Genomic DNA, 57,671 nt, shown 5'->3' on the forward strand with positions numbered 1-57,671 from the left:
CACTGGCTTTCGGCGAGTTTCGGATTGTAGAGCCGGCCGGAATCGAGTGCCGAAACAACGCGTGAGACGCGCACGGTGCCGAAATCCTCGTCGACACGCACTTCGATGAAGTGCGCGCACCAGCTATGCATCGAATAGTCGCCCTCCGTCGGCGACAGCATGGTCGCGATGGTCGAGAAGTTGCGGTAATGATCCGCCTTGTTCTGCTTGTCTTCCGGCAGGGTATTGCGCAGCACCTCGATCTTGTCGCGGCCGATCTGCCGCAACAGATCGGCAATAGCGATGCCATTGCCGCCGTCGCGTGGCGGCAGAATGCGGCCTTCCGAAACGATCAGCGTATTGGCCTGCAGATCTCGGAACGGCGAGTTGGGATCGTTGATCGCCAGACCCACCAGCTCTTCACGGGCCGCGACCGCCGCCTTGTAGACGGCGCCGGTCATCAGGTTTGCAAGCTGCGAACCGCCCGCGACGGGTGCGCGTGGCAGGGCGGAATCGCCGAGCTTGACGCGGATCTGTTCGATCGGAATGCCGAGCGTTTCGGCCGCCGTCTGCGCCAGGATCGTATAGGTACCCTGCCCCATGTCGATGCCGCTGCTCGCCACCTCCGCCGAGCCGTCGGCGAGGATGCGCACCAGCGCTTCGCCCGGCGTGCGGCGCACCGGATAGGTGCCGGCGCCCACCCCCCAGCCGATCAGATGCTTGCCGTCCCGCATGGAGCGCGGCGCATGCGAGCGCTTCGCCCAGCCGAAAGCCCTGGCACCGGCCTCGAAAGCCTCGCGCAATTGCCTTGTCGACCAGGGCTTGTCCGCTTCCTGATCCCGCTCGGCATAGTTCTTCAGCCGGATTTCCAGCGGGTCCATGCCGAGTTGGTAGGCGAGCTCGTCGATGGCGCTTTCGATGCCCCAGGCGCTGGGATTTTCGCCGGGCGCGCGCAATGCGCCGGGCTTTACGGTGTTCACCGCCACGATGTTCTGCCGCGACGAGAGATTGGGCGTCGCATACATGATCGAGGTTACGACACCCAACGGCTCGACCGCCACGTCGCCCACCGAAGTCTCGTTGGCGCTCCTGTGAACGATGGAGAGAAGCTTGCCGTCCTTGGTCGCGCCAAGCGCGATCGTCTGCCGCGTGCCGGGCCGACCGCCGAAAGATGTGAAGGTCTGCGGCCGGGTGATGACCAGCTTCACCGGACGGCCGAGCAGCTTCGCCGCCATGACACCAACAGCCCCATGCGGCAAGGCCAGCGCCTTGGAGCCGAAGCCGCCGCCGATATAGGGCGAGATCATCCGCACATTCTCGAAGGGAATACCGAACCATTCGGCATAGGTGCGCGCCATGCCGTCGATCCACTGGCTCGGCTCCCAGAGGGTCAGCATGTCACCATCCCACTTGGCAATCAGCCCATGCGGCTCGATCGGCACATTGTATTCGCGCGGCGTCTTGTATTCCGCCTCGATCTTGACCGGAGCTGCGGCCAGGGCGGCTGCGGCATCGCCCCATTCCCTTGTCATCGGATCGATCGGAAAACCCTCGCCGCCCGTCGAATCTTCAAGACCAAAGATCGCCGGAGCCTCCTCATAGGTGACCTTGACCAGTGCCGCCGCCGCTGTCGCCTGCTCAAAAGTTTCAGCAACGACGACGGCGACATGCTGGCCGCTATAGGTAATGTCCGTGACAAGCGCCCGATACGGGCCTTCCGGACCAGGGGTGTCGAGCCAGGTGGTCGGCGAGTTCAGGTCCGGCATCATATCCGGCGTCAGCACCAGCAGCACGCCCGGTGCTTTCTCCGCCGCCGATATATCCATGCCGATGATGCGGCCGGCGGCGATCGTGCTTTGCACCATCACCGCATGGGTCAGACCCTCAAGATCGTGCTCGACGGCATAGTCGGCCTCGCCCTTGATCTTCGCCGTTCCGTCAAGGCGCGACAGTCGTCCGCCGAGCGCGCCGTCGGCGGCGCTGTGTTTTCTGGTTTCCATGATGGTCATGCCAATTCTCCCATCGTCAGGATGGCACGCTCGACGACACGCGGCGCAAGCGTAATCTTGTAATGATTGGCACCGTGGTAGACGGCACCTTGGACAGCGAGCAGGCTGGCACGCTTCACAGCCGCGGCATCGAGCACCTGCCCCTTCAATGCTTCTTCGACGGCGCGGGCGCGCCACGGTTTGGTGGCGACACCGCCGAGTGCCACCCTGATATCACGGATCGTCCGGCCGTCCGCCTCCAGTTCGAGCCCGACCGCGGCGCTGGCGGCGGCGAACTCATAGGACTGCCGGTCGCGCACCTTGAGGTAGGTCGAACGGCGTGCGGCCGCGGATGTCGGAATGGTGATCGCCGTGATCATCTCGCCCGGCTCGATCGCATGTTCCCGCTCGGGTGTCGTTCCCGGCAAAAGGAAGAAATCGTCGACCGCGACCTGACGGCCGCCGAGATGCACGACCGCATCGAAGGCCACCAGAGCGACCGCGAGATCGCCAGGATTGGTAGCGATACAGGCCTCGCTGGTGCCGAGAACGGCATGATTGCGCGTGACGCCGCCGATTGCCGAGCAGCCGGAACCGGGCGCGCGCTTGTTGCAAGCCGGAAAGGTCGCCGGATCGCGGAAATAGGGGCAGCGCGTGCGCTGCATCAGATTGCCGCCGATCGTCGCCATGTTGCGGATCTGCGCCGAGGCCGCGAGCGACAGTGCCTGCGAAACGGCCGGGAACTGCGCCTTGATGTTGGTATCGTCGGCGACCCGGCTCATCTTGGCGAGTGCACCGATCATTACACTCCGATCGGTGAGAGAGATGGCATCGAGGCCGGCAAGATGGCTGATATCCACCACTCTCTCTGGTTCAGCAACGCCGCATTTGGCAAGGTCGAGCAGCGTCGTGCCGCCGGCGAGCAGCATGGTGGCGGAAGAGGCCGCGGCTTGCCGGGCTTCATCGACGGAGCCGGCGCGGAGATAGGAAAACGCTTTCATCGGCTGGCCTCCGCTGCTTCGCGCACGGCGGCGACGATGTGCGGATAGGCGCCGCAACGACAGAGATTGCCGGCCATATATTCGCGGATTTCGTCATCCGAGCCGGCATGGCCCTCGCGGATGCAGGCAACGGCGGACATGATCTGTCCCGGCGTGCAATAACCGCACTGGAAGGCGTCATGCTCCAGAAAAGCGGCCTGGACCGGGTGCAGATCGCCGTTTTCCGCCGCCAACCCTTCGATCGTCGTCACCTTACGACCTTCGACCTGCGCGGCCAACGTCAGGCAGGAGAGCACGCGCTCGCCGTCGACATGAACGGTGCAGGCGCCGCATTGGCCCTGGTCGCAGCCTTTCTTGGTGCCGGTCAGACAGAGATGCTCGCGAAGGGCATCGAGAAGCGTGACACGCGGATCGAGCGAAAGCTCGTGCTCGCGTCCGTTGATATCGAGATGGACAATAGTCATCAGGTCACTCCCTGTTCGGGTCATCATCTTGCAATCATCAGGATCTGCCGGTCATGACATCCGCTCTTGATGTCGGCCCGACCGGCGCCAGGTAATCAGGCGACAGCGCTTTCGCCGGCGCGTGCGGTTGTGGTGGGACGCCCGAGGGGAGGCTGCGCTTTCGCCGTCCCTAATCCTCCGATCAGACGGCAATGGCGTCCCAGCCCTTAATGCGGTAACAATCCTTCGGTACTCCAGAATAAACGGAGGCGCCTCCGTTTATTAACTTAGAGACTTGTCTGGTATCGTCAAGTCGCAATCCGCATGGAGCATAAATTGGCTTCGAAGCCATCGCCAGGGCTCAAGGACGAAACGCCGCCAGGCGCAAAAACCCTGCGTGCGGATGCACGCCGCAATCGCGACAAACTCATCGAAGCCGCGGCGCAAGCCTTCGCCAGCCACGGCACCGCCGCCTCGCTCGAAGACATTGCGCGGCGCGCCGGTGTCGGCGTTGGAACGCTCTACCGCCATTTTCCGACCCGCGAACATCTGGTCGAAGTCGTCTATCGCCACGAGGTCGAGGTGCTCTGCAACGCGGCCGAAGAGCTTTCGCGCGAGCGTGCGCCGGATCAGGCGCTGGAGGAATGGATGCACCGCTTCGTCGGCTATATCGCCACCAAGCGCGGCATGGCCGACAGCCTGCGCATCCTGCTCAACAGCAATTCCGAACTCTTCGCCGACAGCTACGGCATGGTGCCGATCGCGCTCCGCGGCCTGATCGAACGGGCCGTCGCCGACGGCTCTATCCGCGCCGATGTCGACAGCACCGACGTGCTGCATGCGCTGTCCGGCACCTATTCCATGCCCACTTCACTGGAATGGCACGACCGCTCCCGCCGCCTCGTCCGCCTGCTGATGGACGGCCTGCGCTGGGGTGCACCGAAAATGCGGGCGCCGTAGGGCCTGATAATCGGTGGGGCACTTCCTATATGCTTTTGAGCTGAGATCGTCAGGCGAGTTTCTTGCTGCGGCAGAGCCAAACTCCCTTAACATTCACCAAAGCTGAGGAAAGCAAAATGTCCGAAAAGCTGGTCAAGATTCCCGGTCCCGATCATCCGATCACGATCGAGAACAAGCGTGCCCATGTCACCGTCTCCGTCGCCGGCAAGGTTATTGCCGATACGCGTGAGGCGCTGTCCCTGAAGGAAGCCTCCTATCCCGCGGTCATTTATGTGCCGCGCAAAGATATCGACATGTCCGCGCTCAAGAGGACCGACCATGCCACTTACTGTCCCTATAAGGGCGATTGCTCCTATTACAGCATCCCCGTCGGCGGCGAGCGCTCGGTGAATGCGGTCTGGACCTACGAAAATCCGCGCGCCGCCGTCAGCCAGATCAAGGATTACATGGCCTTCTACCCGGATCGGGTGGATGCCATCACGGTCGATGTCTAAAGCGCCATCCCGCTTCCGCTGTCGAAAACATAGACCTGATCGGCATTGACGTTGACCTTCAATTGCTCGCCATAGCGAACCGGAGCCTCACCGTCGACGACGGCCGTCACTTGCTCGCCGGCCAGATCGAACAGCACATGGGTCTGCGCGCCCGTCGGTTCGACCAGCAAGGTCTGGCCGGTGAGCGGCGAGCCGCTGCCCGTCAGGCTGAGATGTTCCGGCCGTAGGCCGATCTTCACGCTCTGACCGGACTTCACTCTGCGCTCGCCTGCGATGCGAACCTGCGTGCCGTCTGTGAGCCGCACCGACGGTGAGCCGTCAACACCATTCACCATGCCATCGAGAAAATTCATCGCAGGCGAGCCGATGAAGCCGGCGACGAAGAGATTGGCCGGCTGGCGATAAAGCTCGATCGGCGTCCCCTGCTGCTCGATCCGCCCTTGGTTCAGCACGACGATGCGGTCCGCGAGCGTCATCGCTTCGATCTGGTCGTGGGTGACATAGATCGACGTGGTCTGCACCTTCTGATGCAGTGCCTTGATCTCCGAGCGCATCTGCACGCGCAGTTTTGCGTCGAGGTTCGACAAGGGCTCGTCGAACAGGAAGACGGCGGGATTGCGCACCACGGCGCGGCCCATGGCGACACGCTGGCGCTGGCCGCCGGAGAGCTGCGCCGGCTTGCGGTCGAGCAGCTTGGTGAGGTCGAGCATGCGCGCCGCCTCGTTGACCCGCTGCTCGATCACCGGCTTGGGCTGGCCCGAGAGCTTCAGGTTGAAGCCCATATTCTCGGCCACCGTCATGTGCGGATAGAGCGCGTAGGACTGGAAGACCATGGCGATGTTGCGCTCGCGCGGCGTCATGCTGTTGACCACCTGCCCGCCGATCGAAACGTCACCATCGGTAATTTCCTCGAGCCCGGCGATCATCCGCAGCAGCGTGGACTTACCGCAGCCGGAGGGACCAACAAGCGCGATGAACTCGCCATCATCGATCGCCAGCGAGATATCGTGGATGACCGGAAGCGCCCCATAGGCCTTGTGGATGTTATGCAGTTCGACGGATGCCATGTTGTTTGCTCCGATGAGAGCAATTCCAGGAAAAGTGCATAGCGGTTTTCCGTCCGGAATTGCTGGAAAACAAAGAAATAGAGCGGTTCAGAGTTTCCGTGAAAAGCTGAACCGCTCTAGGCTCAGGATTTCACGGCACCGGCGGTGAGACCCGCGATGATGTGTTTCTGCGCCAGGAAGAAGACGATGATGGTGGGCATGATGGTGAGCGTGATGAAGGCGAGCACCAGTTCCCATTCCGTGCCGAATTCGCCGCTATAGACCATCATGCCGAGCGGCCAGGGATAGATCGAATCCGAATTCAGCATGATCAGCGGCAGGATATAGCTGTTCCAACTGCCGACGAAGGAGATGATGCTGACGGTGGCGACGATCGGCCGGGAGAGCGGCAGCGAGATATGCCAGAAGAAGCGGATATAGCCGCAACCATCGACGAAAGCCGCCTGGAACAATTCTTCCGGAAGGTTGCGAAAATAGTTTCTAAAGAGAAGAATACTCATACCGAGGCCGAAAGCCACCTGCGGCAGCACCACGCCCCAATAAGTATTGAGCAGGCCGAGATCGCGGATGCGGATGAACAGCGGCAGGATGGCGGTCGCCGCCGGGAACATCAGGCCGATCAGGAAATAATTCAGCAGGAAGTTCGAGCCGAAGAACTTCACATGCGCAAAGGCGAAGGCTGCCATGGCCGAGACTGTGACCGTCAGGAACACGGTCAGGGTGGCGATGATCAGCGAATTCATCATCTGCCGCCAATAGCGATCGCCGAAGAGGATGCCGGTATAGTTCTCGAAATGCCACTCGGCCGGCAGGCCGAAGGGATTGGTTCGGAGATCGCCGAGCGACTTGAAACCGCCGAGCGCCGTGGTCAACAGCGGAATCAGCACGATGGCGGCGATGATGGTCAGCGACACGTAGAGATAGATCTTCGTGCCGGTGGTCATGCGAACGGATGAGGCCATATCAGTCATTGCGCATAAATATCCGTTTGTAGCCGAAGGCGAGGGTGACGCAGATCACGAACAGCACCACGCCGACGGCGCTGCCGAGGCCGACCTGCATGCGGGTGACGCCGAAATTGTAGAGGAAGGTCACCATCGTCTGGGTCGAGTTGAACGGTCCGCCGCCGGTGAGCGGCATGATCAGATCGAAAAGCTGCAGCGAGCCGACGACGGCGAAGAAGACGGACAGGCGCAGTGTCGAGCCGAGCAGCGGCAGGGTGACGTAGCGGAATTTCTGCCAGCCGGTGGCTCCGTCGATTTCGGCGGCTTCCAGCACGCTTTTGTCGAGGGATTGCAGACCGGCGATGAACAGCATCATGTGGAAGCCGAAATATTTCCACACGATCACCGCCAGCACCGCATAGATCGCCAGATCCTTATCGGCGAGCACATAGGGGGTGGCGGTGCCGAGAAAATGCGAGATCGCGGCAAACAGGCCGTAGTCTCCGTCATAGACGAAGCGCCAGATCAAGCCGGCGGCCACTTCCGCCAGCACATAGGGCAGGAAGAAGATCAGCCGGTAGAGCACGACGCCGCGAATGCGGTTTGCCAGCATCGTCGCAAGCCATATGGCAAGCGGCACCTGAAGGGCGATCGAGACCAGGATGATCAGCGCATTGTTCTTCAGCGAGGTCAGGAAGGCGCCGTTCTTGAACAGAACCTGGAAGTTGCGCAGCCCTATGAATTCCGTCGGCGGGCCGTAGCCGTTCCATTTGTAAAGGCTGTACCAGGCGGCCTCTCCCATCGGCAGGATGACGAAGATGGTGAAAAGCAGCAGCGCCGGCGGCAGAAACAGCAGGATGACGGGCATGCGGCCGCGCGCGGCCGGCGATTTTCGACGCGCTGCGGGTTTCGCTCTGGCGATGGTCGGTATGGCGGTCGTTGCGCTGACATCGGTCATGGGCGGTCTCGACAATTGCAGTTCAAAGAAAAACCGGCGCCGGCACAAGGGAGAGGCCGGCGCCGGATGGTGCTAGAGCTGGTCCTGCTCGAAGGCGTCCTGGACCTGCTGCGCGCCATCCTTCGGTGCGATCTGGCCCGAGACGATGCCGACCGAGATGTCGTTGACGACGCGGCCGACGGAGGGGCCGAGATCCTGGTCGAAGAAGTTCTGGTGCCAGGTCGAATGCGCCAGTTGGTCGGCCGAGGCGTGCATCAACGGGCTCTTGACGCCGTCTTCCGCGCCGACGGCGACCGGGATGATCATGCCGGCCTGCGCCATGGTGCGTTCGTTCTCGGCATTGGTCAGATAGGCCAGGAAATCGAGGGTTTCAGGCGGGGCCTTCTTGGTCACGGCCCAGCCGTTCAGACCGCCGAGCGTATCGGTCGGAAGACCGGCGCCACCGGTAATCGCCGGGAAGGCGAAGCGGCCGATATTGTCGTCGGCGAGACCCTTGCCGTCGCCGGCATTGGTGCGCTGGTTGGCGGCGGTGTTTTCGAAGCCAAGGATCATCGCAGCCTTGCCGTCGCCGAAGACGCCGAGCGCCTGCGGCCAGGTGGTGCCGAGATAGCCGGGCTGGAACGGCTCGAGCTTGCCGAGTTCGGCAAGCTGCTCGCCGGCCTTGATGATCGCCGGATCATTGAAGCCATTGCCCTCGCCGCTCTTGGCCGCGGAAAAAACCTTCTGGCCGCCGTCACGCATCACCAGATAGCTCCAATAGAAATGGATCGGCCACTTCTCGCCGCCGCCGCCGGCGATCGGCACGATACCGGCCGCTTTGATCTTCTTGACGGCGGCCAGATAGTCGTCCCAGCTCTTGATAGCATTGGCGTCGACGCCGGCCTTGGCGAACAAGGCCTTGTTATAGAAGAAGGAAACGGTGCCGAGCTTGTAAGGCACGGCACTGATCTTATTGTCGAAGGTCAGGCCTTTCACTGCCGCAGGATTATAGCTCTTCACCCAGGCGCCATCCTTGGCGTTCATCGCCGCGGTCAGGTCCATCAGCGTGCCGGTTGCCTGCTGCTGCTTCAACACACCACCGCCCCAACTAAAGAAGAAATCGGGAGCGTCGTTCGATTGCAGCAGCGTCGGCAGCTTGGCCTTGAAGGCTTCATTCGCCAGGAACTGCATTTCGATCTTCACGCCCGGATGCTGGGCTTCATATTGATCGGCGATCTTGCGCCAGACGGCGATGTAGTTCGGATCGAGCTCCAGGTGCAGCCACTTGACGACCGTATCCGCCGCAGCGCTCGTGGCGCCGGCAAGCATGACAAGCCCCGTGGCAGCGGCGATCGCAGCAACACGCGCACCGCGAAGGGCCTTCGCCCCGCGTTCATACAGCATGATTTTCTCCTCCCAAGGGAACAAGAGCCTCAATAATTTTTCCCTTATGCGGATTAATTCAGCGGAGCTTTGCTGAAATGTCAACCACCATCGCTAAATTTTCGGCGAAGTGACTGGGAAACGGCTTGACATCAGGCCATAAGCATAGGTTATTTAATTCGTATCCCGTCAAAAATATCAGGCCGCAGCCGAGCGGATTCGTCATTCGGCACCATTCACATGAAAACAGCAGACCCCGAGCTTATGCGGGCAATCAACCGCTTCAACGTGCTGGATACGATCCGGCGGGCGGGTTCGATCGCGCGTATCGAAATCAGCGAGCGCACCCAGCTTTCGACCACGACCGTATCGGCGATCACCGCTTCGCTGCTCGATGACGGCCTGATCCTGGCGCGCACCGAAGGCGACCTGCGTGAAGCCGCCGCCCGTGGGCGGCCGCGCGTCATGCTGGAGCTCAATCCGGACGCCGCCCGCGTCGTCGGCGCAAAAATCGCCGCGAACCGCATGGTCTTCGTCGTCGCCGATTTCCGCGGCGAAGTGCAGTCGACGCTGACGCTCGCCCTTCGCGTCGACCGGCAGCCGATCAGCGTCATCGCCGACCTGATCGAGGACGGGGTGCGCCGCTGCGTCGTCGATGCCAATCTCGCGCTCGATGAAATCGATTCGGTCTGCCTCGGCCTGCCCGGCGTCATCGAACACCGCACCGGCCATGTGCGCTCTAGCCCGATTTTCCGCGAGAGCGGCGTCGATTTCGCCAGGGAAATGTCGGAGCGGCTGGGTGTTACCACCATCGTCGAAAGCGATGCCCATGCGATCACGCTGGCGCATCATTGGTTCGGCGAGGCGAGAGATCTTGACGACATGGTGCTGGTGTCGCTGGAACAGACGCTTGGCCTCGGCGTGCTGCATGGCGGCCAATTGTTTCGCGGCGCCGGCGGCTTGAGTCATAATCTCGGCGACCTCACGCTCGGCATCGGGCCGCAGGGCACGGTCAGGCTCGCGAGCCTGGCGGGCGAAAGCGCGATCCTCGGCGACCAGCCGAGCGGCGGCCGCTTTGCCGAAGCCATCCGCCTCGGCCGCGGCATGGCGCATGCCAAAACATTGATTGCCGCCGAAGACAACGCGCTGATCGGCGCGGCGATCCGCGCCGGCGAAGCCTGCGGCATGGCGCTAGCCAATATCGTCACGCTGTTTGCGCCGCCGCGCGTTATCCTCGTCGGCTCGAGCCTCGCGCTCGGCCAACCCTTCCTCGACAGCCTGAGAGAGGCCTATTCGCTGGCAATCCCGCCATCGATCAAGGGCGTGACCGAACTCGTCTTCGACCAGTCGACAGATGAAACCTGGGCGCAGGGCGCGGCCGTTGTGGCGCTGCGCGAACTCTACGAATCTCCTTGGGGAACGACAGGGCCGGCACCGGCGCTCTGACCCCGCAAGGCATGCACGAACACTTCATTCGGAGGAAGCTTTATGGAAAAGGTCGGCATTGGCATTATCGGCTGCGGAAACATTTCCGGCGCCTATCTCACCGCGATGAAATCGTTCCCCATTCTCGACATCAAAGGGGTGGCCGACCTCAATCGCGAACTCGCCGAAGCCAAAGCCGCCGAATTTGGTCTGAAGGCCGTCGATGTCGCGGCCCTGTTTGCCGATCCCACGATCGAGATCATCGTCAACCTGACCATTCCGAAAGCACATGTCGCCGTCGGCCTGCAAGCGCTTGACGCCGGTAAGCACACCTATTCGGAAAAGCCGCTCGGCATCAACTTCGCGGAGGGCAAGAAGCTTGCGGATGCCGCGGCCGCCAAGGGCCTGCGCATCGGCGCTGCCCCGGACACCTTCCTCGGCGGCGGCCACCAGACGGCGCGCGCGATCATCGACGAAGGCGCGATCGGCATCCCGGTCGGCGGCACCGCCACCTTCATGTGCCCCGGCCACGAGCGCTGGCATCCGAATCCGGCTTTCTATTATGAAGTCGGTGGCGGCCCGATGCTCGACATGGGACCTTACTACATCACCGACCTCGTCAACCTGCTCGGCCCCGTCTCCCAGGTCGCCGGCTTTGCCGTGACGCCACGCAAGGAGCGCATCATCACCAGCGAGCCGCGCAACGGCGAGCGCATCCCCGTGCATGTCGCCACCCATGTTGCCGGCGTCATGGCCTTCGCCAACGGTGCTGTCGTGCAGATCGGCATGAGCTTTGACGTTGCCGGCCACAAGCATGTGCCGCTCGAAGTCTATGGGACCGAAGGCACGCTGATCGTGCCTGATCCGAACCGTTTCGGCGGCCCGGTCGAATATCTCAAGAAAGGCGGCCAGTTCGAGGAACGCGAAGTCGCGGCCCCCTATGCCGACGGCAACTACCGTTCGCTCGGCGTCGCCGATCTGGCGCATGCCATCCGTTCCAACCGGCCGCACCGCGCCGATGGCAGCCTCGCGCTGCATGTGCTCGAAGTCATGGAAGCCTTCCAGACGGCCTCTGACACCGGCCGCACGATCGCCATCACGACGCAAACAGAGCGTCCGGCCCCTCTGTCCGAATCTCTGGTCGATGGACAGATCGGCCGCTAACGACACAGTTTCAGGAGGAATATCATGCGCGAAGCACTTATCGTCTGGGGCGGCTGGAGCGGTCACGAACCGCAGGAATGCGCCCATATCATCCGCGACGTGCTGGAAGAGGATGGCTTTAAGGTCTACCTCGAAAACAGCACCGAAGCCTTTGCCGACCCGTCGATCCATGACCTCAGCCTGGTCGTGCCGATCGTCACCATGTCGAAGATCGAGAAGGAAGAGGTGAAGAACCTCGCCGCCGCGATCGAAAGCGGCGTCGGCATCGCCGGCTATCACGGCGGCGCAGGCGACAGCTTCCGGGAATGCGTCGAGTATCAGTTCATTATCGGCGGCCAGTGGGTCGCCCATCCCGGCAACATCATCGACTACACGGTCAACATCACAAAATCGGATGACCCGATCATGGAGGGGATCACCGATTTCCCCTACACATCCGAGCAATATTACATGCATGTCGACCCGTCGAACGAGGTGCTGGCAACCACGACATTTACCGGCGATCATGCCTATTGGATCGACGGCGTCGTCATGCCGGTCGCCTGGAAGCGCAAATACGGCAAGGGCCGCGTCTTCTATTCCTCACTCGGCCACCAGGCCAAGGAATTCAACGTGCCGCAGATGAAAACCATCTTCCGCCGCGGCGCCAACTGGGCCGCGCGTTGAGAGCACCTGCCTCTATCTGATTTCCAAGCAAGAATTGCCCCTCACACAACCCTCTCCCGGCACGCGGGACAGGGCGGCCGCCCTTCGACAAGCTCACGAGCCGGATGAGGGGCTTCTCCGCACCTCCACCTTGCCACCTTGACCCGAACTGATAAAATATCGCCGGCACGCCACAAACGCTTGTGCTGCTTGCGCTTTTTTTGCTGTCGGGGGAGGACGGATGGACCAAGGCGCCACGGATGCACCCAACACGTCGACGGTCAGCTACGGCACCGAACCGGGTTTGCGTTTCGCTTCCCAGCTCGACGGACGTGGCGGCTGCAAGCAGCTCTGCATGGAAGAGCTCAGCGAGTGGAAGCATGGGCAGGGTGTGACTTGGCTACATCTCGAGCGCGACCATCCTGCCGCAGCCGACTGGGTCATGCATAAAAGCGGCTTCGACCCCTTCGTCATCGAAGCCCTGCTGGAGGAGGATTCGCGCCCTCGCGTCGAACCGGTGGGCGACGGGCTATTGATCATCCTGCGCGGCGTCTGCGCGACATCGCCGGACGGCGCGACGCAGAAACCCGCCGATATCGACCTTGTGCCCCTGCATCTCTGGGTCGATGGCGAGCGCATCGTTTCGCTCCGCGACAGCGGCCACTACATTACGGCGCTGCGCGATATCCGTCTGTCGTTGGAAAAGAAAAAAGGGCCGCAGCGCACCGGCGACCTGCTCGCCTTGATCGGCGACAAGCTGGTGCGCGACCTCGAACCCGTGCTCGACGCCATGGATGAAGAGGTGGACGAACTCGACGAACTGATCTTTCACGGCGAAGCCGGCCAAGTGCGCGAGCGCCTGAAACTGCTGCGCCGGCGAGCCGTGCAGCTTCGCCGTTATCTGGCGCCGCAACGTGATGCCCTAAACCGCATCGAGCATGACGATGCGCCCTGGCTTGCCGAGCGCGACAAGCTGCGCATGCGCGAAGTGATCGACAAGCTGATGCGCTACATCGAATATCTCGACGCCATCCGCGACCGCACCAGCATCCTGCACGACGACTTGTCGACCGTCATCAGCGAGCGCATCGCCCGCAATTCCAACCGCCTTGCCGCCCTCGCAGCCCTGCTTTTGCCGCCGAGCGTTGTGGCCGGCCTCTTCGGCATGAATGTCGGTGGCATCCCCGGCGTCAACGACACCTGGGCCTTCGTTATCATCGTCGTCTTCGTAACGATCACCTCGATCGCGACCCTCTGGGTGCTGAAGCGTATCAACTGGCTTTAGGCCACTCTGGTCCTGCCGGTCAGCGCGCCGAGCCGCCGTCGACGACAGGACAATCCTTCCAGCACCCGCACCAGCACAGCATATGCACGATCCCCGGGATCACCGCCGGTCATCGACACGCCGCGCCTCGCCCCCGCCCTGCGACGAACGCGGCTGGGATCGCCTCCTGATTAAGGCTTGACCAATTTCGGGAAAGAGCATTACTTTGGATCCATGGATCCAAAGTCTATTTTCAGCGAGCTGCGGGACGAGATTGAGTCAGGTGAATTGGCACCAGGCTCCGTTCTCAAGCAGGAATCGATCGCCGAGCGTTTCGGGGTCAGCCGCCAACCGGTCAGGCAGGCCCTGGACCGCTTACTTGGGAGTGGCTTGGTCGTGCGGCGTCCGGATCGAAGTCTGGCGGTAGCGATCCTCTCGGAAGGGGAGGCAAGTGAACTTACCGAGCTTCGGGCTATTCTGGAGGTCGCCGCCTTGGAGCAGTCGGTGCCGTTGCTTTTGCCTTCCGCCTTGCGGAAGGCTGAAAGGCTCAACGATGAGCTATTCGCAGAGTACGATCCGGTAGGGATTGAGGAGCTGGACCAACAGTTTCACCTGACCCTGTATAGCGGGTGCGAAAATACGCGATTGCTGAGAACCATTGCAACGCTTCGACGAGAATCTCGGCGGGCATGCCTTCATCAAAAGCGTGGCGCCCAGGAGCGCATTGATTTTTTCGAGGAACACGCCGCGATCGTTGCCGCTTGTGTCAGGGGAGATGTCGACGCTGCCGCGCAGCATCTTCGCCACCATCTCACTCAAACGACTGCAAGACTTCTTTCCATGCCGACAAAGGATGATCTGATATGAAGATGACCGTCGAGGTACATTGGGAGCGCGAAGGAGCAGTCTTCACCGACAAGCGTTACAGCCGCGCGCACATTTGGCGCTTTGACGGCGGCCAAGTCGTGCCGGCGTCGGCTTCGCCGCATATCGTTCCGCTTCCTTATTCCGTGGAAGCCAATGTCGATCCAGAGGAGGCCTACATCGCGGCGATTTCCAGTTGCCACATGTTGACCTTTCTCTCGCTCGCCGCACCCAAGCGGATCGTCGTCGAGAGCTATACCGACAAGGCGATCGGCGTGATGGAAAAGGTCGACGGAAAATTGATCGTCAGCCGCGTTGAGCTCAATCCGACCATCGTCTATGCCGGGGAACCGCCAACCGCCGCAATGCAAGCAGAACTGCACCACCTGGCGCATGAACAGTGCTTCATTGCCAATTCCGTCAAGACGGAAATCCAGGTCGCCGCCGCTTGAGGTATCCATTCCGCCAAGGCGATTGATCGGAGGATGTTTCGGACAGGCTTGCGGGTTTCGAGCCTGATCTGCATTTTATTCGCCCCGCGCGGCACAGCCAACGGTCTGCTCGAGTAGGCCGCGTGATCCAGGTTTCGGCCACGCTTCCGGCAAACTTTATTGCTTTCGAATACGCGACAGGCGATCCCGACTGGTGGTATGACGTTGCCGAAGGCCTGTCGGAGGTGATCGTCAAGAACGGTTTCATCGATGTCATCGATCGGTCGTCGATCTTAATCCGGAAAAGGCCAGGCGCTATCTTGCCGAGGACGATCGCGACTTTTTCGCCAGATTCTTCGGCCCTATTCGTGCGGTAAAGCCAGGTCTGCGGTACAAAATCGCCGCCTCGGCTTTCTGTATTCGGAGTGACTTTCAGCCATTTTCAGTGTCGCCTAAACAGTTATGCTGCGGATGAAGGCGCATACCCTGATGTCGGTTTCGGCCGGAAATTGCGACCCGCCCAATTTTCGTTTGACATTCCTTTATCTTCATTTATCGTCATTCTAGTTTCGGTTTTCGCATGAGGGGTAGAAATCGAAACGAGGGGAGAGGTAATTGTCCAGAGCTCAAATCGACGTCACGGATGTCATTGGTTGCTGCGTGAGCCGCAGTCCGGTCGAGCGCGTCTGCCGCGTTCCGAACCGTGCTCGCCTCGGTTTGCGTCATCGCGAATCCCTCGCATCCGGATCGACGCAATTTACTTCTCCACAACCATCCCGCCGCCGCTCCCGAATCTGTCGAAGGAACGGGGCATTCGGACAGTAAAGGCATAAACGATCGCGGCGGGTTTATATCCTCCAGATCGCTACCCAATGGGCAACAAAACAGGCCTTACGGCCAGCAATCCGTCGCAGCGTCCCCATACGATGCATGGAAGGAGCATATGGTGCTTGAACTCAGAAACGTGTCGAAGGCGGTCGGCGGCGAAACGCACATTGCCGAAACGAACCTGACGCTGCAGCGCGGCACGCTGAATGTCCTCCTCGGACCGACGCTTTCAGGCAAGACGTCGCTGATGCGGCTGATGGCCGGGCTGGACAAGCCGACTTCGGGCACGATCCACGTCGACGGCGCCGATGTCACGGGCGTGCCCGTGCAGCGCCGCAACGTCGCCATGGTCTACCAGCAATTCATCAACTATCCCGCCATGACCGTTTACGACAATATCGCATCGCCGATGCGCCTCGGCGGCATCGATGCGGCGACGATCGACCGCGAAGTGAAGAAAGCGGCCGATCTTCTGCGGCTCGGCCCCTTCCTTGATCGTCTGCCGCTCAGCCTCTCCGGCGGCCAGCAGCAGCGCACGGCGCTTGCCCGCGCCATCGTCAAGAATGCAGGCCTGGTGCTGCTCGATGAGCCGCTCGCCAATCTCGACTATAAACTGCGCGAAGAGCTGCGCGCCGAACTGCCGAAAATCTTCGCCGAATCCGGCGCCATCTTCGTCTACGCCACGACCGAACCCTCGGAAGCGCTGCTTTTGGGCGGCAATACCGCGACCCTGTCGGAAGGCAAGATCACCCAGTTCGGACCGACCATCGATGTCTTCCGCAGGCCGAAGGACCTGATCACCGCCGTCACCTTCGCCGATCCGCCGCTGAACACGATCTCGCTCGACAAGCGCGGCAATCTCTTCGTGCTGAACGGCGATATGAGCCTGCCCGTACCGCCGGGCCTAGAAAGCCAGCCGGACGGCCCCTACACCATCGCCTTCCAGCCGCACCATCTGGCGCTGAAGCCGCAGACCTCCGAAGCGGTCGCAGCGCCGGCAAGGGTGATGGTGACCGAGATCACCGGTTCGGAAAGCTTCATCCACATCGATTTCGCCGACCGGCGCTGGGTCATGCTGATCCAGGGCGTCGAGGACATCGATGTCGACGACTCGATCGATGTCTACATCGACCCGCGCCACATCATGGTGTTCGACACCAACGGCGCCGCAGTCACACCCGCCCTGCAACGGGCTGCCTGAGGAGAGACAGGGCCAATGGCACGCATCGACCTGGACCATATACGACACGCCTATAACGACCACCCCAAATCCGATGCGGACTATGCGCTGAAGGAAGTTCATCATAGCTGGGAGGACGGCAGCGCCTATGCTTTGCTCGGACCGTCCGGCTGCGGCAAGACCACCCTGCTCAACATCGTTTCCGGCCTCGTGCGCGCCTCGGAAGGCCGCATCCTCTTCGACGGCAAGGACGTGACCAAACTGTCGACGCAGGAGCGCAACATTGCCCAGGTCTTCCAGTTTCCGGTCGTCTACGACACGATGACGGTTTATGAAAACCTCGCTTTCCCCTTGCGCAACCGACACGTTCCGGAAGCCGAAGTGAAGCGCAAGGTCGATGAGATCATCGAGATGATCGGCCTCTCCGACAGTGCCCATCGCAAGGCGCGCGGATTGACGGCCGATGCCAAGCAGAAAATCTCTCTCGGCCGCGGCCTGGTGCGCTCCGATGTCAGCGCCATCCTGTTCGACGAACCGCTGACGGTCATCGACCCACATATGAAATGGGTGCTGCGTTCGCAATTGAAGCAGCTCCACCGCCGCTTCGGCTTCACCATGGTCTATGTCACCCACGATCAGACGGAGGCGCTGACTTTCGCCGACAAGGTCGTGGTGATGTATAACGGCGAGGTGGTGCAGATCGGCACGCCGAACGATCTCTTCGAGCGGCCGCGCCACACCTTCGTCGGCTATTTCATCGGTTCACCGGGCATGAACGTCATGCCTGTGCAGATCGAGGGCCGCAACGCCCGTCTCGCCGGCAGCACCGTCGCGCTGCCTGGCGCCCCCATCAATGGACAGGGCGGCAAGACCGAACTTGGCATCCGCCCGGAATTCGTCCGCCTCGGCCGCGAGGGCATGCCGGCGACCGTGACCAAGGTCGAGGACCTTGGCCGCCGCAAGGTGGTGCGCGCCAGACTGGAAGGGCAGGAGATCACCGCAATCATCGGTGAGGACCAGACCGTGCCGGCCGAACCGCACATCGCCTTCGATCCCGCCGGCATCAATATCTACGCCAACTCCTGGCGCGTCGAGATGGGAGCCTGATCATGGACAAGACCTGGAACAACAAAGCCTGGTTCATGCTCATTCCCGTACTGCTGCTGGTCGGCTTCTCGGCCGTCATCCCGCTGATGACGGTGGTGAACTATTCGGTGCAGGACACCTTCGGCAACAACGTCTTCTTCTGGGCGGGAACACAGTGGTTTGAGGAGATCCTTCATTCCAGCCGCTTCTGGGATTCGATGCTCCGCAACCTGATCTTCTCCTTCGTCATCCTGGCGATCGAGGTGCCGCTCGGCATCTTCATCGCTCTCAACATGCCGAAGAAGGGTATCGGCGTCCCCGTTTGCCTGGTCTTGATGGCACTGCCGCTGCTGATCCCGTGGAATGTCGTCGGGACGATTTGGCAGGTGTTCGGCCGCAGCGATATCGGCCTGATGGGCTACGTCCTCGTCGGCCTCGGCATCGACTACAACTACGTCTCCGATCCGGCCGATGCCTGGGCAACGATTATCATCATGGATGTCTGGCACTGGACCAGCCTCGTCGTGCTGCTCTGCTATGCCGGCCTCGCCTCCATTCCCGATGCCTTCTACCAGGCCGCCAAGATCGACGGCGCCTCGCGCTGGTCCGTCTTCCGCTACATCCAGCTCCCGAAGATGAACCGCGTGCTATTGATCGCCGTGCTCCTGCGCTTCATGGACAGTTTCATGATCTATACCGAACCCTTCGTCGTCACCGGCGGCGGCCCTGGCAATTCAACGACCTTCCTGTCGATCGATCTCGTCAAGATGGCCCTTGGCCAGTTCGATCTCGGCCCGGCAGCGGCAATGTCGCTGATCTACTTCCTGATCGTGCTTCTGCTGTCCTGGGTCTTCTACACCGTCATGACCAATTATGATGCGGGAGAGACGCGATGAGCGGCAAACCTCTTACGACCTCCGCAGGCGATAACACGATGAACAAGATAGCGGCTTCCAGCCCCGTCGCCGGTGTTACCGCGACGACCGGCACGCAGCCGGTGAGCCGACATAAAGAGGAAGGGCGCTGGTCCTGGGTGGTGCCGACGCTCTACATCATCTTCCTGCTGCTGCCGATCTACTGGCTCGTCAATATGAGCTTCAAGACCAATGAGGAGATCGTCAGCGGGTTGACGCTTTATCCGCACCAGCCGACGCTGCGCAATTACACGATCATCTTCACCGATCCGTCCTGGTATAAGGGCTATATCAACTCCATCACCTATGTCGTCATGAACATGGTGATCTCGGTTGCCTGCGCGCTGCCCGCAGCTTACGCCTTCTCGCGCTACCGCTTCCTCGGCGACAAGCACGTCTTCTTCTGGCTGCTGACCAACCGCATGGCGCCGCCGGCGGTCTTCGCGCTGCCCTTCTTCCAGCTCTATTCGGCCTTCGGCCTGATCGACACTCATATCGCGGTAGCCCTGGCGCACTGCCTGTTCAACGTGCCGCTGGCGGTCTGGATCCTTGAAGGTTTCATGTCCGGCGTGCCGAAGGAGATCGACGAGACGGCCTATATCGACGGCTATTCGTTCCCGCGCTTCTTCATCAAGATCTTCATTCCCTTGATCGCAAGCGGCATCGGTGTCGCCGCCTTCTTCTGCTTCATGTTCTCCTGGGTGGAACTGCTGATCGCCCGCACGCTGACCACGACCGACGCAAAGCCGATCGCCGCCATCATGACGCGCACGGTCTCGGCCGCCGGCATGGACTGGGGCCTGCTTGCCGCCGCCGGCGTGCTGACGCTGATCCCCGGCGCGCTCGTCATCTATTTCGTCCGCAATTACATCGCCAAGGGCTTCGCGCTCGGCCGCGTCTAAGAGGAAACCGCCATGAATACCGATTTCTCCTGGATGGCCTGGACGCTGCCGACGGTCCTGTTTTTCGTGACCATTCTGCTGCTTCTGCTCGGCATGGCCATTTGGGAATATTTTTCGCCCGGCGGTAATCCGCGCGTCGGCATCCTGCATTTTGAAACAACGCGCGGCGACCGGCTGTTCGTCTCGCTGCTCGGCGCTGCCTTCATTCATATTGCGTGGTTGGGCCTGGGAGGGCCGAACCTGTGGTGGGCGGTCGCCATTTCTGTCGTCTACGCGATCGGCGTTTTCCGTCTGGTCTAGCGCGGTTTCAAGGAGTTACCGCGCCCTTTGCCCGTCTCGGACACATGGCGCAGTAAGATAAGTCGATGCGGATGGCTGGGGGTCTGGCCGTCTGACAATACACTCGCAACCTGTAGGGAGGAATATATGCGACGGCATCTCTTAACAACGACGGCAGTCGTGATGCTGGCTTTGGCCGGATCGGCTAATGCCGGCATGAACGAAGCCAAGGCATTTCTGGACAAGGAGATCGGCGATCTCTCGACGCTCTCGCGCGCCGACCAGGAAAAGGAAATGCAATGGTTCGTCGATGCGGCCAAGCCTTTCCAGGGCATGGAAATCAAGGTCGTTTCGGAAACCCTGACGACCCACCAGTATGAATCGCAGGTCCTGGCACCGGCCTTCACCGCCATCACCGGCATCAAGGTTACGCACGACGTCATCCAGGAAGGCGACGTCGTCGAAAAGATCCAGACGCAGATGCAGACCGGCCAGAACCTCTATGACGGCTGGGTCAACGATTCGGACCTGATCGGTACCCATTGGCGCTATAAGCAGGTGCGCAACCTGACCGACTGGATGACGGGCGAAGGCAAGGACGTCACCAACCCCAATCTCGACATCGCCGACTTCATCGGCACCAGCTTCACCACCGCTCCGGACAAGAAGCTTTATCAGCTCCCCGACCAGCAGTTCGCCAACCTCTATTGGTTCCGCTACGACTGGTTCAACGACCCGAAGAACAAGGCCGATTTCAAGGCTAAATACGGCTATGATCTCGGCGTGCCGGTCAACTGGTCGGCCTATGAGGATATCGCCCAGTTCTTCACCGGCCGTGACGTCGGCGGCAAGAAAGTCTTCGGCCATATGGACTACGGCAAGAAGGACCCGTCGCTCGGCTGGCGCTTCACCGACGCCTGGCTTTCCATGGCCGGCAATGGCGACAAGGGCCTGCCGAACGGTCTGCCCGTCGACGAATGGGGTATCAAGGTCGACGCCGGCTCACGTCCGGTCGGCTCCTGCGTCGCGCGCGGCGGCGACACCAACGGCCCGGCCGCCGTCTATTCGATCCAGAAGTATCTCGATTGGCTGAAGGCTTACGCTCCGCCGGAAGCACAGGGCATGACCTTCTCCGAATCTGGCCCGGTTCCGGCACAGGGCAATATCGCCCAGCAGATCTTCTGGTACACCGCCTTTACCGCCGACATGGTCAAGCCGGGCTTGCCGGTCATGAACGCGGACGGCACGCCGAAATGGCGCATGGCTCCTTCGCCGCACGGCGTATACTGGAAAGACGGCATGAAGCTCGGCTACCAGGACGTGGGTTCCTGGACGCTGATGAAGTCCACGCCGGTCGATCGCGCCAAGGCTGCCTGGCTCTACGCGCAGTTCGTGACGTCGAAGACCATAGACGTGAAGAAGAGCCAGATCGGCCTCACCTTCATTCGCGAATCCACCATCCGCGACAAGAGCTTCACCAAGCGCGCGCCGGAACTCGGCGGTCTGATCGAGTTCTACCGCTCGCCGGCCCGTGTTCAGTGGTCGCCCACCGGCACCAACGTTCCGGACTATCCGAAGCTGGCACAGCTTTGGTGGCAGGCCATCGGCGATGCCGCATCCGGCGCGAAGGACGCACAGGGCGCCATGGATGCACTGTGCGCCGATCAGGAAAAGGTGCTTCAGCGCCTCGAGCGTGCAGGCGTGCAGGGCGACATCGGCCCGAAACTCGCCGAAGAGCATGATCTCAACTATTGGAATGCCGATGCCGTCAAGAATGGCCATCTCGCTCCGCAGTTGAAGATCGCGAACGAGAAGGAAAAGCCGGTCACCGTCAACTACGACGAACTGGTCAAGAGCTGGGCTGACGCAGCAAAGTAAGCCCGACCTTTCATGCGGCAGGAATGCCGGGGCTCGAAAGAGCTCCGGCATTTTTTGTTATGAATAATTTATTTGAAGAGAATATCGATCCAATGTCGGATTGCTGAAGTATCGTTCGTCCTAAGGTCGTCCAATTCGTCAATTCAGAAGGATCATAACCATGCCGAACACCATACGTTTGCATCGCGTCCTGGCAACCAGCCCGGAAAAGGTCTATCGCGCATTCATCGAGGCGGACGCGCTCGCCAAGTGGCTTCCGCCCAACGGCTTTGTCTGCACCGTGCATCATCTGGAAGCGACAGTCGGCGGCACGTTCAGAATGTCCTTCCGCAACTTTACGACCGGCAAAAGCCACGCCTTTGGTGGCGAATATGTCGAGCTGATCCCCGGCGAGCTGGTGCGCTACACCGACAAGTTCGACGACCCCAACCTGCCGGGCGAAATGGCAGTGACCGTGACGTTGAAGAAGGTCCTGGTCGGAACGGAAGTAAACATAACCCAGGCAGGCGTGCCCAACGTCATTCCGCCTGAAGCCTGCTATCTCGGCTGGCAGGAATCGCTGCGCAATCTGGCAAAGCTCGTCGAACCCGATATCAACGAATAGCGCATCGGGAGCGCGGCAAGATCGATCGGAACCGGATCGCGTTGACGATCTTCGCGATCCGGTGATGCATCCAGACCTGCCAATCCGAACGTCTCCCTCCGAGTGGGGGAGATGTTCCAAAGGGACGGAGCGGCGTCAGAGGCGCGGCATATGCCACCGCCTCTGAACGAACCTCACCCCATCACCCTCTCTTCAACTTCGTCTTCCCTTCTTCCACCAGCTTTTGCGCGGCTTCAGCAACCGTGATCTTGCCAAAAGCAAGCTGATCGGCGACGGGGCGCATGACATTCTGGTCGAATTCTCCGGAACCGAGCGGCGCCGGTGCCGGGTAGGCGCCGACCTGATCCTTCAGCAGCTCGACATATTTCACCGTCTGCTGCTCGACCGGGTTGAGCGTTGGCAGGATGGCCGCGCGCACGGCCGGCGACATCGGCACACCGCGCTCGACACCGAGGACCTTGCCGGCATCGAGATCGTTGACGAAGAAATTGATGAATTTCGCGGCCGCTTCGCCGTTCTTGCTGGAGGAGCCCACGCTCCAGATCAACGCCGGGCGATAGTAATGGCCGGAAGGTCCATCCTTCTTTTCGCGCGGCAGCATCGTGATGGCGAGCTTGCTCTTGACCACGAGCTGATAGCCAACGAGCTGGTTGGAATAGGCCATACCGATCGCCGATTTACCCTGTGCCAGGCAATTGCTCTCGATGGTGTTCTGATCGAGCGTCTGGACGTCGGGCGATACGGTGCCGCCACGCTGGCGGAGATCCTCCCAATAGGAATACCATTCCTTGGCGTCATCGACGCCGAAACCGAGGCCGCCGTCTTCGGAATAGAGGCTCTTGCCGCGCTGGCGCAGCCAGGCATCCAGCACATAGTTGTAGCGCGCGCCATAGGGGCCGCCCCAATAGGCGCGCTTGCCGGCAGCCTTGGTCAGTTCCACGGCAAGGTCGGCATATTCCGCCCAGGTCGTCGTGGGGCCGGGCGGCGTCAGGCCGGCCTTCTTGAAAACGTCCTCATCATAAAACATCGCGAAGGAATTAAGCCCGAGGCCGACGCCATAGAGCTTGCCGTCGACCGTCGTCAGCTTCAGCACATCCTTGCCGAAACTGTCGACATTCAACGTTGAAGGCACGAACTGATCGAGCGGCATGCAGGCGCCACGCTTCGAATAATCCGAGATCGTGCTCGGCTCAAGCTGGAAGACATCCGCGATGGTCTGGCTGGCCATTCCCGTTGCCAGCTTGGCCCAATAGCCGTCGCCGCTGATGCTCTCGCCGACGACGGAAATATCCGGGTTTTTGCTGTGGAACAGCTCGGCGACGGCGACCGTGCGCTTGCCGCGGTCGGGCGAGCCCCACCACATCGCCCGCAATTGTGTCGTATCGGCAAAAGCAGGCAGGGATCCTCCCGCACCGAAAGCGAGACCGGCAGCGGCCCCGGCAGTTCCAATCATGAATGAACGGCGATTCATCCGCATGAGATTCCTCCTTCTCTTGCGATGCCCATGGCGCGTTATCCGCAGCGACCTCCCGACGCCTTGTGCGGACAAATTCGAGGATAGGATATGCAATTCTATTGCGTGTTGCAATAAACAATCTTTTTCTTGCAAATTTGCATAATTTGCGGAAATATTGCCGCATGAGTGAAGTTCGATCCAAACGTGTCAGGCAAGCCGATATTGCCAGCAGGGCCGGCGTCTCCGTCTCGACGGTGTCGCGGGTGCTAACCAATGAGCCTGGAATCAGCGAAGCTATCCGTCAGCAGATCTTCAAGGTGGCGAGCGATCTCGGCTACCCGCTGAAGCCGGCCGCGGAAACCGTGCCGGCCGCGCTCGCGCTGATCGCCAGCGACAGCGCTACCGGCGGCCTGAGCGTCTTTTATGAGGGTATTTTGGAGGGCCTGCGCGCCGGCGCAGCCGAACGCGGCATGCCTTTCGACATTCGCCTCGTCCGCGAAGCCAGGACCACGCCAGACCATATCGGGGAATATCTCCAGGCAGCCGGCGCTGAGGGTCTGTTCCTCGTCGGTATCGATCCCTCCGATGAGCTGCGCATCTGGCTGGAGGACAGCGGCACGCCGGTCGTGCTCGTCAACGGCACCGATGCAAAACTGCGCTTCGATGGCGTCTCGCCTTCGAATTTTTTTGGCGCCTATGCCGCGACGCGACGCCTGATCGATGCCGGCCATCGTCGCATCCTGCATCTGACTGGTTCGCATCGCCAGACCATTCGCGAGCGCATCCGTGGCTTCGAGGCGGCGATGGCCTCCGTCGAAGGCGGTGAAGGCCGCGTCGTGCCGTTGACGTTTAGGGGCAGTGCGAGCACGGAGGCCCATGCCGTCACCACCGCTGTCCTTGCCGAGGATAGCAGCTTCACCGCCGCCTTCTGCATGAACGATTTCGTCGCGGTCGGCGTGCTCGAAGCGGTGATGGAGGCGGGTCTGCGCGTGCCGGATGATTTCGCCATCGTCGGCTTTGACGATCTGCCCTGCGCACTGATGACCAATCCGCGCCTCGCCACCATGCGCGTCGACCGCGCGGCCATCGGACGCGAAGCGATCGGCCTGATGACGGCCCGTTTCCGCGACCGCGAGGCGCCCGCGCGCCAAGTTTGTCATGCCGTCGTCCCAGTTCTCGGCGGCACACTCCCGCCCGAAACCTGAGCCCGTTTCTTTAGCGGCAACGACCGAAAAAGAGCCAGACCGATGACCTACGACCCCGCCAGCACCAACCCGCTCGCCGGCAATCCGCTGGAAAATCGCACCGACATGCGCCGAGCGCTGATCGACCTGTTCTATCCGCTGCTTCCGTACTTCTCCAGGGGCAATGCCCGTGTCCGTATCGATGCCGCCGGCGCGCATTTCGACCGCGCCGCCGCCGATCTCGAAGGCTTCGCCCGCCCGCTCTGGGGTCTCGCACCATTCGGCGCCGGCGGCGGCGATTTTGCGCATTGGGGCCGCTATGCCGAAGGGATTGCCAATGGCGTCGACCCCGGCCATCCGGAATATTGGGGCACCGTCAACGGCCGCGACCAGCGTATGGTCGAACTCGCCGCCCTTGGTTTTGCGCTTGCCCTAGTGCCGGAAAAGATCTGGGAACCGCTCGATGGCAGAGCGCGCGACAATCTCATTGCCTATCTCAAGCATGCCCGCGCGTTCGATTATGCCGAGAACAACTGGAAATTCTTCCGCGTCCTCGTCGATATCGCCCTCGACCGGCTCGGTGCGGCGTTCGATCGCAGCCTGACGGAAGAATATCTCAGGGAATTGGACGGGTTCTACATTGCTGACGGCTGGTATCGCGACGGCAATATCAGGCGCGTCGATCACTACATTCCCTTCGCCATGCATTTTTACGGGCTGATCTATTCCAGGCTCGTCGATGACGACCGCGCCAAGCGCTACCGCGAACGCGCCGTCCTCTTTGCCAAGGATTTTCGCCACTGGTTCGCGCCCGATGGCGCCACCGTGCCCTTCGGCCGCAGCCTCACCTACCGCTTCGCCTGCGCCGGCTTCTGGTCGGCGCTGGCCTTCGCCGATGTCGAGGCCCTGCCCTGGGGCGAGATCAAGGGGCTCTGCCTGCGGCACCTGCGCTGGTGGGCTGACAAGCCGATCGCCAATCGCGACGGTACGCTGCCGATCGGCTACGGCTATCCCAATCTTCTGATGTCGGAAAACTACAATTCAGCCGGCTCCCCCTATTGGGCCTTCAAGGCTTTCCTTCCGTTGGCGCTCCCCGAGGCGCATCCCTTCTGGACCGCCGAGGAAAAGCCGCATGTCGCCGAGCCAGCGATCGTGCCGCTTAAGCACCCCGGCATGGTGATGATGCATGGCAAAGCGGATGTCGTGGCGCTGTCCTCAGGCCAGGAAAACCTGCAGATGCGCTTCGGGTCGGAAAAATACGCCAAATTCGCCTATTCCGCCCGCTATGGTTTCAGCGTCGAAAGCGACGAGCGTGCCTTTGCCGGCGGCGCTTTCGACAGCATGCTCGCCTTCAGCGACGATGGCCTCCATTATCGTGTTCGCGAAACCAATGAAGAGGCGAAGCTCGCCGGCGATACGCTTTACGCCAAGTGGTCGCCCTGGCCTGATGTCACCGTCGAAACCTGGCTGATCCCTGTGGCACCCTGGCATATCCGCCTGCACAGGATCACCACGCCCCGCCCGCTGCAGACGGCCGAAGGCGGTTTTGCCATTGCTAGGCGGGATTTCGAGGCCGATACGCTGGCTTCGCAAAAAGGTGCTGCCTATGTTGGCGGCGAGGCGGATTTCAGCGGCATTCTCGATCTCGGCTCGACCATCCCGCGCGACGGCCTGGCGCAGAAAGCGCCGCCGAATACCAATCTTATCGTTGCCAAGACGCTGGTGCCGCAACTGCGCGGGGCGATTCCGGCAGGCGAAACCATTCTCGTTTCCGCCATCCTGGCAGAGCATGACCCCGCTGCCCTCTCAGGCGCCTGGACGAAGCCGCCCACTAAACCCGATCTCGATGGCTTGCGCGCACTGATCGCCGAAAAAGGCGTCACCGTCAGCGCCATCGACGTGCCGGGACGACCGGCATGACCCAATCGTCCCCAGACCGCCCCGCCATCGCATTCGCCATGCAGCCCGCGCGGACGCAGCATGTCCTGACGCCCGGGCTGATGCAGCGGCTCGACGTGATCGGCCGCGTATTGGACGCCGCGCCAATGGAGCGCTTTGACGACGAAAGAGCACGAAAGCTGCTAAGCGAGACGGAGATCCTGATCACCGCTTGGGGCTCGCCGCATATCGACGCCGCCGCATTGGCGCAGGCGCCGCATCTGAAACTGGTGGCGCATGCGGCCGGCACCGTGAAGGGGCTGATCGAGGACAGCCTGTTCGCCAGGGGCATATCGGTAAGCCATGCGGCACAGGCCAATGCCCTGCCGGTCGCCGAATTCACCCTCGCCGCCATCATCTTCGCCGGCAAGCAGGTCTTCCGCTTCCGGGACGTCTATGTCGCTGACCGTCATCGCAACCGCACGCAGCCGATGCAGAGCCAAGCGATCGGCAATTACGGCCGAACGGTCGGCATTATCGGCGCCTCGCGCATCGGCCGGCGGGTGATCGAATTGCTGGCGCCGTTCGACTATAGGATCCTGCTTTACGATCCGATGGTCGGAGAGGCGGAAGCACGGCAACTCGGCGTCGAGAAGACCGAACTCGACCTCCTGATGGCGCGGGCCGACATCGTCTCGCTGCACGCCCCATCGCTGCCGGCGACACGGCATATGATCGACGCCCGCCGCCTGTCGCTGATGAAAGACGGAGCCACTTTCATCAACACGGCACGCGGCGCGCTGGTCGACGAGGCCGCCCTGCTCGCAGCACTGAAGACTGGCCGCATCGACGCGATCGTCGACGTCACCGATCCCGAAATTCCGGAGGCAAGCTCAGCCTTCTACGATCTGCCGAATGTCTTCCTGACGCCGCACATTGCCGGCGCCGTCGGCCTGGAACGCACCCGCCTCGGCGAGATGGCCGTCGATGAAGTCAGCCGGTTCATCGAGGGAGAGCCGTTGCTCTACGAAATCCGCCGCGAGGACCTAGCGCGCATGGCGTAAAGCCTCGGAATCATCACCAAACCGCCTCATTTCGGCACATGCGGAAAACCCGTTTTTAATCATTCTGGGCTAGCAATCTCTTCAGCGAAGAGGTTCTAGTTATGCGTACCCGTATCATCTCCATAGCCGCTGTGCTGCTGCTCGGAATGCTAGCAGGCTGCGCCACCGCACCGTCCCATACCCGCAATGTCTGCGCGATCTTCGATCAGCGCGACGGCTGGTTCAACAATTGGCAGCGCGCCGCCGAACGTACGGAACGGGAATACGGCGTGCCGGTGCCGATCCTGATGGCGACGATTTACGCCGAATCCGGCTTCCAGCCGCATGCCCGGCCGCCGCGCCGGAAACTGCTCGGCTTCATTCCCTGGACGCGACCTTCCAGCGCCTATGGCTATTCTCAGGCTCTCGACGGCGCCTGGGATCACTATCAGCGCGACACGGGCCGCTGGGGCGCACGCCGCTCCGACTTCTCCGACGCGATCGAATTCATCGGCTGGTATCACGCCCAGAGCCATCTGCGGAACGGCATCCCACTTAACGATCCCTATAATCTTTATCTGGCTTATTATGTCGGTTGGAAGGGCTATCAGCAGGGAAGCTGGCGCGGCAATGGCGACCTGCAGCGCACGGCGCAGAAGGTCGCCAACATGTCCGCGCTCTATGCCTCGCAGTTGCGCAATTGCAATTGAGCCTCAGCGGTTTTGCTTTTCCATGAAAAGTTAAGCCGCTCTAAGGCCGCGCCTCGAGCAGGTTGAGCCCGTCATCCTGACCCCAGATATCGGCGATCGATACCTGCTGGCCGGTCCGGCTGCTTTCCAACGCCGCGATGCCGCAGAGAACCGAAAGCGCGCCCGCGCGTGAACCGGCGCGCTGTCTCAGTTCGTCGTTTGGCCCGGACCGCAGCAGCATGTTGCGCAGCCGGTCGTCGCCGCCGTAATGGCCGCCCGAGGAATAGGGCACCCAGATGCGCTCGACATCACCGAAATTCTTCATGACGACGATTTCGTCGGCCGGCGGCGTCGTCCAATGCTGCTTTTCGTATTGCCGCAGCTCGATACGCCCCTTGTGGCCGTTGAAGGCAATATGGTGGCCTTCGATCGGCATATAGGTGTTCAGCGAATAGGAGACGTTGACGCCGTTGCGATAGCGGATCGAGGCGACCATGGTGTCGGGAATGTCGATATCCTCGCGGAAGACGCAGGCATCGCGAACATAACCATCGACCGTCGACGGGTCTTCATAGAGGCTTTCGAGCAGCGGCGTGGCGCTGATATCGAGATAATAATCGCACTCGTCCTTATACCGACAGGTGCGACAGCGCTCACCACGGAAGGGGCCTTTGCGACCATAGTGCTTGAGATCGGCAAAGGCAGACACGGTTTCCGGATCGGAATCGAGGTACCAGTTCAGAAGATCGAAATGGTGCGTCGCCTTGTGAACGAAGAGGCTGCCGGAATTTTCGACAAAGGCGTGCCAGCGCCGGAAGTAATCGGCGCCATGACTGGTGTCGAGATACCAATGAAAATCGACCGAGGTCACATCGCCGATAACGCCGGAATTGATGAGTTCCTTGATCTTCGCCGCCGTCGGCGCGAAACGATAGTTGAAGGACACGTCGACCCGCTTGCCCGTCCGAGCCTCGGCATTAAGAATACGCTTGATCTTGCCGACCGTGGTCGTCATCGGCTTTTCACTGATGACATTGGCGCCTGCTTCCAGCGCTTTGACAATTTGATCGTCATGGGTGGAATCGCGGGTGCAAACGATGACGAGATCGGGCTTTTCGACCCGCAACAGCTCGTCGAAATCGGTATAGACCGCCACGGAGGCGCCGATATAGTCCAGCGCACGCCTGGCCCGCATCGCGTTGAGATCGCAGACGGCGACAAGTTCGACCTCATTGCTCCAGCGCTCGACCAGATCCTTGCCCCACATGGTCGCGCCGCGATTGCCCGTGCCGACCAGCGCATAGCGCTTCTTCGATGACGACTGCATGTTTCTCCTCCAGAGTCTGCAATAACGATGGTCAGGTTGGTCCGGCTCGACCGCACCTTTTGCGTGGCCCCTCACCCAACCCTCTCCCCGCACAGCGGGGTGAGCGGGTTTATCATGCATGATATTGCCTCGATCCGAGTGGTTGGATCGGTTGGCTTGCTCCGTAGTCCCTTCTCCCCGTCCGAACGGGGAGACGGCTAGGGTGAGGGGCCATGCACGACAGCGCGTCAAAAACGGAGCATGCCTGGCCATTACCGAAATCTTATGTCGGCGGCGTCTCCATCGCGCTCCAATCCGGCTCGACGGATGAACCGAGGCCGATCGCGCCGATCACCGAACCGATGGCGATCCTTCCACCCTCGATCCTCAATCGCGTCCGCCCGTTTCGAACGGCGTAGAGATCGGCATGATCCCGTGCGAAAGCCGCCTGCTCAGCCTGGGGTGCGCCGGCCATGCCGTCGACATAGTGGTGGCCGTTCCGCTCGATATGCGTCATGCCGATCAGCGAGGCGAGCGCCAGATCCTGTTGTACGGCGAGACCGCCCTGTGTCGTCAGGTCCTCTGCCGACATGAAATAGGCCACACCGTCATCGGCGCTCCACTTGGCGACGCGCGCCCGGTTCAGCAGCGAACGATAAAAACCCTTGCAGGATTTAGAGGAGATGCCGGTATAGCCAAGCCGTCTGGCGGCAACGAAAGCGTTGATATCGGCATCGGATTCATCGATCTCGACAGGCTTGAAGGCCGCAAGCGCCGTGACCGGCTTCTCGAAGGCGTAAGCGCGGGCGATCGGCTGCTCGACAAACAGGATCGAAGCCGCAAAACGGGCAAGCCGCGGTTCGGCCTGGATGCGCGTCAGCAGATCGGCGACCGCCTCGGCGGACGCGAATTGCTCATTACCGTCAAGCGTCACCGAATAAGCCGGCATTTTGGCATCGATGACAGCGGCAATGCGGCAGAGACGGTCGATATCAGCATCGGGAACGCCCGATACCTTCACCTTGAAGAAGGTCAGGCCATAAGCATCGATCGCCTCTTCAAAACTTTCCGGCAGGCCGTCATTCAAACGGTCGGCGGCCGGGATGTCGCCCGCTCGGATAGCATCGACCAGACCGACCGTGTGCCGCGCGGCGAGGCTTTCGACCGGCGCCAATCCCTTGAGGAAAGCCGCCAGGTCGAAGCCCGCCAGATCGGGCGCCGTCGATACATCGATGCCGGGGCGGTTGGCTCTGATCGCCTGCGCAACCGTCAACCCTTCCAGCCGGCAGAGCGCATCGAGAACCGCCCTGTTGGCGAGCGCCAGGCCGAAGGACGCGACCAGTCCGTTCAGCCCCTCGGCGGCTGCCCGCGTATGGTGCACCGCTTCGACGGCCGCATGCAGCGCGAAAGCCGTGCCCAATCCCGCATTTTTCAGGGCGTCGAGAGCCAGCGCCAGCGAGCGGCGAAGCTGGTTTTCATTGTCGGTATTGGAGAGTTCCGGCGATTTATCGAACCATTTCGGCACCATCAGCTCGGCAGCCATGCCACTTGCCGAACCCCCACGGGCATCTTCGATGCGGACGCGCAGAAAAATCTGCCGCGCCTCCCGCAGCGTCGCCGCGCCGAAGCGGAAAGGAAGCCGCAATGTCACCGGCCGCTCGAAGGTCTCGGCCTCGACAAGTCTGATTTTCAACGGTTCGGTCATATTTCAGATGGCTCCTGTGATCGTCAGGCAAGTCTGCCTATGCCGCACATTTGCGCCTGGCCCCTCACCCCAGCCCTCTCCCCGCAAGCGGGGCGAGGGAGTTCTGTCGTGCCAACCCTTCGCTGTTCCGCTAAGGCAAACACCGCTTTGCTCGGTCGTCCCCTCTCCCCGCTTCGGCGGGAGAGGGCTAGGCTGAGGGGCCATGCACATAGATGCAGCACCCACGAGATATCCTGACCATCCCGATATTTGGGAAGCCACCATCCCTCAAATCTCCAGCGGCTCGACATCCAGCCAGCGGCGCTCCGCCCAGCTCTTCAGGCCGAGAGAGGCGAGCTGCACGCCCTTGGCGCCTTCCGTCAGCGTGTAGCGCCAGGGCGCGTCTTCGAGCACATGGCGCAGAAACATCTCCCACTGGATCTTGAAGCCGTTGTCGTAAACCTGGTTGTCCGGCACTTCGTCCCAGGTGTTGTAGAAGTCGATGGTCTGCGGTTGGTCCGGGTTCCAGACCGGCTTCGGCGTGTTGACACGGTGCTGCGTCCAGCAGCGTGTCAGCCCCGCCACGGCCGAGCCATGCGTGCCGTCTACCTGGAACGTGACGAGATCGTCGCGGCGCACACGCACCGCCCAGGAGGAATTGATATGGGCGATGATGCCGCCCTCCAACTCGAAGGTGGCATAGGCCGCATCATCGGCATCGGCGACATAATGCCGGCCGGCTTCGTCCACGCGTTCGGGAATATGGGTGGCGCCGAGGCAGCTAATCGCCTTCACCGGCCCGAAGAGATTGTCGAGCACATAGCGCCAGTGGCAGAGCATATCGAGGATGATGCCGCCGCCGTCTTTCTTGCGATAGTTCCACGACGGCCGCTGCGCCGTCTGCCAGTCGCCTTCGAACACCCAGTAGCCGAACTCACCACGCACGGAGAGGATCTTGCCGAAGAAACCGCTGTCGCGCAGCATGGCGATCTTGCGAAGGCCGGGTAGGAACAGCTTGTCCTGCACGACGCCGTTCTTCAGGCCCGATGCCTTGGCCTTGCGGGCGAGCGCAATCGCAGCGTCGAGGTCGTCGGAGATCGGCTTTTCGCAATAGATATGCTTGCCGGCATCCAGCGCCTTCGAAATCAGCTCGGCGCGCATCTGCGTCGTCGCCGCATCGAAGAAAATCGTGTCATTAGGGTCGGCAAGCGCACCGTCGAGATCGGTGGTCCAGCGCTCAATACCGTATTTACGGGCAAGCTCTTCCAGCCGCGCCGCATTGCGGCCGACAAGGACCGGATCGGGCATGACGCGCTCGCCGTTCGACAACAACACGCCGCCTCCGGCGCGGATCGCCACGATCGAGCGGATGAGATGCTGGTTCAGCCCCATGCGTCCCGTGACGCCGTGCATGATGATACCAACGCGCTTCATGATCCCTCCTGAATTTCTGAGCCGACTCCCTCCAGAGTCAGGAAAAGCAAAGGCTTGGTCGATCAGCCAATGTAACTATATAGTTACACGATCGCGCGATACGTCCGGATTTGTCAATCGCCTTTCGAAAATTTCTCGTGATCGCCGGAGCGCCGCGAGTTCATGCTAAGCCCTGATCGAAGCCAAGGTCACCGAAACGATATGCTCGCCCCAGGCTTTCAGCGCCGCCGGGGCCGTCAGCTTGCGGGCGAAAATCGTCGACAGCGTATGGCGATTGGACAGGTAGAAGAACCCGAGCGCGGCGATGGTAAGGTAAACCGACACCGGGTCGATGGCCGGCCGGAAAATGCCGGCTGCTTCACCTCGTCGCAGTACGTCGGCGAGTTCGCCGATGAAGTGCGAATGCATCGCCAAGATCTTGTCGGAACGTTTCAGATAGCGCGCTTCATGCAGGTTTTCGGTAACGAGCAGGCTCAAAAATTCCGGATGCTCAAGGAAATGATGCCAGGTGAAAAGCGCAAGTTCGCGCATCCCTTCCTCGGGATCACGGCGCGCAAGGTCGAGATTTTTCTCGGCATTGCGGATTGCCGCATAGGTGGCTTCCAGCACGGCGACATAGAGCCCCTCCTTGTCGCCGAAATAGTGATAGAGCATGCGTTTGTTGGTCTGCGCCCGAGCCGCAATCGCATCCACCCTCGCGCCACCGAAACCGTGAGCGGCGAATTCCTCCGTCGCCGCTTCCAGGATCATGGCATGGGTGCGTTGCGGATTGCGCGGCACCTTCGCCGGCCTCGTTTCCGCATTCCCGTAAGCGCCGGCTTTCGCTGGTTTTTCAGTTCCTTGCGTCGCTCTGGTCACCATGGACATTCCTCCTCCCCGATCTATCTCTTCCGCAACGGACCTCTCCAGCCTCAGCGCAGGTCGTTTGATTGTGACACGATTGGCGCTTGACAGCGGTCGCGTTTCTATCCAACTTGTAACCAAATAGTTATATCATGCAAAAGCAGTTCGTAAATCACCGGTTAACTGGGGAGGAGACCAGGATGACTTTGACGATCGATCGCCGGCAGTTGCTTGCCGGCATGGCAGCGACGCTAGCTTTCAGCGGTATCGGACTTAACCGCGCCAATGCGGCAACCTCCATGCGCCTTCTTTGGTGGGGATCGAAGGAGCGAAGCGATCGCACATTTGCGGCAGTGAAGGCCTATCAGGCCAAGAACCCGGACGTCACGATCGCCGGCGAATCCTTCGGCTGGGACAGCTACTGGACGCGTCTTGCCACGCAGACCGGCGGCGGCAATGCGCCCGACCTCATTCAGATGGATTATCGCTACATCTTTGAATATGCCCGCCGCGGCGCGTTGCTCGACATGACGCCCTATCTCGGCAAGAGCCTGGCGATCGAGGATTTCGGGGCTCCCAATATCAATTCCGGCAAGGTCGATGGCAAGATTTACGGCGTCAATCTCGGGGTCAATTCCTCCATGGTCGTCGTCAATGTGGCAGCCTGGCAGGAAGCCGGCGTCGAGCCGCCGCATGACGGCATGACCTGGGAGCAGCTCGGCGAGGCCTGCGCCAAGGTCACCGCCGCCAAGAAACGCCGCGGCTTCTACGGCACCGCAGATCAGAGCGGCGGAGAGCCCGACTTCGAATGCTGGCTGCGCCAGCGCGGCAAGGCGCTCTATACGAGCGACGGCAAGCTCGGCTTCGAGGCCAAGGATGCCGCCGAATGGTTTTCCTTCTGGGACCATCTGCGCGAAATCGGCGCCTGCGTGCCGGCCGACGTGCAGGCGCTCTACAAGCAGACCCTCGAGACTGACATGCTGGTGACCAAGAAGGCGGCCGTCAGCTACGCCTTTTCCAACCAGTTCGTCGCCATTCAGGGCCTCGTCAAGGAAAAGATCGACCTGATCGCCTATCCCAGCGACCCCGGCAGCAAGCCCGGCCAGTATCTGAAACCCTCGATGCTGATGTCGGTTTCGGCAACCTCCGCAAACAAGGACGCCGCCGTCGCCTTCGTCAATTATCTCGTGGAAGATCCAGAAGGCGCAAAGATACTCGGCGTAGAGCGCGGCGTTCCCGCCTCCCCGAAGATCCGCGATCTGCTGACGCCGGATCTCGATGCGACAAGCAAACAGGTTGTCGACTACATCGGCCGATTGACGCCGAAGGTCGGAGCACTCCCGCCGTCTCCGCCGAACGGTGCCGGTGAAAATGCATTCCTGCTGAAGAAAATCGCCGAGGAAGTGGCTTTCGGCAAAACCAGCGCGCAGGACGCTGGAGCGAAGTTCACCGAACAGGCGGCGGCAAACATTACGCGAGGCTGATACCGTGGGTACAAACAGCAAGAGCGTTGCCGGCGGCTTGGCCGTCGGCGAGCGCGCGCCGTTGCGCGTCGAAACTTATCAGAAGGCGCCGAGTGCATTTGCGCGCAACGCGCCGGGCTATTTGTTTCTCCTGCCCTGGTTCATCGGCTTCTTCGGCCTGACGCTTGGACCGGCGATCGTGTCGCTCTACCTGTCCTTCACCGACTATAACCTGCTGCAGGCGCCGCATTTGGTTGGGCTGGACAATTATGCGCGCATCGCCACCGGTGACGACAAGTTCATCTCGTCGATGAAGGTGACGCTGTTCTATGTCGTCTGCTCGGTTCCGCTGAAGCTTGCCTTCGCGCTGATGGTGGCGCTGTTGCTCAACCGCGGCATTCGTGGCCTGCCGATCTATCGCGCCATCTTCTATCTGCCGTCGCTGCTCGGCTCCAGCGTCGCCATCGCCGTGCTCTGGCGGCAGATTTTCGATGGCGACGGCGTCGTCAATACCCTGCTCTGGTATGTGCTCGGCATCAACGGACCAAGCTGGATCTCCAACCCCAACTATTCCCTCTACACCCTCATCATCCTGGCCATCTGGCAGTTCGGCTCGCCGATGATCATCTTCCTTGCCGGCCTCCGGCAGATCCCGACCGATCTCTATGAGGCGGCCAGCCTCGACGGCGCTTCGAAGGCACGAATCTTCTTCAAGATCACCCTGCCGCTCTTGACGCCGGTCATCTTCTTCAACGCGGTCGTGCAGACCATCGACGCCTTCAAGGCCTTCACGCCGGCCTATGTCATCTCGTCCGGCACCGGCGGGCCGATCGACTCGACGCTGTTCTACACGCTCTACCTCTACCAGGAAGCCTTCGGCTATTTCCGCATGGGATATGCCGCAGCCCTCGCCTGGGTCCTGGTGATCATCATCGCGGTCTTCACCGCCTTCTCCTTCCTCTCCGCTCGTTATTGGGTTCACTACGATGACTGACGCGAAGCTCACCCATTTTCCCGACAATCTGAACCCGCCGCGCGAGCGTCCCTGGTTCCTGTCCGTTCTCATCCATGTCGCGCTGGTCGGCGCATCGATCGTGATGCTCTATCCGCTGCTGTGGATGCTGTCCGGTTCGGTCAAGGATCAGAACGAAATCTTTGGCTCGGCCTCGCTAATCCCGTCGCAGTTCGACTTCAGCGCCTATGCCCGCGGCTGGTTCGGCGGGCAGGTGAATTTCGGCTCGTTCGTGTGGAATTCCGTCGTCATCGCCGTCCTTTCCGTCATCGGCAATGTCGTCTCCTGCTCCCTAGCGGCCTATGCCTTCGCGCGGCTGAATTTCTGGGGCAAAAATTTCTGGTTCGCACTGATGCTCGGCACGCTGATGCTGCCCTATCATGTGACGCTGATCCCGCAATATATCCTGTTCCTGAAGCTCGGCTGGGTGAAAACCATGCTGCCGCTGGTCGTGCCGAAATTCCTTGCGGTCGACGCCTTCTTCATCTTCCTGATGGTGCAGTTCTTCCGCGGCATCCCCCGTGAACTCGACGAAGCGGCGATGATGGATGGGTGCAGCCCGTGGCGCATCTATTGGCGCATCATGATGCCGCTGTCGCTGCCGGTTCTCGCCACCGCCGCCATCTTCTCCTTCATTTGGACCTGGGACGATTTCTTCGGTCCGCTGATCTATCTCTCCGACATCAACACCTACACGGTGCAGCTCGGCCTGCGCTCCTTCGTGGATTCGACCGGAAGCTCCGACTGGAGCAGCCTGTTTGCCATGTCGAGCATCTCGCTGATCCCCGTCTTCCTGATCTTCCTGTTCTTCCAGAGGCTGCTGATCGACGGCATCGCCACGGCCGGCCTCAAACGCTGACGCAAAAGCACGATCCCTGACGATGTCCGGGGATCATGCTGCAAAGAATATACTTGAAAGGAAATGTCGTATGAGCGCCCTGCGCTTTGCTGCCATCGGTCTCAACCACGATCACATCTACGGCCAAGTCAACGTCATGCTGCGGGCCGGTGCGGAACTGGTCGCTTTCCACGCCGTTGAGGACGAGCTTGCGGCCGCATTCTCCGGGCGCTTCCCGCAGGCAAAACGCGTTGCCGACAGACGAGAAATCCTGGAGGACAACTCCATCGCACTGATCGTCAGCGCAGCGATCTCCAGCGAACGCTCGGGCGTCGCGATCGATGCCATGCGGCATGGTAAGGATGTGATGCTCGACAAGCCCGGCATGGTAACGCTGGATCAGCTCGCCGAAGTGCGCAGGGTACAGGCCGAAACCAAGCGCATCGTCTCCATCCTCTATTCCGAACATTTCGAAACCGCCTCGACCGTAAAGGCCGGAGAGTTGGTCAAGGCCGGCGCCATCGGCAAGGTGATCCACACGACCGGCCTCGGGCCGCACCGGCTGCGCAAGCCGACCCGGCCAGATTGGTTCTTCGACCGCGCGCGCTATGGCGGCATCATCACCGACATTGCTTCGCATCAATGCGAGCAATTCCTGTTCTTCGCCGGTTCGCTCGAAGCCGAGGTTCTGTCGGCGACGGTCTCGAACCGCGCCAATCCCGAGACACCCAGCCTGCAGGATTATGGCGATTTCCATGTGCGTACGCCAGACGTCACCGGCTATGTCCGCGTCGACTGGTTCACGCCCGACGGCCTTTCCACCTGGGGCGACGGCCGCCTCTTCATCGTCGGCACGGAAGGCACCATCGAGCTGCGCAAATACATCGACGTCGCCGGCCGCCCCGGCACCGATCACCTGTTCCTGACCGACCGCAAGGGCATACAGCATATCGATTGCAGCGGTGTCGAGCTGCCTTATGGCCGGCAACTGGCTAGCGATATCAGGGACCGCACCGAAACCGCGATGGGACAGGACCATTGCTTCAAGGCCATGGAGCTGGCGCTGAAGGCGCAGGCTCTGGCCGAAGCGACATCGCTCAACAGCGTACAAAGGTAATTTGCACATGTCCGACGTAAAGAAAGTTGCGGTCATCGGTCTCGGTATCGGCCACTCCCATATTGTCGAGGGCTATCTGCCGCATCCAGACCGCTTCGAAGTCGCCGTGCTCTGTGATCTCAACGAAGAGCGCCTGAACGCCACCGGCGACGAATTCGGCATTACGAGGCGCATCAAGGATTTCGTCGAGGTCCTGAACATGCCGGACATCGATATTATCGACATCTGCACGCCGCCGGGCTCGCATTTCGAAATGATCCTGCAGGCGCTTGCCGCCGGCAAGCATGTGGTCTGCGAAAAGCCGCTGGTCGGCTCCCTCGCCGACGTGGACGCAATCATCGCGGCGGAAAAGACGGCAAAGGGCAAGCTGATGCCGATCTTCCAATATCGCTATGGCGACGGTATCCAGAAAGCCAAGCGCATCATCGAGGCCGGCATCGCTGGCAGGCCCTATGTCGCCACCTCTGAAACCCATTGGGTCCGCACGGCGGAATATTACGCCGTTCCCTGGCGCGGCAAATGGGCAACGGAACTCGGCGGCGTGCTGATGACGCATTCGATCCATCTGCACGACATGCTGACCTATCTGATGGGGCCGATCGCCGGCCTTTTCGGCCGCGTCGCCACCCGCGTCAACGATATCGAGGTGGAAGATTGCGCCAGCGCCAGCCTGCTGATGGAGAACGGCGCGCTAGCGACGATCAGCGCGACGCTTGGCTCGCAAGAACAGATCAGCCGCCTGCGCCTCGCTTTCGAAAACGTCCTGATCGAAAGCAACCACGAGCCCTACAGTCCCGGCCAGGACCCTTGGAAAATCGTGCCGGCCAATGACGAGGTCGCTGCAAAGATCGATGCGTTGCTTGCCGATTGGACACCGGTGCCGGTCCGCTTCAACACGCAGATGAAGCTCTTCCATGAGGCGCTGGTTTCCGGCGAACCGCTGCCTGTGACCACGGTCGACGCCCGCCAGGCGCTGGAGCTTGTCACCGCATTCTACGAATCGTCGGAAACGCGCGCCGAAGTCCGCTTTCCAGTCGGCCCGGAAAGCACGAAATATAAGAGCTGGAGGCCGGCATGACGACGGCCCTGCGAGCCATCAGGACGAACAAGGAGGAAGCGCCCATGGCGACAAGCGTCTCGCTGCAGAAGGTCATCAAGCGTTATGGCGAGCTTCAGGTCGTCCACGGCATCGACCTGGAAATCGAGCCCGGTGAATTCGCGGTTTTCGTCGGCCCTTCCGGCTGCGGCAAGTCCACGCTGCTGCGCATGATTGCCGGCCTGGAGCCGATTTCCGGCGGTGCGCTCTACCTCGATGGCAGCCGCATGAACGATGTCCCAGCCTCCAAGCGCGGGATCGCCATGGTGTTCCAATCCTATGCGCTTTATCCGCACATGTCGGTCTACGAGAACCTCGCCTTCGGCCTGGAAACGGCGGGCATGAAGAAGCAGGAGATCCAGCCGCGTGTCGAAAAGGCCGCAGAAATCCTGCAGATCAAGCAGCTCCTGCAGCGCAAGCCGAAGCAGCTCTCCGGCGGCCAGCGCCAGCGCGTCGCCATCGGCCGCGCCATCGTGCGCGAACCGAAGATCTTCCTGTTCGACGAACCGCTCTCCAATCTCGATGCCGAGCTGCGCGTGCAGATGCGCGTCGAGATCGCCCGCCTGCACCAACGGCTCGGCAACACCATGATCTACGTCACCCACGACCAGACGGAAGCCATGACCATGGCCGACAAGATCGTCGTGCTGAATGGCGGCAACATCGAACAGGTCGGCGCCCCGCTCGATCTCTACAACAAGCCGCGGAACAGGTTCGTCGCCGGCTTCATCGGCTCGCCGAAGATGAACTTCCTGGAGGCCAAGATCGTCGCCTCCGACGACGGCTCCGCCGTCATCGACCTTAACGGCCAGACGGTACGCCTGCCGCGGCGGCTGGGCGGCCTCCAGCCCGGACAGCCGGTCACTCTCGGCGCACGCCCGGAGCACCTGAACGTCGGCGATCGCGGCCTGGCGCTCGGCAACGCCCGCGTCGATCTCGTCGAGCACCTCGGCGGCCAGACGATCCTCTACGTCACACTGCAGGGCGGTCAGGCATTGACGGTTGCGCTGGAAGATCAGCAGGCCATCCGCGCGGGCGAAACGGTCAGCATCCATATCGATCCCGAACGTTGTCATCTGTTCGGGCCGGATGGCGTGACGCTGTGACCGGAGCCGCAACACGCGCGGGATTATCTCGCTCCTGGCGGGCGAGAAAGTAAAAACTTAGGATTAGGCGAGGGTTCATCCCTCGTCTAATTCTTAGTTTTTACAAGAGCGGGGGTAGGTATGGACGCAATCAGCCTCCGGCATATCAGCGCAAGAAGCGGCCCCCTCTCTTGCAATTTCAATGGCTTAGAAATTGTGCAAGGTTTTTGAACATGCTGAGTCTCCTGTGCCACAATTCCTAAGCCAGTGAAATTTGCTTTCTCGCCCACTAGGGGCGAGATAGGTTTCCGTATTTGCCACCAGCTTAATCAGACCTCCACGATCCGCCGGCTGCCAATTGCACGGATCTGGCCAGACGGGATGACATCGGCTGGAACACCGTCTCGTCGATGAAGCCTCAACCGCCGGGTCGCCCCCGGCGACAGGTGGAACCAATCGTGCTCCGCCCGATAGGCTTCGAAATCGATCTGCACCGATTGTACCAACCGGTCGCTGCGCAGATCGAGGAACCAATGACCGTCCTGCTGCGTGATGGAGGCCGTGATTTCAGCCGCATGGAAGGCTTTCGTCCTGCCCAGCGGGAAATAGAAGGCTTCTGCGATCAGCGCCCCGGTCTCGCGCGCCGTAAGACGCGCCACCGTGACGTCATGCGACGGCGGGCCGAAGCGGAAGGCATAGGTCGTGTCGAAGAAGGCGCCGAAAAGATCAGTGCAGGCTATCTTTTGCTTGCCGCGAGCCTCGATGGATAATTCCCGCTTGCCGCTGACCACGGTCTGCCGGCCGTCCCGCAGGCAGACCACATCGAGATCGAGGTCAAGGGCGACATCGCCCTCGTTGATGACATGCACATCGAGGCCATTCGTGCCTTCATCGGTGAGCAATACCTGTACCGGCCGGAAGGCGCGGCGGAGCGCATACCATATGGGCTTCGGCTCGCCGGTGGAATCGATCACGCCCCAGCCTGGACCGGGCAGCAGATCCTGCAGGGTCCAGACGAGCGCGCCGTTGCAGCCGGAGCCTTGCCGGCGCCATTCGGCATAGGTCTCTTCCGCGACTTCGCCTGTAACGGCCCGCGACAGATCGAGATAGAGATCCGGATCCTCCCGCCGCAGCCGGTCCGGCTCGAAGCCGTAAAGTTCGCGCAAATAATGGTCGCGCACATCCTCGAAATCCCAGGAAGCACCACGATCGCGCGGCACGCGCTCTTTCCATAGCGGGCTATGGACCGCCGGAACCGGCAGATGCCGTGCCAAAGTCCGGGCCTGCGGCACATGCGCGAAAGCCAGGCTTTCCGCAGCAAAGCGAACATCGGCACGGCGCGCATCGCCAAGCGGCCGCATATAGGCTCCGACGCCGTAATAATGCGTCACGCCCGCATTCGGCGAAAACGGCATAGCGCCGCCCGCAGGAGAATTGACGACATAGGGAACGTCGGGCCGGATGGCCTTGACGACGGCCGGAATGATCTCCTCCACGATCGGGCTTGCCCAAAACCGCTCCGGCAATCCCAGCATCGCCGCCTGCTGATACATCTCGCTCCCACCGCAAAGCACGGCGAGCGAGGGTGACAGGCGCGTGCCGGAAAGAAGCTGCGCCGCCTCCGCTTCGACATGGGCGTTGAATGCCTTGTCGTTCTTCGGATAGTCGAAATTGGCGAACATGAAATCCTGCCAAACCAGCAGGCCGAGTTCGTCGCAGAGGCGGAAAAACTCCGGGGTCTCATAGGCCATGGTGCCGCCAATGCGGACCATGTTCATCCCCGCCTCCGCCGCCAGTCGCAGCCAGGGCTCATAGTCCTCGCGGCCGCCAGGCAGACGGGCAATATCCGCAGTCGTCCAGACGGCGCCGCGGCAGAAGATACGCTCGCCATTGACGACAAGTGCAAAATCCTTACCGTCCGCACCGCGATCGACCGCGAGCCGGCGGAAGCCGGTGCGCCCGAGCGGATATTCAACGCCATCGATGATCAGCGCGACGTCATGAAGACAGGGCGTGCCGTGGGTGTGCGGCCACCATGGCGTCACGCCCGGGATTTTCAGGAATGCGGTGCAGTGGCCGCTATTGTCTTGCACGAATGCCTGTTCGGCGTCGCCACAACGAAGTACAATCTCGCCGACCGGTCCTTCGATGACGAGCGAGGCATAAAGCCGGCCCTCGCCGTACTCCAGCAGGTCCGGACGCAGGGAGAGATCGCGAATGACGGGGCTATGCGGACGCAAAAGCGAAATCGGCCGCCAGGGACCGACCGCGTGAGTTTCCGGGCACCAGCCGGGCATATGGCCGAGCAGCGTCGTGCGCACTAGGCGCAGCCCCTGCGGGGTGATCATCTGCGGTCGCCAGCGGGCTCTGGGGCCAGGTTCGGCAAGCCGCGGCTCCAGCGCGCGGAAGCAGAGCGCCAGCTCATCGCCGCCCAGCAGATGGACGGCGAGTTCATGCGCCTCGAACATGCTTTCGGAGACGAGAATTTTTCTGCCGTTGAGAAAGACTTCGCAAAGCGTTGCCAACCCATCGAGCCGCAGAACCGCATTGCCAGGGTCGGCGTCGACCAATCGGCAAAAATACCAGGCGTCCTTGTCGTTCAGCGGGTGGGGATGCTCGCGATTGAAAAGCCCGGCCTTTTCCAGCGCCCCGGCCACGGTGCCCGGCACCGATGCCGGGATGAAACCGGCCGAAAGCGGCACATCCGAAGGCGAGGCGCAGGCGCCCGCATCCGTCAGAACCAGATTCCATCCTTCGCTCAGCAGCATCTCGCCGCCAAAGCTTGCCAAACGCCCGTGCATTGGATCTCCCGGCTCAAGACATGATCCCAAAAGTGCAAAGCAACTTTTGGATAGGATCATGTGTAACTAAAGCTTTTGTTCAAGCAGCCCCATCATGGAATCCCACGCATCCGCGGCCGGATCAAGGGCCGTCCGCAGCGGCTCGAATTTCTTGCGGGTTATGGCGCGGGCAAGCTGGAACTGCACCGATTTCGCCACTTCCGAAATTCGCCGCGCCTCGCCGGCAGCCGCTGAAAATTCTCCCGACAGCCAGTCGAGATGGCTGCCCGCCAGCTCGAAATTGGCGCCGAGCTGGCGCAGCGTATTGAAGGCATATTTATGGAAAAAGCCGAAGGGCCGCTCGGCCACCGCTTCCACCTGCGCCGGGAAAAGTGCCGCGAAGGCACGGATGGGATTGTCCATGGGACGGCGACGGAAATGGAAGGCCAGAAGTTGCCGGGACGTCTGCCGGACGGCAGCCTCGCCCGGCCCGTTCTCGGGAAACTTCGCGAATTCCGTATAGGGCAGGAAGGGCAGGTCCTCGTCACCCAGATGCAGTTGGAACAGCCCGTCGAAATCCTCGCCCGACAGCCGGAAGAAACCGCCATTATGGAAATAGTCGAGCTCGCGGCCCGCCATATCCAGCCTGTTGATGGCGACGGTTGTCTTGCCGTGCTCGCGGCGGTAACCGACACCCTGGGTGTCCGGCATATAGAAGGAGTCCATCTCCACGAGGCAGAGCCGGCCACGGCCGATCTGCTCGGCGACATGGTGCTGGACCTTGTCGTAGATTGCCAGTTCGGTGCAGCGGATGCCGTAGAGCGCTTCCAGATCTTCGAGCGGCACCTTGAAGAAGGTGAACTGATCCCCCTCGAAATCTTGGCGCACCGTGAAGCCAAGCATGGCTTCCGGCGGCAGCTTCAGGCTCGAAAGCACCTCGATCCAGAGATCGATATAGCAATTGGTTTCCGGCCACATGCGCTCGCTGTCGTGCAGCGCATGTGGCTTATAGGCGGCGGGATCCAGTCCCTGAAAGACGGCAGCCATGGAAGCGATCAGCCCCACAGCGCCTTGCGCACGCTTTCGGGCCATTCCTTGGTATCGAGACCATGGGTGTGGAACAGCGCTAGCGCAATGCGCTCCAGACCGAAGCCGACACAGGCCGTATGGGCGACACTGCCGTCGGCAAAGTTCAGGCCCCATTTCGCGCCGAAAGCGTCCTGGTGATAATTGAAGCTCATGCAGGCGGTCGGTTTGGCGACGGAGGTGATCGGGATCAGCAGCTCGAATTTCAAGTTCTGATCGCGTTGATTGTTGGCGAGCATCTTGCCGGCGCGGCCGAAGAACGGGTCGTTGGCGACGTCGATGGTTACCTCAAGGCCGACAGCCTTCATCATCTCGACGCCGCGATCCATCCAGCTCTGGCGGAAATCAGTCACATGCTTTTCGCTGCCCATGCAGACATATTCGCGCATGCGGAACAGTTGCTGGCGAGCCGGATCCTTGGAGGGCTCATGACGGAAGCAATAGGACTGCAGGTCGAAGAGTGCGCCGTCGTCGGACAATGCGCCGCGCTTGGCAACCGTCGGATAGAGCGGATAGCAGGCGGCCGGCGTCAGCACGATATCGGTCGCCTGCTGGTCCTTCGTCCAGTCGTCGCCGACTTCCATGCACTTCAGCAGGCTCATATGGTCGAGTTCGTTGCCGCAGAAGCTGTGCACGGTGCCGGCAAGCTGCGGGAAGCTCTTCATGTAACCACTCTTTTCGAAGAAGGCGCGGTTCATGCCGGGCGGAAACCGGATGGCTTCAGCACCATCGGCGCCGCCGAACTTGTCGATCAGCCGTTCGAAAGCGGAAATGACGTCTTCGAACTGGCCACTGCGGCCATAAAGGCCATCAATGCCGGTGTCGATCAGAAGGCCGGATTCAAAAAGGCGGTCGAGAAACGAGGTCTGCATATCCATGACGGTTACCCTAACAGGCTAGTATCTTGCTTATGGACGAGCAGCATGGTCGACGTATTGCCGAGAATGCGGTCGTTCGAGATCATCAGTTGAGCGGAATGGGCGTCGCGCAGATGGCGGCCGAGGCTGTAGGGCGTGCCGTTCTTGTAGCCCATGATGCCGCAGATCAGCATGGCGTGGTTGATGATCGGCAGGATCATTTCCGACGACGCGATCTTTACGTTGTTCATGGCGACGGCAAAGGCCATCGAGGAGAGCCGGTCGGCATCGGCCTTGGCCTCTTCATAGACTTTCAGACCGGCCACGACATTCGATTTCACCATCTGCAGCAGGCTGGAGACCTCCGCCAGCCGCAACGCGCCGGGCGGCTGCGTGCCGGGCGACTTGCGGGCCGCAGCGCGCACGAAAGCCTGGGCGCGGGCCACCGCATCGGCCGCGATACCGTACCAAACGCCGCTCCAGAGCAGATGCGAGCTTGCCAGCATCGATTGCGCGGCAATTTCGGCAAGCGGTTTCGGCAGGATCTGCATGGCCGGCGCCTCGCCTTTGAAGAGGAAGCCGTCGGAGCAGGTGCCGCGCATGCCGAGCGTGTTCCACTCGACGGTGCGCTCCAGCGTGTATTGATCCCTGAGGAAAACCGTCAGTACCTGGTCGGAAGAGGCCGCCTCGGCATGGCTGCGCGAGGTAATCAGGATCGCATCGGCATGGGCGCCGTAGGAGATGACGGTTGCGTCTTTCTCCAGGAAGCAGCGGTCGCCTTCGACCTTGATGGCGCAGATGCTGTTGCGGAGATTGCCGCCGATGCCGCCTTCCGTCGTCGCCGATGCCAGCAGAAGCTGCTCCTTGGCAATACGGCGCATGAAATCGCAGTGCCAGTCGCTGCCGGCACCGTGCTCGACCAAGCTCGACAGCTTGATCTGATGCATGGCGAAAACCATGGCGCTGGCCGCACAGGCTTGACCAAGGATGGAGCAGAGCTCGGCTATTTCGGTGGTCGAAGCACCCTCGCCGCCAAGATCGGTGGGGATCTGGATCGACAGCAGCCTTTCGGCGCGCATCGCATCCACGGCCTCGCGCGGGAATCGACCTTCGGCGTCGACTGCATCAGCATATTTGCCGGCAATTGCCGCAACGCGCGCGGCGCGCACCGCCGTCGTATCTCCGGCTCCGGCTTCGACCAAAGCGACCGCCACGTTCATCAGGCAACCTTTCGGCTATCCAGGATCATGGCGACCGTCTTTTCGATGGCGACGATGCTGGCAAAGGATTTGCGGTTCAGCAGGTTGTCGGGAAACTCGATGTCGAAAGCTTCTTCGATGCCAAGCATGAGCTGCACCGACGCAAAGGAAGACAGCCCGGCCGCGTAGAGATCGGCATCGTCGGCAATCTGATCCATCGTAACGGGGAGCGCACCAAACTTGGCCAGCAAATCGCGAATCGTCTCATTCATCTGTAGTCCCTCCAGGCAATCGCAAACACGACGGCAGCAACGCCGTCTTATCCTGAGCCGAGAAGTAACAGGTAAAATAGAACATTCCGCTAAGCGACGTGGTAAATATAACCACGCTATACTTAGCAAGAAAATCTTATATTTTAGCTTTATCTAAAAGAAATTTACGGTATTTAAGCCATGTAAGCTGTCGTTTGCAGGGTGATATCTTACAATTCAAAAATATGCAGCGAAGGATGTGCGGAAAAATGGTACTTGGCCGCAAGGTTAATGCGCCAATTTTCCAGCAAAATTCATTTACAAACGCGGCGCCTCAGACATCCTGAAGTAGCTGAAACCGCTCGGGAACAGACTATCCCTCCGGCGGATAGATATGCTCGCCGTCGCGATAGTCCGAGATGGAATAGCAGCCTTCGCCGAGTTCGCGGACGGCTTTTCTGCCGATGTCCGCCTTGCCGTGGCCGCCTGGAATATCGAGGATGTAGGTGGGCTGGCATAGGCCGGAAATGCGGCCGCGCAGCGCCGCGACGATCTTCTGCCCCTCCGCTATCGACAGGCGGAAATGGCTGGTGCCAGGGGCAAGATCGGGGTGATGCAGGTAATAGGGCTTGATCCGCGTCTCGACGAAAGCCTTCATCAGCGCCGCCAGCACATCCGGATCGTCATTGACGCCCTTCAGTAAGACGGACTGGCTGACTAGGACGATACCGGCATCGACAAGCCGCGCGCAGGCGGCGCGCGCCTCGGCGGTCAGCTCGCGCGGATGGTTGGAATGCAGCGCCACATAGACCGTCTTGCCGCTCGCCTTCAGGGCCGCAATCAGCGCTCCTTCGATCTTCAGCGGATCGACGACCGGTACTCGGGTGTGGAATCGGACGATCTTCACATGATCGATATCTGCGAGCGCACTGAGCATCTCCTCCAACCGGCGCGGCGACAGCACCAGCGGATCGCCGCCGGTCAGGATGACCTCCCAGATCTCCCGGTGATCGCGGATATAGGCGAAGGCAGCATCAAGTGCCGCCGCATCAAGTGTTCCAAGTCCCTGCGGCCCGACCATCTCACGGCGGAAACAGAAGCGGCAATAGACCGGGCAGACATGCACGGCCTTCAGCAGCACACGGTCAGGATAGCGATGGACGATGCCGTCGACCGGACTATAGGCATGATCGCCGATCGGATCGGCCCGCTCTTCCGGCGTGACGATGAGTTCGGCCGTGTCGGGTACGAATTGCCGGGCGATGGGGTCGGCGGGATCGCTGCGGTCGATCAGCTTTGCCATGGTGGGCGTCAGCGCGATGGCGTAACGCTCCGCCACCGCCTGTAGGGAAAGAGCCTCGCCGGCATCGATCAGACCGGCCTGTTCGAGGTCGTCGACATTTCTGATCGGGCGCATCACATTCATGAACCGAACTCCGAAACCGGCGCCCAGAGCACCTGTTCGATCCGCGAGGCCCCGGTCGCTAGCATCACCAGCCGGTCGAAGCCGAGCGCTATACCGCTCGCCTCCGGCATGGCTGCGAGAGCTTCAAGAAATTCCTCGTCCAGCGGATAGGTCTCGCCATAGATACGGGCTTTCTCGGCCATCTCGATCTCGAACCGCCGCCGCTGCTCGACGGCATTGGTGAGTTCGCCGAAAGCATTGGCGAGCTCGACACCGCAAGCATAGAGCTCGAAGCGTTCGGCCACCCGATGATCCCTAGCCGAAGGCCGAGCAAGAGCCGCCTCCGAGACCGGATATTCGTCGAGGATCGTCGCCCGGCCGAAGCCGAGATAGGGCTCGACCTTCTCGACCAGCACGCGGCTGAAAAGATCGGGCCAGTGATCGTCGTTTGCAACGCGCATGCCGACACGCCGCATCTCGGCCGCCAGATGCTCACGATCCGTCGAACCGTCGAGACCGATCGAACCGAGCAGGTCGATCCCGGCATAACGTTCGAAGGCCGCAGCGACGCTGATACGCTCCGGTGTGAGGAACGGATCGGTTTCGGCGCCGCGATAGCTGAGTTTCTTTGCCCCCACCGTCTTCGCCGCCAGCGCCAGCAGAGCGGCGCAATCGGCCATCAGCGTCTCATAGGTCTCGCCCGCCCGATACCATTCCAGCATGGTGAATTCCGGATGGTGCAGCGGACCGCGCTCGCGGTTGCGATAAACGTGGGCGAAACAGGCAATGCGCTCCTCGCCGGCAGCCAGCAGCTTCTTGCAGGCGAATTCCGGCGAGGTGTGGAGATAGAAGGGCGCCTTCTGGCCGTCCGTCGTCAGCGCCTCGGTGGCGAAGGCATGAAGATGCGCCTCGTTGCCCGGCGATACTTGCAGCGTTGGCGTGTCGACCTCGATAAAACCGTTGCGGATGAAGAATTCACGCAGCGCCGCCTGGATGGCATTGCGGCCAATCAGGAACGGCCGCCGGTCCGCGTGCACGCTGCGGGTCCACCAGGGGGACGCTTTGCTGCTCGTTGGCTCCATTGCGCGCTTTCTTCTCGGGATCGCCGGGGATGGGGGTGGCTATTTCTGCTGATTTAGGGTACTTGCGCCCCCAAGCAAACAATAGCTGCGTCTCGAGGTGCATTTCGACAGTCCCTCTACGACGCAAAGGGCAGCGTTACAAGGAAGTCTTATGGTCAAGGTCATCGCCTCTTCAGTCCGCAAGGGCAACGTTCTCGATGTCGACGGCAAACTCTACGTCGTTCTCACCGCTCAGAACTTTCATCCGGGCAAGGGCACGCCGGTCACCCAGGTCGACATGCGCCGCATCGTTGACGGCGTGAAGGTGTCCGAGCGCTGGCGCACCACCGAGCAGGTCGAGCGCGCCTTCGTCGAAGACGTGAACTTCCAGTACCTCTACGAAGACGGTGAAGGCTTCCACTTCATGAACCCGGCCACCTACGACCAGGTCGTCGTCGACGTCGAGACCATGGGCGACCAAAAGGCCTATCTCCAGGAAGGCATGACCTGCATCCTGTCGATCCACGAAGGCGTTCCACTGGCACTCGAACTGCCGCGCCATGTCACGCTGGAAATCACCGAGACCGAACCGGTCGTGAAGGGCCAGACGGCATCCTCGTCCTACAAGCCCGCCATGCTGTCGAACGGCGTACGCACCATGGTTCCGCCGCACATCAACGCCGGCACCCGCGTCGTCATCGCCACGGAAGACAACTCCTACGTCGAGCGCGCCAAGGACTGAGGAATCAGCCTATCGTTTCACGGAAAACGCCCTGTCCTCACGGATGGGGCGTTTTTGTTTTGTGCATGATCTCGCATGCTGAGCGAATTCGGGCCTATCTCGCCCGGGCGAGATAGGGCTCCGCCACAAAGCTACCGCGACGGCCCATTCGCCCTCTTGGGGCTTACGTCCGGTACCACCGCCGCCCGCGGCACGACTGCGGCAACGACCTCCTCATGTTGCACCAGCGCCTGAAGATGCAGGACGCGTGGCGACATTGCCTGAAGATAGGCTTCGGACCGGCCGATATAAATCACGGTGGCGTCAGTGAACTCCGTCAGCAACGCCGAGAACTTGGCCTGAATATCCGGCTCCAGCCCTTCCATGACTTCATCGAGGATGATCCATTTCGGTTGCGCCAGCAGCAGATGCGCGAAGGCGAGCGCCTTTTGCTCGTCATTGTCAAGGAGCCGGTCCCAGCGCGCCTGCGTATCGAGCCGGCTCTTCAGGCGGCCGAGGCCGACCTTGTCCATCGCAGCCTCGACGGCGGCATCGTCATAGGTATCCCGATCCTCGGGAAAACTGATCGCTTCGCGTAGCGTACCGCCAGGCACATAGGGCGTGTGCGGCATGAACAGCATGTCTTCCATCAGCGGCAGGCTGATCTTTCCGGAGCCGCAATTCCATTGATGCGCCAGCGATTGGAACAGCAGCCTGCGGTTCACGCCATGGTCGCCGTTGACCATGATGTGCTCGCCGGCGGCAATCGTCACCGTGCCCTCGCGGATACGGAAGCCGTTCTCGATGATATCCTCGCTGGTCTTGGTGGAAATCTCCATATCCGTCCAGACCATTTCACCGGGCGCAGCATGGTCGAAAGCAATGGTATGCGGCATGACCTTGCCGTCATCCATCTCGGTCAGCGCCTGGCGGAAATCGGTGACACGCATCAGCGTGGCGCGCCATTCCGCGATCGGGCCGAAATTGGCGACATACCAGCGCAAGGCGGTATTGACCTGGTTGAAGGCACCGACCGCCACCATCAATTGACCGATGGTCAGCCCGCCGGAGAAATAGGCGGGCGCGGCCACCAGGATCGGAATGATCAGCACCAGCCAGCCATAACCGGCCGAAACCCAGGTGAGATTGGTGTTGGCAATGGCGAGCTGACGGATGACGGCAAGCACGGCGGAAATATCGAGATTGATCCGCCGGCGCTCATTCTCCTCGCCGCCCGCAATGGTGATCGCCGGCATATGCTCGTTGGCATGCATCAGGGCAAAGCGCAGCTCGGCTTCCTTGGAATAGCGGTCGGCATTCAGCCGCACCAGCCGGCGGCCAACGAGCTGGCTCAGGAACGAGGCAGAGCCGGCATAGATGATTGCCGCCCAGACCATGTAGCCGGGAATGGAAAAGCTCATGCCCTTGAAATTGAAGACCATGCCGCTGGACAGCTCCCAGAGCACGCCGATGAAGCTCAGGAGCAGGATGGTCGCCTGTACCAGACCGATCGCAAGGCCCGTCGTGCTTTCGGCAAGATTACGCGCATCCTCGTGCAGCCGCTGGTCCGGATTGACGCCGATCAGGCCGGAGGAGGCCAGACGAAGCGCGCGCTTGGCCTGCAGCCACTGGTCGACGAGATCGCGCGCCAGGCCCTCGCGCATATAAAGCGCGGTCATTTGATTGAGCCATGCCTGCACGACGTTGAGGACCAAAAGCAGGCCGGCAATAATGCCGAAGACGCCGAGCTGATGGAAGAACGCTCCCGTATCGCGCCGCGCCAGCGAATCATAAAACGGCGCATTCCAGTTGTTGAGCAGAACCTGGACATAGGCCGTGACAAGAATAATCGCGAACAAAGCAATCGTAAGAGAAATAATCTTGATGCGTACCGCCGAATTCCAAAAGGCGGAAAACATCATGCGCAGCCGATAGAGAACGCTGAAGTCGTATCCGACCCGGTCCGCTCCCTCATTATTCGGCTTGGCTTGCGTTTCAACTGCCATCAACACTTCCCTGCGACGCACTTAATCCTCAGTTAATCATGACCTGCTCACATGTCCATCCATGCGATACATCAGCGTGATCACGTTCGGTATATACACCGTTTCACGCCTTGAACCGAATTAGGCCAAGGGATAGCTTGCGCCCGAAAGATTGATGAAAGCCTTCCAATGCAATTTCAGGGCACCGCGGACTATATCGCCGACAAGGATCTGATGGTCGCCGTCAACGCCGCCATTCGGCTGGAACGACCGCTTTTGGTGAAGGGCGAGCCTGGGACGGGCAAGACGGAACTGGCTCGTCAGGTCGCCGCAGCCCTCGGTCTCGACCTCATCGAGTGGAATATCAAATCGACCACGAAGGCGCAGCAGGGTCTCTACGAGTATGATGCCGTCTCGCGCCTGCGCGACAGCCAGTTGGGCGACGTGCGCGTCAATGACGTCAGGAACTACATCCGCCAAGGCAAGCTCTGGCAGGCATTTACGGCCTCGCAGAAATGCGTGCTGCTGATCGATGAGATCGACAAGGCCGACATCGAATTCCCGAACGATCTGCTGCAGGAACTCGACCGCATGGAGTTCCATGTCTATGAGACCGGCGAAACGATCCGCGCCGCCGTCCGGCCGATCGTCATCATCACCTCGAACAATGAAAAGGAGCTGCCGGATGCTTTCCTGCGCCGCTGCTTCTTCCATTATATCCGCTTCCCCGACGCCGAAACGCTGACGCGCATCGTCGGCCCTCACCCAATTTTTCGAGATCCGCGATGTGCCGGGGCTGAAGAAGAAACCCTCCACCTCCGAAGCGCTCGACTGGATCCGCCTCCTCGTCGCCGACGACGTCGATCCCGCCACGCTGCGCGGCGACGCAAAGAGCGTCTTGCCGAAGCTGCATGGGGCTTTGCTGAAGAACGAGCAGGACGTCCATCTCTTCGAACGCCTTGCTTTCATGGCGCGCGGGCAGGGGAAATGATGCAGCCGGATGCCGTGAAGGTCTTGATCTACGCGCTGAGCGGTCGGCATTTGCTGGTATTCGACGAGCCGGATTTTCCCACCGTCGAACTCCAGGTTCCCGGCGGCACTGTCGAACCCGGCGAAGGCATCGCAACGGCGGCGGCGCGCGAATTCGAGGAGGAAACCGGTTTTGCGCCGGACGAACTCCATCCGCTCGGCATTCATGACTATCGGTTCGAAAAGGATGGGCGCCAGCACCATCACCAACGGCACTATTTCCGCTGCCGCATCTCCGAGACGGCGCCCGCCACCTGGCTTCACTATGAAATGACGCCGTTCGGCGGCGGCGATCCGATTGGCTTCCGTTTCTTCTGGCTGCCGATCGAGGACGCCAGGCTACGCCTCGGCTATGGCATGCAGGCGCTCCTTGGTCATCTGTAGGCGACAACCGACATACGCAACCGCCCGCTTTTCCCGGAAAAGCTTGCCCATTGACCCGCAGGGGCAGCAGGTCTATTGAATTTCTCCCGTGGTGATTTGGCCGGCCGGCTTGCAGCCACGTTAAAAAAGTCGCTAAAGGGCCGCGTGCGGACCGGTAGCGATTCTTATCGCGGCCGGTTTTTTGTTTTTGTCGAGTGATAACGATGCCCATCAAGATTCCCGATACGCTGCCCGCGTTCGAAGCCCTCCAGAGCGAGGGTGTGCGGGTGATGACCGAAACGGTGGCGATCCGGCAGGATATCCGCCCCCTTCAGATCGGGCTTCTCAACCTCATGCCGAACAAGATCAAGACCGAAGTGCAAATGGCGCGCCTTGTCGGCGCCTCGCCCTTGCAGGTGGAATTCTCGCTGATCCGCGTCGGCGGCCACAAGGCCAAGAACACATCGGAAGAGCATCTGCTCGCCTTCTACCAGACTTGGGAGGAGGTGAAGCACCGCAAATACGACGGCTTCATCATTACCGGCGCGCCGATCGAGCTGCTGGATTATGAGGAGGTCACCTACTGGGACGAGATGCAGCAGATCTTCGACTGGACGGCGACCAATGTCCATTCCACAATGAACGTCTGCTGGGGCGCGATGGCGGCTGCCTATCATTTCCATAGGGTGCCGAAATATACGCTGAAGGAAAAAGCCTTCGGGGTCTATCGCCACCAAAACCTGAAGCCGTCCTCGGTCTATCTCAACGGCTTCTCCGATGATTTCGCCATTCCGGTCTCGCGCTGGACGGAAGTGCGCCGTGCCGACATCGAAAAGGTGCCGGGGCTACAGATCCTGATGGACTCCAGCGAGATGGGCGTCTGTCTGGTCCACGAGCAGGCCTGCAACCGGCTCTACATGTTCAATCACGTGGAGTATGATTCCACCTCGCTGGCGGACGAATATTTTCGGGATGTGAACGCGGGCGTGCCGATCAAGATGCCGCACAATTATTTCCCGCATAACGACCCGGAAATCGCGCCGCAGAACCGCTGGCGCAGCCATGCGCATCTGTTCTTCGGCAACTGGATCAACGAGATCTACCAGACCACGCCCTATGATCTCGAGGAGATCGGCCAAGAGAGGTTCTGAGCTTGTTCATTCCCTTCTTCCTGAAACTGAAGGAAGCGAAGGTTCCGGTGACGCTCCGGGAATTCCTGTCGCTTCTGGAGGGGATGGAAGAAGGGATCGCCGATTACGACGTCGAGGCCTTCTACTATCTGGCCCGTGCGGCGCTGATCAAGGACGAGCGCTTCATCGACCGTTTCGATCAGGTCTTTGCCGATTACTTCCGCGGTGTCGAGGCGGTCGGCAGCGATGCGCCGCCGGCCGAGCAGGTCGCGATCCCCGAGGAATGGCTGCGCAAACTCGCTGAAAAACATCTGACGGACGAGGAAAAGAAGCTGGTCGAGGCGCTCGGCGGCTTCGAAAAGCTGATGGAGACGCTGCGTCAGCGTCTTGCCGAACAGAAGGGCCGGCACCAGGGCGGCTCGAAATGGATCGGTACGGCGGGCACGTCGCCGTTCGGCGCGTATGGCTATAACCCCGAAGGCGTGCGCATCGGCCAGGACGCGTCCCGTCACCGCAAGGCGGCGAAAGTCTGGGACCGCCGCGAATTTCAAAATCTCGACGACAGCGTCGAACTCGGCACCCGCAACATCAAAGTGGCGCTGAAACGGCTCCGCCGCTGGGTGCGCGAAGGAGCTGCCGAAGAGCTCGATCTTTCCGGAACGATCCGCTCCACCGCAGAGCACGGCTATCTCGACGTCCAGACCCGGCCGGAGCGGCGCAATGCCGTCAAACTGTTGATGTTCTTCGATGTCGGCGGTTCGATGGATGATCATATCCGTGTGGTCGAGGAACTATTCTCCGCCGCCCGCGCCGAATTCCGGCACATGGAATATTTCTATTTTCACAACTGCCTCTACGAAGGCGTATGGAAGGACAATCGCCGCCGGCGCGCCGATATTACCGCAACGGCCGACCTGATCCGCACCTTCGGTCCCGACTATCGCGTCGTCTTCGTCGGCGATGCCTCGATGAGCCCCTATGAGGTCACCCATCCCGGCGGCTCCGTGGAACATTGGAACAGGGAGGCCGGCGAAGCCTGGCTCAGCCGTATCACCGGCCATTTCCGCAAATGCGTCTGGCTCAATCCCGTGCCCGAAAACTATTGGACCCACACCACCTCGATCTCAATCATCCGCCGTCTGCTTGCCGAGCGGATGTACCCGCTGACGCTTGGTGGTTTGGAGAGGGCGACGAAGGAACTGTCCCGCTGAGACAATCTACATTGATTGCCTGCTTGTCTTCATCATGCATGCTTGATGGCGATGGCTAGGCACAAGACCGCGGCAAACCCGAACAAAACACCTCGCCGGCCTGTCGTACGCATTGCACATTTCCGGCGCAGTCTGCCGGTTCCGAAGCCGTCGGGAGAAACCCGAGCGGCACTTGATCGGCCACCCGCCGCCTCTAAATTTCGCAATCGACCGATTGCGGACCGGCGCAAATGGGGGCAGGGTCAAGCCTCGAATTTTCAATGGGAATGGATGAGCTGATATGACGAAAGACAATTTGGAGCGGGAAGTTTTCGGGACGACGGCCGATGGAGAAACGGTCTATCGCGTCAAGATAGTCGGCGGCGGCCTGACGGCTCACATCATGACCTGGGGTGCCGTCATTCAGGACCTGCGGCTGGACGGCCATAGCCCGTCCCTGCTGCTCGGCTTCGATGACTTCGCCGATTATCCGGCCCATTCCTCCTATTTCGGCGCCACGCCCGGCCGCTGCGCCAACCGCATCGGCGCCGGCCGTTTCACGCTGGACGGCAAGGAATATCAGCTCGACCTCAACGAAAAAGGCGTCACCCATCTGCATGGCGGCAAGGATAATACCGCCAAGCGCAACTGGACGATCGTCGAACACGCCATCGACCGCGTCGTGCTGAAGATCGTCGATCCGGATGGCCGCGCCGGCTATCCTGGCAATTGCACGATCCAGGCGACCTATTGGGTGCATGGCAACGGCGAATTCTCGGTTACCTATGAATCGACGACCGATCAGCCGACGCTCGCCAATGTCTGCCAGCACGCCTATTTCAACCTCGATGGCCACGACGACGCGCTCGGCCACGACATCATGATCGCCGCCGACCACTATACCCCGACGGATGAAAAGCAGGTGCCCACGGGCGAAGTGCGTCCCGTCGCCGACACTGTCTTCGATTTCCGCGAAATGGCGCCGATGATGCGCTTCGATGGGACCGAACAGGCGCTCTACGACCATAATTTCTGCCTGTCGTCCGAACGCACCGCCAAGCGCTCGGTGGTGCTGGCACGCAGCGTCAATTCCGGCGTCTCGCTGGAAGTGCGCACGACCGAGCCCGGGGTGCAGTTCTATGCGGGCTTCAAGCTGGATGTTCCCGTTCCCGGCCACGATGGCCGCAAGATCGGCCCCTTCGCAGGGTTCTGCCTGGAAACCCAGGTCTGGCCGGATGCCATCAACCACGAGGGCTTCCCGAACGCCGTTCTTCGTCCCGGCGAAGTACTGCGGCAGGAAACGGATTACATCTTCACCAAGAACTGAGCTGAAGGTACCCAATCACGGAATTGTCGGCCGGGCGCACTGCGCCCAGCCGATTGAATTTTAGCCCCGCAGATCAGATTCACCTTGCAGATTGGTTCTAAATAGGTTCTATGAAGGACCCATGGATAGAACCAGTTTAGTCGCTGAATTGAACAGTCGTGGCCTGCGCGACGCGGCCATGAGCGGCCCGTTGTACAAGCGCCTGGCGCAGGCGCTGACCGGGCTCATCCAGGAAGGCCTGCTGAAATCGGGAGCAGCGCTGCCGGGCGAGCGCGACCTGGCCGAGGCATTGCAGGTCGGCCGCGTCACGGTCCGCACCGCCTATCGCGATCTGCTGGCCTCCGGCGCGATCGAGTCACGCCATGGCAGCGGTACTTTCGTGTCGCAGCGCGTCGAGCGTATCGAACAATCGCTCTGGCGCCTCTCCTCCTTCTCCGCCGATATGCGCTCGCGCGGTCGCGAGCCGGCGGCAAGGATCCTGTCGCGCAGCGTCAGCACG

The 57,671-nt window shown here is 61.0% G+C and carries 51 protein-coding genes, 2 pseudogenes and 1 riboswitch (2 of these 54 cut by a window edge); of the genes and pseudogenes, 33 read left to right on the top strand and 20 right to left on the bottom strand.

What is annotated here, in order from left to right; genetic code table 11:
- The 3 genes in view from N2601_RS16230 to N2601_RS16240 are tightly spaced (each overlapping or abutting the next) and all read right to left on the bottom strand, a layout consistent with a single transcriptional unit that may run on beyond the window.
- A protein-coding gene (locus tag N2601_RS16230; RefSeq protein ID WP_104824761.1) for a xanthine dehydrogenase family protein molybdopterin-binding subunit crosses the window boundary here: on the bottom strand, positions 1-1,988 show its 5' portion. Its footprint begins 301 nt before the window's first position; only the first 1,988 of its 2,289 coding nucleotides appear in the window; the start codon lies at positions 1,986-1,988; its stop codon lies off the left edge, out of view.
- Complete coding sequence (locus N2601_RS16235; protein WP_104824762.1) at positions 1,985-2,968, bottom strand: FAD binding domain-containing protein; 984 nt, start codon at positions 2,966-2,968, stop codon at positions 1,985-1,987. Before N2601_RS16235 ends, N2601_RS16230 begins: the two co-directional genes overlap by 4 nt.
- On the bottom strand, positions 2,965-3,432 hold the full coding sequence (locus tag N2601_RS16240; RefSeq protein WP_199773499.1) for a (2Fe-2S)-binding protein: 468 nt from the start codon (positions 3,430-3,432) through the stop codon (positions 2,965-2,967). Before N2601_RS16240 ends, N2601_RS16235 begins: the two co-directional genes overlap by 4 nt.
- Positions 3,433-3,735: 303 nt before the next feature.
- Between N2601_RS16240 and N2601_RS16245 the strand changes: the two genes are divergently transcribed.
- Together N2601_RS16245 and N2601_RS16250 are read left to right on the top strand one after the other, a co-directional pair.
- Positions 3,736-4,371 carry an SbtR family transcriptional regulator gene (locus N2601_RS16245; RefSeq protein ID WP_104824763.1) on the top strand — a complete coding sequence of 212 codons (636 nt, stop codon included), beginning with the start codon at positions 3,736-3,738 and terminating at the stop codon, positions 4,369-4,371.
- 116 nt (positions 4,372-4,487) lie between these two features.
- On the top strand, positions 4,488-4,865 hold the full coding sequence (locus N2601_RS16250) for a DUF427 domain-containing protein (RefSeq protein ID WP_260303199.1): 378 nt from the start codon (positions 4,488-4,490) through the stop codon (positions 4,863-4,865).
- Here N2601_RS16250 and N2601_RS16255 read toward each other — a convergent pair.
- From N2601_RS16255 to N2601_RS16270, 4 genes are all read right to left on the bottom strand, one after another.
- On the bottom strand, positions 4,862-5,932 hold the full coding sequence (locus N2601_RS16255) for an ABC transporter ATP-binding protein (protein WP_260303200.1): 1,071 nt from the start codon (positions 5,930-5,932) through the stop codon (positions 4,862-4,864). The two genes, N2601_RS16250 and N2601_RS16255, sit on opposite strands and share 4 nt — an antisense overlap.
- Positions 5,933-6,054: 122 nt before the next feature.
- Positions 6,055-6,903 carry a carbohydrate ABC transporter permease gene (locus N2601_RS16260; RefSeq protein WP_104824765.1) on the bottom strand — a complete coding sequence of 283 codons (849 nt, stop codon included), beginning with the start codon at positions 6,901-6,903 and terminating at the stop codon, positions 6,055-6,057.
- Positions 6,896-7,834, bottom strand: coding sequence for a carbohydrate ABC transporter permease (locus N2601_RS16265; RefSeq protein ID WP_104824766.1), 939 nt, complete (start codon positions 7,832-7,834; stop codon positions 6,896-6,898). The genes N2601_RS16260 and N2601_RS16265 overlap by 8 nt, the downstream gene beginning before the upstream one ends.
- A 72-nt stretch (positions 7,835-7,906) precedes the next feature.
- On the bottom strand, positions 7,907-9,217 hold the full coding sequence (locus N2601_RS16270) for an ABC transporter substrate-binding protein (protein ID WP_260303201.1): 1,311 nt from the start codon (positions 9,215-9,217) through the stop codon (positions 7,907-7,909).
- Positions 9,218-9,436: 219 nt separating this feature from the next.
- Here N2601_RS16270 and N2601_RS16275 point away from each other — a divergent pair, with 219 nt between their 5' ends.
- From N2601_RS16275 to N2601_RS16340, 14 genes are all read left to right on the top strand, one after another.
- Positions 9,437-10,642, top strand: coding sequence for an ROK family transcriptional regulator (locus N2601_RS16275; protein WP_104824768.1), 1,206 nt, complete (start codon positions 9,437-9,439; stop codon positions 10,640-10,642).
- A gap of 42 nt (positions 10,643-10,684) precedes the next feature.
- Complete coding sequence (locus tag N2601_RS16280; protein ID WP_104824769.1) at positions 10,685-11,785, top strand: Gfo/Idh/MocA family protein; 1,101 nt, start codon at positions 10,685-10,687, stop codon at positions 11,783-11,785.
- Positions 11,786-11,809: 24 nt separating this feature from the next.
- Positions 11,810-12,451 carry a ThuA domain-containing protein gene (locus tag N2601_RS16285; protein WP_104824770.1) on the top strand — a complete coding sequence of 214 codons (642 nt, stop codon included), beginning with the start codon at positions 11,810-11,812 and terminating at the stop codon, positions 12,449-12,451.
- A gap of 220 nt (positions 12,452-12,671) precedes the next feature.
- A complete protein-coding gene (locus N2601_RS16290) occupies positions 12,672-13,715 on the top strand; it encodes a CorA family divalent cation transporter (RefSeq protein ID WP_104824771.1) in 1,044 nt (347 codons plus the stop codon).
- A gap of 177 nt (positions 13,716-13,892) precedes the next feature.
- Positions 13,893-14,561 (top strand): GntR family transcriptional regulator, encoded by a 669-nt coding sequence (locus N2601_RS16295; RefSeq protein WP_260303202.1) that lies wholly within the window; start codon positions 13,893-13,895, stop codon positions 14,559-14,561.
- Entirely contained in the window at positions 14,558-15,010 is a 453-nt protein-coding gene (locus tag N2601_RS16300; RefSeq protein ID WP_445944966.1) for an OsmC family protein, read from the top strand. Before N2601_RS16295 ends, N2601_RS16300 begins: the two co-directional genes overlap by 4 nt.
- 122 nt (positions 15,011-15,132) lie before the next feature.
- Positions 15,133-15,366 (top strand): hypothetical protein, encoded by a 234-nt coding sequence (locus tag N2601_RS16305; RefSeq protein WP_245463910.1) that lies wholly within the window; start codon positions 15,133-15,135, stop codon positions 15,364-15,366.
- 569 nt (positions 15,367-15,935) lie between these two features.
- The gene (locus tag N2601_RS16310) at positions 15,936-17,018 is read left to right on the top strand and encodes an ABC transporter ATP-binding protein (RefSeq protein WP_104825265.1); all 1,083 of its coding nucleotides are present in this window, start codon (positions 15,936-15,938) and stop codon (positions 17,016-17,018) included.
- Positions 17,019-17,033: 15 nt separating this feature from the next.
- Complete coding sequence (locus N2601_RS16315) at positions 17,034-18,104, top strand: ABC transporter ATP-binding protein (RefSeq protein WP_104824773.1); 1,071 nt, start codon at positions 17,034-17,036, stop codon at positions 18,102-18,104.
- A gap of 2 nt (positions 18,105-18,106) precedes the next feature.
- The gene (locus N2601_RS16320; RefSeq protein ID WP_104824774.1) at positions 18,107-18,979 is read left to right on the top strand and encodes a carbohydrate ABC transporter permease; all 873 of its coding nucleotides are present in this window, start codon (positions 18,107-18,109) and stop codon (positions 18,977-18,979) included.
- Between the two features lie 38 nt (positions 18,980-19,017).
- Complete coding sequence (locus N2601_RS16325) at positions 19,018-19,899, top strand: carbohydrate ABC transporter permease (RefSeq protein ID WP_104825266.1); 882 nt, start codon at positions 19,018-19,020, stop codon at positions 19,897-19,899.
- A 12-nt stretch (positions 19,900-19,911) separates the two neighbouring features.
- Positions 19,912-20,199, top strand: coding sequence for a DUF2160 domain-containing protein (locus N2601_RS16330; protein ID WP_104824775.1), 288 nt, complete (start codon positions 19,912-19,914; stop codon positions 20,197-20,199).
- 126 nt (positions 20,200-20,325) lie between these two features.
- Positions 20,326-22,056 (top strand): ABC transporter substrate-binding protein, encoded by a 1,731-nt coding sequence (locus N2601_RS16335; RefSeq protein ID WP_104824776.1) that lies wholly within the window; start codon positions 20,326-20,328, stop codon positions 22,054-22,056.
- Positions 22,057-22,216: 160 nt separating this feature from the next.
- Positions 22,217-22,660 (top strand): SRPBCC family protein, encoded by a 444-nt coding sequence (locus N2601_RS16340; protein ID WP_104824777.1) that lies wholly within the window; start codon positions 22,217-22,219, stop codon positions 22,658-22,660.
- Between the two features lie 181 nt (positions 22,661-22,841).
- On the opposite strand, the gene N2601_RS16345 is transcribed toward N2601_RS16340, so the two are convergent.
- Entirely contained in the window at positions 22,842-24,137 is a 1,296-nt protein-coding gene (locus N2601_RS16345) for an ABC transporter substrate-binding protein (protein WP_260303203.1), read from the bottom strand.
- A 161-nt stretch (positions 24,138-24,298) separates the two neighbouring features.
- Between N2601_RS16345 and N2601_RS16350 the strand changes: the two genes are divergently transcribed.
- The 4 genes from N2601_RS16350 to N2601_RS16365 all read left to right on the top strand — a co-directional run bounded on the left by N2601_RS16350 (position 24,299) and on the right by N2601_RS16365 (position 28,931).
- On the top strand, positions 24,299-25,321 hold the full coding sequence (locus tag N2601_RS16350; RefSeq protein WP_104824779.1) for a LacI family DNA-binding transcriptional regulator: 1,023 nt from the start codon (positions 24,299-24,301) through the stop codon (positions 25,319-25,321).
- A gap of 42 nt (positions 25,322-25,363) precedes the next feature.
- Entirely contained in the window at positions 25,364-27,220 is a 1,857-nt protein-coding gene (locus N2601_RS16355; RefSeq protein ID WP_104824780.1) for a DUF2264 domain-containing protein, read from the top strand.
- Positions 27,217-28,242, top strand: a complete 1,026-nt coding sequence (locus tag N2601_RS16360) for a hydroxyacid dehydrogenase (protein ID WP_104824781.1) — start codon at positions 27,217-27,219, stop codon at positions 28,240-28,242. Before N2601_RS16355 ends, N2601_RS16360 begins: the two co-directional genes overlap by 4 nt.
- Positions 28,243-28,343: 101 nt before the next feature.
- On the top strand, positions 28,344-28,931 hold the full coding sequence (locus N2601_RS16365) for a transglycosylase SLT domain-containing protein (RefSeq protein ID WP_104824782.1): 588 nt from the start codon (positions 28,344-28,346) through the stop codon (positions 28,929-28,931).
- A gap of 40 nt (positions 28,932-28,971) precedes the next feature.
- Here the strand turns inward: N2601_RS16365 and N2601_RS16370 are convergent, their stop codons facing one another.
- The 4 genes from N2601_RS16370 to N2601_RS16385 all read right to left on the bottom strand — a co-directional run bounded on the left by N2601_RS16370 (position 28,972) and on the right by N2601_RS16385 (position 34,195).
- Positions 28,972-30,237 (bottom strand): Gfo/Idh/MocA family protein, encoded by a 1,266-nt coding sequence (locus tag N2601_RS16370; RefSeq protein ID WP_104824783.1) that lies wholly within the window; start codon positions 30,235-30,237, stop codon positions 28,972-28,974.
- Positions 30,238-30,499: 262 nt separating this feature from the next.
- Positions 30,500-31,921, bottom strand: coding sequence for a mandelate racemase (locus N2601_RS16375; RefSeq protein ID WP_104824784.1), 1,422 nt, complete (start codon positions 31,919-31,921; stop codon positions 30,500-30,502).
- A 267-nt stretch (positions 31,922-32,188) separates the two neighbouring features.
- Complete coding sequence (locus N2601_RS16380) at positions 32,189-33,334, bottom strand: Gfo/Idh/MocA family protein (RefSeq protein WP_104824785.1); 1,146 nt, start codon at positions 33,332-33,334, stop codon at positions 32,189-32,191.
- 165 nt (positions 33,335-33,499) lie between these two features.
- Positions 33,500-34,195, bottom strand: coding sequence for a TetR/AcrR family transcriptional regulator (locus N2601_RS16385; protein ID WP_104824786.1), 696 nt, complete (start codon positions 34,193-34,195; stop codon positions 33,500-33,502).
- A gap of 182 nt (positions 34,196-34,377) precedes the next feature.
- On the opposite strand from N2601_RS16385, the gene N2601_RS16390 reads away from it, so the two are divergent.
- From N2601_RS16390 to N2601_RS16415, 6 genes are all read left to right on the top strand, one after another.
- On the top strand, positions 34,378-35,661 hold the full coding sequence (locus N2601_RS16390; protein ID WP_104824787.1) for an ABC transporter substrate-binding protein: 1,284 nt from the start codon (positions 34,378-34,380) through the stop codon (positions 35,659-35,661).
- 61 nt (positions 35,662-35,722) lie between these two features.
- Positions 35,723-36,634, top strand: a complete 912-nt coding sequence (locus N2601_RS16395) for a carbohydrate ABC transporter permease (protein ID WP_245463998.1) — start codon at positions 35,723-35,725, stop codon at positions 36,632-36,634.
- Positions 36,627-37,511 carry a carbohydrate ABC transporter permease gene (locus N2601_RS16400; protein ID WP_104824789.1) on the top strand — a complete coding sequence of 295 codons (885 nt, stop codon included), beginning with the start codon at positions 36,627-36,629 and terminating at the stop codon, positions 37,509-37,511. The genes N2601_RS16395 and N2601_RS16400 overlap by 8 nt, the downstream gene beginning before the upstream one ends.
- A 70-nt stretch (positions 37,512-37,581) precedes the next feature.
- The gene (locus N2601_RS16405; protein ID WP_104824790.1) at positions 37,582-38,607 is read left to right on the top strand and encodes a Gfo/Idh/MocA family protein; all 1,026 of its coding nucleotides are present in this window, start codon (positions 37,582-37,584) and stop codon (positions 38,605-38,607) included.
- Between the two features lie 7 nt (positions 38,608-38,614).
- Positions 38,615-39,685 carry a Gfo/Idh/MocA family protein gene (locus tag N2601_RS16410; protein ID WP_104824791.1) on the top strand — a complete coding sequence of 357 codons (1,071 nt, stop codon included), beginning with the start codon at positions 38,615-38,617 and terminating at the stop codon, positions 39,683-39,685.
- A gap of 44 nt (positions 39,686-39,729) precedes the next feature.
- Positions 39,730-40,809 (top strand): ABC transporter ATP-binding protein, encoded by a 1,080-nt coding sequence (locus N2601_RS16415; protein ID WP_104825267.1) that lies wholly within the window; start codon positions 39,730-39,732, stop codon positions 40,807-40,809.
- 308 nt (positions 40,810-41,117) lie between these two features.
- Here the strand turns inward: N2601_RS16415 and N2601_RS16420 are convergent, their stop codons facing one another.
- From N2601_RS16420 to epmA, 7 genes are all read right to left on the bottom strand, one after another.
- Complete coding sequence (locus N2601_RS16420; RefSeq protein WP_104824792.1) at positions 41,118-43,589, bottom strand: glycoside hydrolase family 2 protein; 2,472 nt, start codon at positions 43,587-43,589, stop codon at positions 41,118-41,120.
- A 66-nt stretch (positions 43,590-43,655) separates the two neighbouring features.
- Entirely contained in the window at positions 43,656-44,615 is a 960-nt protein-coding gene (locus N2601_RS16425) for a DUF1839 family protein (RefSeq protein ID WP_199773589.1), read from the bottom strand.
- An 8-nt stretch (positions 44,616-44,623) separates the two neighbouring features.
- Positions 44,624-45,532, bottom strand: a complete 909-nt coding sequence (locus N2601_RS16430) for an amino acid--[acyl-carrier-protein] ligase (protein ID WP_104824794.1) — start codon at positions 45,530-45,532, stop codon at positions 44,624-44,626.
- A gap of 5 nt (positions 45,533-45,537) precedes the next feature.
- Positions 45,538-46,731 carry an acyl-CoA dehydrogenase family protein gene (locus tag N2601_RS16435; protein ID WP_104824795.1) on the bottom strand — a complete coding sequence of 398 codons (1,194 nt, stop codon included), beginning with the start codon at positions 46,729-46,731 and terminating at the stop codon, positions 45,538-45,540.
- On the bottom strand, positions 46,731-46,982 hold the full coding sequence (locus N2601_RS16440; RefSeq protein ID WP_104824796.1) for an acyl carrier protein: 252 nt from the start codon (positions 46,980-46,982) through the stop codon (positions 46,731-46,733). The genes N2601_RS16435 and N2601_RS16440 overlap by 1 nt, the downstream gene beginning before the upstream one ends.
- A 352-nt stretch (positions 46,983-47,334) precedes the next feature.
- Positions 47,335-48,387 (bottom strand): lysine-2,3-aminomutase-like protein, encoded by a 1,053-nt coding sequence (locus N2601_RS16445; protein WP_104824797.1) that lies wholly within the window; start codon positions 48,385-48,387, stop codon positions 47,335-47,337.
- Positions 48,384-49,448, bottom strand: a complete 1,065-nt coding sequence (gene epmA, locus N2601_RS16450) for an EF-P lysine aminoacylase EpmA (protein WP_104824798.1) — start codon at positions 49,446-49,448, stop codon at positions 48,384-48,386. The genes N2601_RS16445 and epmA overlap by 4 nt, the downstream gene beginning before the upstream one ends.
- A gap of 151 nt (positions 49,449-49,599) precedes the next feature.
- Here epmA and efp point away from each other — a divergent pair, with 151 nt between their 5' ends.
- A complete protein-coding gene (gene efp / locus N2601_RS16455; RefSeq protein WP_104824799.1) occupies positions 49,600-50,169 on the top strand; it encodes an elongation factor P in 570 nt (189 codons plus the stop codon).
- Between the two features lie 131 nt (positions 50,170-50,300).
- On the opposite strand, the gene N2601_RS16460 is transcribed toward efp, so the two are convergent.
- Entirely contained in the window at positions 50,301-52,154 is a 1,854-nt protein-coding gene (locus N2601_RS16460) for an ABC transporter ATP-binding protein/permease (protein ID WP_104824800.1), read from the bottom strand.
- Between the two features lie 168 nt (positions 52,155-52,322).
- On the opposite strand from N2601_RS16460, the pseudogene N2601_RS16465 reads away from it, so the two are divergent.
- The 6 genes and pseudogenes from N2601_RS16465 to N2601_RS16490 all read left to right on the top strand — a co-directional run.
- Positions 52,323-53,124: pseudogene (locus N2601_RS16465) on the top strand (AAA family ATPase).
- A 62-nt stretch (positions 53,125-53,186) separates the two neighbouring features.
- A pseudogene (locus tag N2601_RS16470) lies at positions 53,187-53,546 on the top strand (NUDIX domain-containing protein); the annotation flags it as partial.
- 78 nt (positions 53,547-53,624) lie between these two features.
- A riboswitch (SAM riboswitch) is annotated at positions 53,625-53,702 on the top strand.
- A gap of 47 nt (positions 53,703-53,749) precedes the next feature.
- Positions 53,750-54,676, top strand: coding sequence for a homoserine O-acetyltransferase MetA (gene metA / locus N2601_RS16475; protein WP_104824803.1), 927 nt, complete (start codon positions 53,750-53,752; stop codon positions 54,674-54,676).
- A 2-nt stretch (positions 54,677-54,678) separates the two neighbouring features.
- Positions 54,679-55,866: a vWA domain-containing protein gene (locus N2601_RS16480; RefSeq protein ID WP_104824804.1), complete on the top strand. Its 1,188-nt coding sequence runs from the start codon at positions 54,679-54,681 to the stop codon at positions 55,864-55,866.
- 280 nt (positions 55,867-56,146) lie between these two features.
- Positions 56,147-57,172, top strand: coding sequence for an aldose epimerase family protein (locus N2601_RS16485; protein WP_104824805.1), 1,026 nt, complete (start codon positions 56,147-56,149; stop codon positions 57,170-57,172).
- A 121-nt stretch (positions 57,173-57,293) separates the two neighbouring features.
- Positions 57,294-57,671: the 5' end (the start) of a GntR family transcriptional regulator gene (locus N2601_RS16490; RefSeq protein ID WP_104824806.1), read on the top strand. Its footprint extends 396 nt past the window's final position; 378 of the gene's 774 nt are visible here — the first part of the coding sequence; the start codon lies at positions 57,294-57,296; the stop codon falls past the right edge of the window.

The organism is Rhizobium sp. CB3060, assembly GCF_025200735.1.
Taxonomy (GTDB): Bacteria; Pseudomonadota; Alphaproteobacteria; order Rhizobiales; family Rhizobiaceae; genus Rhizobium.

What these genes read in the sequence shown, in the direction of transcription:
- N2601_RS16460 (WP_104824800.1), bottom strand. Translation starts at nt 52,154, where the DNA reads ATGGCAGTTGAAACGCAAGCCAAGCCGAATAATGAGGGAGCGGACCGG.
- N2601_RS16415 (WP_104825267.1), top strand. Translation starts at nt 39,730, where the DNA reads ATGGCGACAAGCGTCTCGCTGCAGAAGGTCATCAAGCGTTATGGCGAG.
- N2601_RS16320 (WP_104824774.1), top strand. Translation starts at nt 18,107, where the DNA reads ATGGACAAGACCTGGAACAACAAAGCCTGGTTCATGCTCATTCCCGTA.
- N2601_RS16250 (WP_260303199.1), top strand. Translation starts at nt 4,488, where the DNA reads ATGTCCGAAAAGCTGGTCAAGATTCCCGGTCCCGATCATCCGATCACG.
- efp (WP_104824799.1), top strand. Translation starts at nt 49,600, where the DNA reads ATGGTCAAGGTCATCGCCTCTTCAGTCCGCAAGGGCAACGTTCTCGAT.
- N2601_RS16355 (WP_104824780.1), top strand. Translation starts at nt 25,364, where the DNA reads ATGACCTACGACCCCGCCAGCACCAACCCGCTCGCCGGCAATCCGCTG.
- N2601_RS16365 (WP_104824782.1), top strand. Translation starts at nt 28,344, where the DNA reads ATGCGTACCCGTATCATCTCCATAGCCGCTGTGCTGCTGCTCGGAATG.
- N2601_RS16405 (WP_104824790.1), top strand. Translation starts at nt 37,582, where the DNA reads ATGAGCGCCCTGCGCTTTGCTGCCATCGGTCTCAACCACGATCACATC.
- N2601_RS16235 (WP_104824762.1), bottom strand. Translation starts at nt 2,968, where the DNA reads ATGAAAGCGTTTTCCTATCTCCGCGCCGGCTCCGTCGATGAAGCCCGG.
- N2601_RS16485 (WP_104824805.1), top strand. Translation starts at nt 56,147, where the DNA reads ATGACGAAAGACAATTTGGAGCGGGAAGTTTTCGGGACGACGGCCGAT.
- epmA (WP_104824798.1), bottom strand. Translation starts at nt 49,448, where the DNA reads ATGGAGCCAACGAGCAGCAAAGCGTCCCCCTGGTGGACCCGCAGCGTG.
- N2601_RS16420 (WP_104824792.1), bottom strand. Translation starts at nt 43,589, where the DNA reads ATGCACGGGCGTTTGGCAAGCTTTGGCGGCGAGATGCTGCTGAGCGAA.
- N2601_RS16255 (WP_260303200.1), bottom strand. Translation starts at nt 5,932, where the DNA reads ATGGCATCCGTCGAACTGCATAACATCCACAAGGCCTATGGGGCGCTT.
- N2601_RS16325 (WP_104825266.1), top strand. Translation starts at nt 19,018, where the DNA reads ATGAACAAGATAGCGGCTTCCAGCCCCGTCGCCGGTGTTACCGCGACG.
- N2601_RS16445 (WP_104824797.1), bottom strand. Translation starts at nt 48,387, where the DNA reads ATGAATGTGATGCGCCCGATCAGAAATGTCGACGACCTCGAACAGGCC.
- N2601_RS16340 (WP_104824777.1), top strand. Translation starts at nt 22,217, where the DNA reads ATGCCGAACACCATACGTTTGCATCGCGTCCTGGCAACCAGCCCGGAA.
- N2601_RS16315 (WP_104824773.1), top strand. Translation starts at nt 17,034, where the DNA reads ATGGCACGCATCGACCTGGACCATATACGACACGCCTATAACGACCAC.
- N2601_RS16435 (WP_104824795.1), bottom strand. Translation starts at nt 46,731, where the DNA reads ATGAACGTGGCGGTCGCTTTGGTCGAAGCCGGAGCCGGAGATACGACG.
- N2601_RS16425 (WP_199773589.1), bottom strand. Translation starts at nt 44,615, where the DNA reads ATGGCTGCCGTCTTTCAGGGACTGGATCCCGCCGCCTATAAGCCACAT.
- N2601_RS16430 (WP_104824794.1), bottom strand. Translation starts at nt 45,532, where the DNA reads ATGGATATGCAGACCTCGTTTCTCGACCGCCTTTTTGAATCCGGCCTT.
- N2601_RS16385 (WP_104824786.1), bottom strand. Translation starts at nt 34,195, where the DNA reads ATGGTGACCAGAGCGACGCAAGGAACTGAAAAACCAGCGAAAGCCGGC.
- N2601_RS16275 (WP_104824768.1), top strand. Translation starts at nt 9,437, where the DNA reads ATGAAAACAGCAGACCCCGAGCTTATGCGGGCAATCAACCGCTTCAAC.
- N2601_RS16400 (WP_104824789.1), top strand. Translation starts at nt 36,627, where the DNA reads ATGACTGACGCGAAGCTCACCCATTTTCCCGACAATCTGAACCCGCCG.
- N2601_RS16260 (WP_104824765.1), bottom strand. Translation starts at nt 6,903, where the DNA reads ATGACTGATATGGCCTCATCCGTTCGCATGACCACCGGCACGAAGATC.
- N2601_RS16360 (WP_104824781.1), top strand. Translation starts at nt 27,217, where the DNA reads ATGACCCAATCGTCCCCAGACCGCCCCGCCATCGCATTCGCCATGCAG.
- N2601_RS16440 (WP_104824796.1), bottom strand. Translation starts at nt 46,982, where the DNA reads ATGAATGAGACGATTCGCGATTTGCTGGCCAAGTTTGGTGCGCTCCCC.
- N2601_RS16300 (WP_445944966.1), top strand. Translation starts at nt 14,558, where the DNA reads ATGAAGATGACCGTCGAGGTACATTGGGAGCGCGAAGGAGCAGTCTTC.
- N2601_RS16245 (WP_104824763.1), top strand. Translation starts at nt 3,736, where the DNA reads ATGGAGCATAAATTGGCTTCGAAGCCATCGCCAGGGCTCAAGGACGAA.
- N2601_RS16370 (WP_104824783.1), bottom strand. Translation starts at nt 30,237, where the DNA reads ATGCAGTCGTCATCGAAGAAGCGCTATGCGCTGGTCGGCACGGGCAAT.
- N2601_RS16350 (WP_104824779.1), top strand. Translation starts at nt 24,299, where the DNA reads ATGAGTGAAGTTCGATCCAAACGTGTCAGGCAAGCCGATATTGCCAGC.
- N2601_RS16380 (WP_104824785.1), bottom strand. Translation starts at nt 33,334, where the DNA reads ATGAAGCGCGTTGGTATCATCATGCACGGCGTCACGGGACGCATGGGG.
- N2601_RS16375 (WP_104824784.1), bottom strand. Translation starts at nt 31,921, where the DNA reads ATGACCGAACCGTTGAAAATCAGACTTGTCGAGGCCGAGACCTTCGAG.
- N2601_RS16280 (WP_104824769.1), top strand. Translation starts at nt 10,685, where the DNA reads ATGGAAAAGGTCGGCATTGGCATTATCGGCTGCGGAAACATTTCCGGC.
- N2601_RS16290 (WP_104824771.1), top strand. Translation starts at nt 12,672, where the DNA reads ATGGACCAAGGCGCCACGGATGCACCCAACACGTCGACGGTCAGCTAC.
- N2601_RS16285 (WP_104824770.1), top strand. Translation starts at nt 11,810, where the DNA reads ATGCGCGAAGCACTTATCGTCTGGGGCGGCTGGAGCGGTCACGAACCG.
- N2601_RS16335 (WP_104824776.1), top strand. Translation starts at nt 20,326, where the DNA reads ATGCGACGGCATCTCTTAACAACGACGGCAGTCGTGATGCTGGCTTTG.
- metA (WP_104824803.1), top strand. Translation starts at nt 53,750, where the DNA reads ATGCCCATCAAGATTCCCGATACGCTGCCCGCGTTCGAAGCCCTCCAG.
- N2601_RS16390 (WP_104824787.1), top strand. Translation starts at nt 34,378, where the DNA reads ATGACTTTGACGATCGATCGCCGGCAGTTGCTTGCCGGCATGGCAGCG.
- N2601_RS16265 (WP_104824766.1), bottom strand. Translation starts at nt 7,834, where the DNA reads ATGACCGATGTCAGCGCAACGACCGCCATACCGACCATCGCCAGAGCG.
- N2601_RS16410 (WP_104824791.1), top strand. Translation starts at nt 38,615, where the DNA reads ATGTCCGACGTAAAGAAAGTTGCGGTCATCGGTCTCGGTATCGGCCAC.
- N2601_RS16345 (WP_260303203.1), bottom strand. Translation starts at nt 24,137, where the DNA reads ATGCGGATGAATCGCCGTTCATTCATGATTGGAACTGCCGGGGCCGCT.
- N2601_RS16270 (WP_260303201.1), bottom strand. Translation starts at nt 9,217, where the DNA reads ATGCTGTATGAACGCGGGGCGAAGGCCCTTCGCGGTGCGCGTGTTGCT.
- N2601_RS16240 (WP_199773499.1), bottom strand. Translation starts at nt 3,432, where the DNA reads ATGACTATTGTCCATCTCGATATCAACGGACGCGAGCACGAGCTTTCG.
- N2601_RS16330 (WP_104824775.1), top strand. Translation starts at nt 19,912, where the DNA reads ATGAATACCGATTTCTCCTGGATGGCCTGGACGCTGCCGACGGTCCTG.